Here is a 42,439-nt window from a genome sequence, read left to right as displayed (position 1 = left end):
AGGACGCCGCCCTCTCACGGCGGTAACACCGGTTCAAATCCGGTACGGGGTACGACCGAGATTTTCGGATCTCGTTTCAGCCCCGTTCGTCTAGAGGCCTAGGACGCCGCCCTCTCACGGCGGTAACACCGGTTCAAATCCGGTACGGGGTACGAGCAGGAGTCGACACTTCCCAGTGTCGGCTCCTTCGTCATTTCCGGACCTGCACCGGGCGGGCAGAGTATCGTCGTGACATGACGCACAGCACTGGTCCCCGAATCACGGTCGGCGTCTTCGATGCCGACGAGTCCGATCAGGCGGTCCGCTGGGCCGCCCTCCATGCCGCCGCAGTCGGCGGCACCGTCCATCTCGTCCACGCCTTCGTCTGGACCGAGCTCGACGTCAACATCGACCCGATCTCGGGGATGGCAGGCTCCGGCTTCCGCAATGCCGCGCACAGCCTGATCCTCGATGCCACCCGGATCATCCGCGAAGAGCATCCGGATCTTCCCGTGACCTCGGAGATCGTCGACGGCAATGCGGTGCCGGTACTGGTCGGGGTCAGCAGGGAATCAGATCTGCTGGTGCTCGGAGGTCGCGGCATGGGGCGTCTGATGACCCTCATCGTCGGGTCCAAGAGCCTTGCGCTGGCGGCGCGCTCCTACTGCCCCGTGGTGGTGGTCCGCGGACGGGTCGACGGCACGGGGCCGATCGGCCTGGTGCATCACGAGATCGCGACGGAGGTGGTCACCCGGGCCGCGGACCTCGCAGAGGCCTACGGGCGGGACTTCCACCTGGTCGTGCGCCCGGAGACCACCCCGGAACAGGCGCAGGAGATCCTCGCCGGCGTCGCCCAGCGGATCTCGTTGACGCATCCGGGAGTATTCGTGCGGGACGTGACGATCGCCGCGTCCGACAGCCCGAAGCAGCTGGTCCAGGCCAGCGAGGACGCCTGCCTGATGGTGGTCGCAGGGGAGCGTTCATCGGGTGCGGGAGGCAAGGTCGGCGCACCTCGTCAGCTGGTCAACGTGCTGCGCTTCGCCAACACCCCGGTCTGGATCGAGCGGGACTGACGCTGCGGGACGGGACTGACGCTGCGGGCGTGCGTGCTCAGGAGCCTGCGCGGCGCAGCAGCTCGGTGAGATGGTTCGCCGAGCTCATGACCGATGCCGCATGGAGGCGGCCCGGCTGACGGGTGATGCGGTCGATCGGTCCGGAGATGCTCAGGGCCGCGACCACGCGCCCGTTCGGACCGCGCACGGGGGAGGAGACGGATCCCACGCCGGGCTCGCGCTCGCCGATCGACTGCGCCCATCCGCGCCGCCGCACAGCGGAGAGCTGGGTCGCGGTGAACCGGGCGCCGAGCAGCCCACGATGCAGGCGGTCGGGCTCCTCCCAGGCCAGCAGGATCTGGGCGGCGGAACCTGCCCGCATGGTGAGCGCGGCGCCCAGCGGCACCGAGTCCCGCAGCCCGATCGGTCGCTCCGCCGCTGCCACGCAGATGCGGTGATCGCCCTGGCGACGGTAGAGCTGCGCGGATTCGCCGGTGTGGTCACGCAGCGCGGCCAGCACGGGACCGGCCGAGGCCAGCAGGCGGTCCTCCCCGGCGGCGGCGGCGAGCTCGCCCAGGCGCGGGCCCAGGACGAAGCGTCCCTGCATGTCGCGGGCGACGAGATGGTGGAACTCGAGCGCGACGGCGAGGCGGTGCGCGGTGGGCCGGGCGAGGCCCGTCGACTGCACGAGCTGGGCGAGGGTCGCGGGGCCGGCTTCGAGGGCGCCGAGGACGATCGCCGCCTTGTCCAGCACGCCGACGCCGCTGCCGTTCTCCTCTGAGGTCTTGTCCATGCTCCGATACTGCCGTCTTATTTGGTGAGACGCAAGTGCATCGCATCGTGGACCCGCCCACCATGGGACGAGCGCTCGCACCCCGAGTGCATCTCAGCATTCAGCAGCGCGCCCTCATCCGGGGCGCAGGGAAGGATCGATATGGCGGGGACCCTCGCGGAGAAGGTCTGGGCGGATCACGTGGTCCGTCGCGGAGAGAACGGCGAACCGGACCTGCTGTACATCGACCTCCAGCTCCTGCACGAGGTGACCAGCCCGCAGGCCTTCGACGGCCTCCGCCAGGAGGGCCGTGGCCCGCGCCGGATCGACCAGACGATCGCGACCGAGGATCACAACACCCCCACGATCGACATCGACAAGCCGATCGCGGACCTCACCTCGCGCACCCAGATCGATACGCTGCGCCGCAACGCCGAGGAGTTCGGCGTGCGCATCCACTCGCTCGGGGACGTCGACCAGGGGATCGTCCACGTGGTCGGCCCGCAGCTGGGCCTGACCATGCCCGGCATCACCGTGGTGTGCGGCGACTCCCACACCTCGACGCACGGCGCCTTCGGGGCTCTGGCCTTCGGGATCGGCACCAGCGAGGTCGAGCACGTGCTCGCCACCCAGACGCTGCCGCTGACCCCCTTCAAGACCATGGCGATCACCGTGAACGGCGCACTGAAGCCGGGCGTGACCGCGAAGGACATCATCCTCGCGGTCATCGCGAAGATCGGCACCGGCGGCGGCGCGGGCTACGTGCTCGAGTACCGCGGCGAGGCGATCCGTCAGCTCTCCATGGAGGGCCGCATGACCGTCTGCAACATGTCCATCGAGGCGGGAGCGCGTGCGGGCATGATCGCCCCCGACGAGACCACCTTCGAGTACGTCCAGGGTCGTCCCCACGCGCCGCGGGGGAAGGACTGGGACGAGGCCGTCGCCTATTGGAAGACGCTGCGGAGCGACGATGACGCCACCTTCGACACCGAGGTGTTCATCGACGCGGACACGCTCGAGCCCTTCGTCACCTGGGGCACGAACCCGGGCCAGGGCCTGCCCCTGTCCGCCTCGGTCCCCGCGCCCGAGGACTTCACCGACGACAGTGCCCGCAACGCCGCCGAGCGCGCGTTGGAGTACATGGACCTGGTCCCCGGCACCCCGCTGAAGGACATCAAGGTCGACACCGTCTTCATGGGCTCGTGCACCAACGGCCGCATCGAGGACCTGCGGGCGTTCGCCTCGGTGCTCGAGGGCCGGAGCAAGCACCCCGATGTGCGGGTGCTGGTCGTCCCCGGCTCGGCCCGGGTGCGCCTGCAGGCCGAGAAGGAGGGGCTGGACCGCATCTTCCTGGACTTCGGTGCTGAATGGCGCCAGGCCGGCTGCTCGATGTGCCTGGGCATGAATCCGGACCAGCTGGCACCGGGCGAGCGCGCCGCCTCCACCTCGAACCGCAACTTCGAGGGCCGCCAGGGCAAGGGTGGCCGCACCCACCTGGTCTCCCCGGTGGTGGCTGCCGCCACCGCCGTGCGCGGCACCCTGTCCTCGCCGTCGGACCTCGGTGCGGACTCCGCGCCCTCCGACCTCCAGCCCGTCGCCTGACCAGGAGCATCTCCATGGAAGCCTTCACGACCCACACCGGCATCGGTGTCCCGCTGCGTCGCAGCAACGTCGACACCGACCAGATCATCCCCGCCGTCTACCTCAAGCGCGTCACCAAGACCGGCTTCGACGACGGACTGTTCAACGCCTGGCGCACCAACGACCCCGAGTTCGTGCTGAACCAGCCCGCCTACGCGAAGGGCTCGGTGCTGGTGGCCGGCCCCGACTTCGGCACCGGCTCCTCCCGCGAGCATGCGGTCTGGGCGCTGCGCGACTACGGTTTCAAAGCCGTGCTGTCCACCCGCTTCGCGGAGATCTTCCGCGGCAACGCCGGCAAGCAGGGCCTGGTCGCCGGGATCCTGTCGCAGGACGATCTCGAGCAGTTGTGGAAGATCCTCGAGGAGAACCCCGGCACCGAGGTGACCGTGGACCTGGAGAACCGTCAGGCCCACGCCGGGGACAGCACCTTCCGCTTCGAGGTCGACGACTACACCCGCTGGCGCCTCATGGAGGGCCTGGACGACATCGGCCTGACCATGCGCCATGAGCAGGACATCACCGATTTCGAGGCGACGCGTCCGTCCTGGATGCCGAAGACTCTGCCGGCCCGCACCGCCGACTCGGACTGAGAGCCTCTGTCTGACCACCTCTCGGGCCGGGAGCCGGGTTCCGGCTCCCGCCGAGGTCCCTCCGGTATGGTGACCCGGTCAGAGAGCGGCGTCCACGGGCGTCCGACCGTCAAGGCAAGGACACCATGAGTTCGACATTCCATGTGCGCGGAGGACGGCCCCTCGACGGTGAGATCACTGTGCGCGGGGCGAAGAACCTGGTCTCGAAGGCGATGGTCGCGGCGCTGCTGGGGGAGGAGCCGAGCATCCTGCGCTCGGTTCCCGACATCTCCGACGTGCGGATCGTCTCGAACCTGCTCTCGATCCACGGCGTCAAGATCGAGCACGACGTCGCCGAGGGCACGCTGCGGCTGGATCCCTCGAACGTCGAGCAAGCGCACGTCGCCGATATCGACGCCCATGCGGGCAGCTCGCGGATCCCGATCCTGTTCTGCGGCCCGCTGCTGCATCGGCTCGGCGAGGCGATCATCCCCGATCTCGGCGGCTGCCGGATCGGTGACCGCCCCATCAACTACCACCTCGATGTGCTGCGCAGCTTCGGCGCGGTCGTGGACAAGCGCGAGATGGGCATCTACATCACCGCGCCGAACGGGCTCACCGGCACGAAGATCCATCTCGAGTATCCGAGCGTCGGCGCGACCGAGCAGGTCCTGCTGACAGCGGTCCGCGCCAGGGGCATCACGGAGCTCACGAACGCCGCGGTCGAGCCCGAGATCGAGGACCTGATCGCGGTGCTGCAGAAGATGGGTGCCCTGATCTCCCTGCAGACCGACCGCACCATCACGATCGAAGGCGTCGACCGTCTGGGCGGATACCAGCACACGGCACTGACCGACCGCATCGAGGCGGGCTCGTGGGCCTGCGCGGCACTGGTCACCAAGGGGTCCGTCTTCGTGCGCGGCGCCCAGCAGAAGCCGATGGCGACCTTCCTGAACATCTTCCGCAAGATCGGCGGCGGGATGGAGATCCGCGAGGACGGGATCCGCTTCTTCCATCCCGGCACTCCGCTCAAGGCGATCGCCCTGGAGACCGATGTCCATCCCGGCTTCATGACCGACTGGCAGCAGCCGCTGGTGGTCGCCCTCACCCAGGCCGACGGCATTTCGATCCTCCACGAGACGGTGTACGAGAACCGTCTGGGGTTCACCTCCGCGCTGAACGACATGGGAGCCCGCATCCAGGTCTACCGCGAATGCCTGGGCGGGTCGAGCTGCCGCTTCGGCCGCTCCAACTACAACCACTCCGCAGTGGTCTCCGGCCCCAACTCGCTGCACGGCGCGGACATCACCGTCCCCGATCTGCGCGGCGGCTTCTCGTACCTGATCGCGGCGCTGGGTGCCGAAGGGGTCTCGACCATCCGCGGCATCGACCTCATCGACCGCGGGTACGAATCCTTCCGCGACAAGCTCGGAGCCCTCGGCGGCGAATTCTGGGAGGAGGGCTGATGGCGGCGGAGGAGCTGCCTGCCAGCCAGATCACCGGCCCGGTGGCCGGAGCGGCAGGCTCCCTCGCACTGCGGGACATCCCGATCCCCGACTACTGCGATGTCGTGATCGTGCCCACCGCCGGGGTCGATGAGCCGGACCCCCGGGTCTGGGCGGACGCGATCTTCTCCCACGAGAACACCCCGCTGACCTCCCGAGGCCTGCGGGCACTGCGCGACGAGGCCATCCGGCTGTTCGACATGGTCCCGCCGCCGCAGAAGGAGTTCGTCGCGGACGAGGTGCTCGGCTCCGAGGCGCTGATCATCGACGACGACGAGAAGCTGACCGTGCGGATCGGGGTCGCACTGCTCCCCGGCGGCGAGCTGCTGCAGGTCACCACCGCGGTGAAGTTCCGATCAGTGCGTGGCCGCCTGGCCTTCGCGCCCCGTCGGCTGATGCACGCCGCTGCGGTCAACACCCTGGCGCGGCGGGCTCCCACTACCCTGCGCCGACGCGCGCTGGCGGGCAACCCCGCAGCCGCCTCGCTGACCGGACAGGTCTCGCGGAAGGCTCTGGGCCGAGGCCCCTCGGCAGCACGATGACGTCCCTGCTGCGCAGCTGGGACATCGGCACCGCCCGGAGGCCCGAGCGACAGGCAGGACTCGTGATCGGCCTCGCGCAGCTCCCGCTGCGCCCCCTGATCGCCCTGCTGTCCCGCCCACGCTGGCAGGGAGTCGAGCGCCTGCCCCAGGAAGCGGGAGCGGTGATCGCCTGCGGGAACCATCTGAGCGCCTTCGACGCCTTCGGCTACGGGCATCTTCTCCAGGCCCACGGGATCGCTCCGCGCTTCCTAGCCAAGGAGACCCTGTTCCGGGTCCCGGTGCTCGGCGCCCTGCTGCGCGCCGCGCGCCAGATCCCGGTGCGGCGCGGCACCTCTCGCAGCAGCGATGCCCTGGCAGATGCCCGCGCCGCCCTCGCGCGCGGCGAGCTGATCATGCTCTTCCCCGAGGGCACGTACACCCGCGACCGCGAGCTGTGGCCGATGCGGGGCCGGGTCGGTGCCGCGCGGCTGGCCCTGAACACCGGGGCCCCGCTGCTGCCGATCGCGACCTGGGGCGGGCGGGCCCTGTGGCCCGTCGGCTCCCCGCTGCCGCGACCGAGACCCGGCCGTCATGTGCAGATGCTGGTCGGAGAGCCCTTCACGGTGTCGCAGCTGGATGGCGAGACCACCCAGCAGGCCGCCCTGCGCGTCACCGAGGAGCTGATGATGAAGATCGCGGAGCTGCTGGGACAGCTGCGAGGTCAGCAGCCCCCACAGGAGCTGCACGACGGCCGCACGGATGCCCATCGTCCTGAGGTAGGCAGGCCCCAGCACGGATATCGAGCCTGGAAGCAGATCACATGACATCGACCACCCGTCTCGCCGTGCTCGGCGCCGGAAGCTGGGGCACCACCTTCGCCCAGGTGCTCGCCGACGGCGGCGCCGAGGTCACGCTGTGGGCCCGCCGTGAGGAGGTCGCCCGCGAGATCCGCGAACAGCATCGCAACAGCACCTACCTCCGCGAGCATCGACTTCCCGAGTCGATCCACAGCACCTCTCGCCTCGAGGAGGCGCTCGAGGGAGTCCACGGGCTGGTGGTCGCGATCCCCGCCCAGTCGATGCGGGCCACCCTCGCCCCGTGGCCAGAGCTGCCAGAGGTGCCGGTGCTGTCGCTGACCAAGGGCATCGAGCGCGGTACTGATGCCCGCATCAGCCAGATCATCGCCGAGGCCGGGGGAGTCGACCCGGAGCGCATCGGGGTGCTCTCGGGTCCGAACCTCTCGGCGGAGATCGCCGAGCGCCGCCCCTGCGCGTCGGTCGTCGCCGCCCCCTCCCAGGCGCTCGCGGACGTCCTGGCCGCCTGGAGCGAGGCGCCGTACCTCCGCGCCTACACCTCTACCGACGTCATCGGCGTGGAAATCGCCGGAGCGGTGAAGAACGTGATCGCGATCGCGGTCGGTGCGGCGGTCGGGCTCGGCCACGGACACAACACCACCGCCTCCCTGATCACCCGCGGGCTCGCAGAGATCACCCGGCTCGGCGTCGCCCTCGGCGGTCGGCGAGAGACCTTCTCCGGCCTCGCCGGAATGGGGGACCTGGTGGCCACGTGCTCCTCGCCGCTGAGCCGCAACCACCGCCTGGGTCTCGCTCTCGGCCGCGGCCTCGACGTCGCTGCGGCCGCCGCCGAGGTCGGGCAGACCGCCGAGGGGGTCGCCACCGCTCGCGCCGTCGCCGAGCTCGCCGCCCGCCTCGACGTGGACATGCCCATCACCCGCGCCGTGGTCGCGGTCGTGGATCACGGCGCCCGTATGGAAGAGGTCACCACGGCACTGCTGGCACGCTCGGTGCGCCCGGAGTGACCAACAGTGAATATCCTTGGCCCATGAGAACCACCGTCGCCCTCCTGTTCGGCGGCCGCAGCGGGGAGCACGGCATCTCGTGCGTGACCGCCGGCGGCATCCTGGCCGCGATCGATCGCGAGCGCTTCGCCGTGATCGCCATCGGCATCACGCGCGAAGGCCGCTGGATCCATGTCTCCGACGACCCGAGCGACTGGACCCTGGTCGACGGACGCGCCCCCGAGGTCGACGCCTCCGGGCACGAGGTGCTGCTTCCCAGCACCCGCCACCGCCCGGGGGAGCCGATCACCCTGCGCACCCTCCGCGACGGCACGGTCCACGAGCTTGCGGACATCGATGTCGTGTGGCCGCTCCTGCACGGGGCCTACGGCGAGGACGGCACCGTCCAGGGCATGCTCGAGATGCTGGACATCCCCTACGTGGGCAGCGGGGTGCTCGCCTCCGCCGCCGCGATGGACAAGGCCGCGACGAAGCTCGTGCTGCGTGCCGTCGGCCTCGAATGCGCCCCTGGGATCGTCGTCCACGAGGACCGCTGGGCCAGCGAATCGCACCGCGTCCTCACCTATCTGCGCAAGAACCACCCGCTGCCCTGGTTCGTCAAGCCCGCCCGTGCCGGCTCGAGCCTGGGCGTCACCAAGGTGACCGATCCCGCCGAGCTCGAGATCGCGATCAAGACCGCCTTCGCCGAGGACCCCAAGGTGCTGGTGGAGGAGGGGCTCGACGCCCGCGAGGTCGAGTGCGGTGTGCTGCAGGGCCGCGACGGCGGAGAGCCCAGCACCACGCTGCCCGGGGAGGTGAAGGTCGGCGACGACCTCGAGTTCTACGACTACGAGGCGAAGTACTTCGGCAAGGGCACCGTGAGCATCGACGTGCCCGCCGGCCTGCCCGATGACATGCTCGAGGAGGCTCGCGAGATCGCCTCCCGCGCCTTCACGGCGCTGGGCCTGGAGGGGCTGGCGCGCGTGGACATGTTCGTCACCCGCGACCGTCGGGTGCTGATCAACGAGGTCAACACGATGCCGGGCTTCACCCCATACTCGATGTTCCCGGTGCTCTGGGAGCACATGGGGCTGAGCTATGCGGACCTCATCGCCGAGCTGATCGAGCAGGCGCGGAAGCGCCGCCTGGGCCCCCGCTGAGCACTGAGCTCTGAGCCCTGACCCGCTGGGCGCTACTGTGCGGGCTGGTCGCCCGGGCCGATGCAGAAGTCCGTCGCCTCGATGTTCCGGCTGATCACCTGGGAGAGGGCCAGAGCGGCGCCCGAGGGCTGATCCGGCGCGGCCGACCTCGGCACCGTGACGTCGACCGCAGGCTCCCGGCCGTAGGTCGTGTACAGGAACACCTCGTCCTCGAGCTCGCGGACGATCCAGTCCACCTCCACCCCGTCGCCATCGGCGAGGGTGGTGCAGAGGTCGGTGGTGGGACCGGGCGGAGTCACACCGCAGCGCATCACGATCGTGTCCTCGCCGCTGCCCCAGGCGACGGTGCCCTGGCTCGAGGTCTCCGCGCGCTCCATGCCCAGCACCTCGGGCGGGGCGCCGAGCACGATGTCGGCGCAGACCGGGTTCGCGGCATCGGCCCCCGCGGGCACTGTGACGGTGCCGCAGGAGACCAGGCCCAGGGCCATCAGGCCGGCGGCGGGAAGGGCGAGCAGGCGGGATCGGAGCACTCGGAGAGCCTACCGGTCGGGCACACTGGGAGCATGGCAGGCGACACCCCCCACGAGGACACTCCACATGACGGAGCCCCCCGCAGCACCCCCCGCGGCGAGGCCGCGCTCCTGGCCCGCATGCTCCCGCACCTGAGCCACGGCGCCGAGGTGCAGGTGGGGCCCGGAGATGATGCCGCGGTGGTGCACCTGCCCTCCCCGCGCCTGGTGGTCACCACCGACTCCCTGGTCGAGGGGCATGATTTCCTGACGCACGCCACCACCGCCCGATGGATCGGGCACAAGGCGGCTGTTCAGAACCTTGCCGATGTCGCCGCCATGGGTGCTCGGCCACTGGCCCTCGTGGTCGCGATCTCCGCCCCTGCCGACACTCCGGGGGCGGTCTTCGAGGACCTCACGATCGGCCTGGCGGCACGCGCGGAGGCAGAGGGGGCGAGCATCGTCGGCGGCGACCTGGGACGCGCCGATCAGCTGGTCCTCACGGTCACCGCGATGGGCTCGCTGCCCGAGACGCAGCCGGCCATCTGCCGCACCGGTTCCCGCGCGGGGGATGTCCTCGCGATCGGGTCTCCCCGTCTGGGCCGCTCGGCCGCCGGGCTCGCCCTGGTGCTGGGGCGGCGGGCGCTGGTCCATGCCCCGGACGGCACCCACCCCACGATCATGCTCAGGGACATCGCCGACCCGTCGGCGGCAGAGCTGGTGCGCTGGCATGACGCCCCGGACCCGGATCTCTCGCTGGGCTGGACCGGCGGCCGCACGGCCCACGCCATGATGGATCTGTCCGACGGGCTGGTCCGCGACGGAGGCAGGCTGGCCCGGGCCGCCGACGTCACGCTCGACCTCGACCGCAACGCGCTGGCCCCTGACGTCGCGCAGCTCGCAAGCCTCGCCGCGGAGCTCGGTGCCGACCCCTGGAGCTGGGTGCTCCACGGCGGGGAGGAGCATGCGATGCTCGCCGCTTTCGCCCCGGGGGAGGTGCCGGAGGGGTTCCGCCCGATCGGCAGGATCCTGCCCGCCGGGCCGCAAGGTCCCACAGTGCTGCTGGACGGCGTGCCCATCCAGGGCGAGGGCTTCGATCACTTCGCCTGAGCGCGGTTAGGCTGGTCGGCGGCGCTCTCCGCGCCACGAACACGACCCGCCGGAGGAATTTCCATGCCGATCCCCGTCAAGGCCCTGCAGAAGACCGGCCCCGACCAGCCGTTCCGCGTCACCACCATCGAGCGCCGGGACCCGCGCGCTGATGACGTGGTCATCGACATCGAGGCTGCCGGGATCTGCCACAGCGACATCCACACGATCCGCAACGAATGGGGCGAGGCGAGCTTCCCGCTCACCGTCGGTCACGAGATCGCGGGCGTCGTCTCCGCGGTCGGCGAGTCTGTCACCGACTGGAAGGTCGGGGACCGCGTGGGTGTGGGCTGCATGGTGAACTCCTGCGGGAACTGCGAGGAGTGCCGCGCCGGCCAGGAGCAGAACTGCCTGGAGGGCAACGTCGGCACCTACAACGCGAAGGACGTCGACGGCACCGTCACCCAGGGCGGCTATGCCGAGAAGGTCGTGGTCAACGAGCGCTTCGTGTGCCGGATCCCTGACGAGCTTTCCTTCGCCGCCGCCGCTCCGCTGCTCTGCGCTGGCATCACCACCTACGCCCCGCTGCGCCGCTGGGGCGCCGGGGAGCAGGTCGACGGCCGCGCCAAGCGCGTCGCGGTGCTGGGCCTCGGCGGGCTCGGACACATGGGCGTGCAGCTCGCGGCAGCGATGGGCGCCGAGGTCACTGTGCTCTCCCGCTCCCTGAAGAAGGAGCAGGATGCCCTCGAGCTCGGAGCGCAGCGGGTCCTCGCCACCACCGACGAGAACTTCTTCAGCGACCACCGCGGCGAGTTCGACCTGATCCTGAACACCATCAGCGCCGACATCCCCGTGGACAAGTACCTGCGCCTGCTTACGCCGCGCGGCGTGATGGCGGTCGTGGGCCTCCCGCCGGCGAAGCAGCCCGTCGGCTTCGGCTCACTGATCGGCGGCAACAAGGTGCTCGCCGGCTCCAACATCGGCGGCATCGCCGAGACCCAGGAGATGCTCGACTTCTGCGCCGAGCACGGCCTCGCCGCGAAGATCGAGGTCATCGGGGTCGGGGAGGCGGACGCCGCCTACGACCGCGTGGTCGCCGGCGATGTGCACTTCCGTGCCGTGATCGACACCTCCACCTTCGCGGACGCCGCAGCGGAGTGAACGACGGGGGCGAGGCCGGCGTGGCGCGACGATTCCGTCCCGCCACGCCGGCCGACGTCGACCGCGACGGGAACCGTTTCGAGTGGCTGAAGCCGGATGGCTGGCGCGAGGGCTTCCGTGCGCTCGTGCTCGACGTCGACGACCCCATCTCCGGGGAGTCGCGCGTGATCGGGGTGGGCCGTATCGGCCGCAACGTCGTCCATCCCGACCGCGATCTGGTCGAGCTCGAGATCGAGGAGGGGTACCGCCGCCTTGGCCACGGAACAGCGCTTCTCCACGAACTCGGCAGTTACAGTGATAATCCATTGTCCAGCAAGGTGGTGCCCGGCTCGGAGCGTGACGGCTTCCTGCGCGCACAGGGGGCGGTGGCCTACCTCGAGGTCCCGTTGCTGAGAGTCGATGTCTCAGCGGATCGCACCGCCCGCTGGTGCGCCGCGGTCAGCGCGTCCCACGACGGCACCGCTCGCGCCGTCCCCTGGACCGAGCTCCCGCGCGAGCAGCTCGTCGACGCCCTCACCGACCGCTACACCTGGCAGCACGCCAGCTGGTCGCCCACCGCCTCCCGTGAGGTGCTCCGTCCCGAGGTGGGGGAGGAGTTCTATGAGGAGTCCGTGCACGAGCACTCCTGGGCTGTGATCCGCGGCGGCGAGATCACGGCGCTGGCCGACCTCTACCGCGCGGACGAGGGCGAGGACGAAGACGAGGGCAGGGACGAGGACGAGGGCGCGAGAGTCGGCCGGCACCGAGAAGGAGCCCTCGAGGCGATCGATGCGTCGGCCCCGACGGCCCGTGCCGATGTCGCCCTCTGCCTCGCCGCTCTGCTCGAGGGCCTGCGGGAGCTGGGCACGGAGACCGTCGACTTCGACAACCATCCCACCGACCCGCACGCCGCCCCGCTGCTGGCCACCCTGCGGCGCACCGAGGTGGATCCGGTGCACCTTGTCGAGATCCCGAACGGCCTCACCGCGCTGCTGCGCGACGTGCCCTGATCCTCAGTGCAGGCGTCGTACCGGCAGATCGGCCTCCACGGCGTCACCGTCGGCCCCGCGCTCGATCCGCGTGACCCGCACCCCGTCGACTTCCGCGACCGCCTCGACCAGCTCGGTGCCGCGGAACAGCAGGCCCGTGCCGTCGTCGGTGCAGAGGGCGGCACCCAGTGTCCCGTCGGCCACCAGCGCTCGCAGCAGCGGCCGGCGACCGGCCTCGGAGTCCATGTGCACACCGTTGGCGCCGGGCAGGAAGCTCAGGCCGTTCGTCACCGGCTGCAGATCCGGGCCGAAGGAGTCGGTGGCCCCGCCCTCGAACCAGCAGATCGACCCCGCGGAGATCCCGGCCAGCACCACGCCGTCATGCCAGAGCCGGTGGAGGATCTCGGGCAGGCCGTGCGCGCGCCACACCGCGAGCAGGTTCACGACCGAGCCGCCGTTCACCCAGATGACGTCGAACCCGCGCAGGTAGGACTCGATGTCCTCGACGTTCGGCTGGGTGAACAGGCTCAGATGGTGCAGGACGTATCCCGCGTCCCTCGCCGCTTCTTCCATATCTCGCTGGAAGCCCTTGTCATCACCGCTCGCGGTGCCGATGTTGCAGATCCGCGGGGGCCCGTCGGTGCGAGGCCCGCGTTCCTGCCCGAGCTCGATCGCGAAGGCCATCATCGGCCCGAAGCCGAAGCGCAGCCGGGGATGTGGCCGGTAGCCGGCGCTGGTGGCCAGGATGGTGGGTGCTGACGCGGGCATGGAGTCTCCTCGGTGGGCTGGTGCAGCGCGCCCGGAATGCACGAGAGCCCTCACCCGATCGGGTGAGGGCTCTCGTGGATGAATGCTGTGCGGTCTCGCTCAGGCACCGAGCGTGCTGACCTTGCCTGCCTTGAGGCAGGAGGTGCACACGTTCACGCGCTTGCTGGTGCCGTTGATCACAGTGCGGACGGACTGGATGTTCGGGTTCCAGCGACGCGAGGTGCGGCGGTGCGAGTGAGACACGGTCTTGCCGAAGCTCGGGGCCTTGGCGCAGATGTCACACGTGGAAGCAGCCACTGTCGTCTCCTGGTACGTCGATGTTCTGATCGCGGTGCCCGCTCCACCCCCGCGCCGGAACGGCGGGGTCGGTGACCTGGGTGAGCACGGAGGTGCGACCCCCCGGAGGTCAGGGCAACCACGGAATCATAGCCCAGATGCTCGCGGGTCAGAAGCGGGGGACGCTTCCTCCCCATGTGGATTCCATCACGGCACTGCCGGATGGTGGCACGATAGGGCCTGGCGCGCCGCACTCCACCGGGCGGCGCACATCGAGCACGAGGAGACGTCCGCATGGCCAGGAGGCACGAGTCCGCACGGGGCTCGATGCCGCTCACGGAGCTGCTGATCTCCAAGGAGTCCAAGGCTATGGCGTCCTTCGGGGTGCGGGACCTGGACACGATGATGCGCTTCGCGCCGCGCCGCTATGTCGTACCCGCTCCGCTGCGCTCCCTCCACGAGGTCAACGAGGGTGAGGCCGTCAGCGCCGTGGTCTCGGTGGTCTCGGTGCGCGATCGCGCGATGCGCAGCCGTCGCGGCTTCATCCTCGAGGTGACCGTCTCCGACGGTATCGAGGACATGCCGCTCACCTTCTTCCTCACCAAGCCCCACCAGGTCCAGTGGCACCGTGGCCGGCTGCCCGTCGGCGCGCTGATCATCGTGCACGGCACCGTCGGCTTCGACGACTACCGCGACTCGCTCCAGATCACCCACCCGGACTACGAGACGATCGAGGACACCGACGAGGGCCGCGCCTGGGCCCAGCGGCCCCGCCCCATCTACCCGCTGCGCCAGAACATCTCCCAGGCCACCATGCGCTCGGCGACTGAGAAGGGTCTCGAGTTCGCCGACTCCCTCACCCGCCCGGTGCCGGACGAGGTGATCGCCCGCCGCGGCCTGCCCCCGCTTGCCGAGGCGTCCCGCCTGGTCCATATCCCGCTGACTGTCGAGGACACCCGCCGCGGCATGGCCCACCTCCGCTACGAGGAGGCCTTCATCCTGCAGGCGATCTTCGCTCAGCGCCGCGCCCAGGACGAACGCACCCCCGCCCCCGTCCTCTCCGCTGAAGGGCCGCTGCAGCCTCTGCTCGATGAGCGCCTGCCGTTCACCCTCACGCAGGGGCAGCGAGAGATCGGCACGAAGATCCAGGAGCGCATCGGCAAGGGGCATCCCACCAGCGTGCTGCTGCAGGGGGACGTCGGCTCGGGCAAGACCGTCGTCGCGCTGCGGGCCATGCTGCGCGCCGTGGACTCTGGCCACCAGGCCGCGCTGCTCGCCCCCACCGAGGTGCTCGCCGAGCAGCATCACCGCACCCTGATCACCCTGCTGGGGGACCTCGCCCGCGCCGGTCAGCTCGATGGGCATGCCGCCGCGACCCGCGTGCGCCTGCTCACCGGCTCCCAGCGCACCGCTGGCCGTCGAGAGACGCTGCTCGACGTCACCTCCGGGCAGGCCGGGATCGTCGTGGGCACCCATGCGCTGCTGGCCGAGAAGGTCGAGTTCGCCTCGCTCGGCCTCGTGGTGATCGACGAGCAGCACCGTTTCGGGGTCGACCATCGCCGCCGGCTGCGCGCCAAGGGTGCCGCCGGGAAGAGCCCTCATGTGATCGTGATGACCGCGACCCCGATCCCGCGCACCGCTGCGCTCGCGACCGTCGGCGACCTCGACGTGCTCACCCTCAGCGAGAGCCCGGGGCAGCGCGCCGGCGTCACCAGCTTCGTGGTCCACGAGAAGCTCCCGAAGTGGGAGCGGCGGATGTGGCAGCGCGCCGCGGAGGAGATCGCCGCGGGCCGTCAGGTCTTCGTGGTCTGCGCCCGCATCGATGAGGACGAGGCCGACGCGCCCGCCCCGCTGATCCTCGACGAGAACGGCAAGGAGGGGCCGCCGATGCTCGAGCCCGCCCGCGGCGTCACCCAGACCGCAGAGCGGCTCGCCGAGCGTTCCGAGCTCGCCGGGGCCCGCCTCGGCATCCTCCACGGCCGCCTGTCTGTGGAGGAGAAGCAGGAGGTGATGGGACAGATGGTGCGCGGTGAGATCGACGTGCTGGTCTCCACCACCGTCATCGAGGTGGGGGTCGACGTCCCCAACGCCTCGGTGATGATCATCCTGGACGCCGAACGCTTCGGCGTCTCCCAGCTCCACCAGCTGCGCGGCCGCGTGGGTCGCGGGGAGCACGCCGGAATCGCCTTCTTCGACACCTCCGGCGAGCCCGGGCAGCAGCACTCCACGCACCTGCACGCCATCGCGGAGACGACCGACGGCTTCGAGCTCGCCGAGCTCGACCTGCGTCGCCGAGGCGCCGGCGATCTGGTGGGGGAGGAGCAGTCCGGCCTGCAGCGCACCCTCAAGCACCTCGATGTCATCCGTGACGCCCGCGCCATCGAGCAGGCCCGCGAGGACGCCTTCGCCGTGGTCGCCGCCGACCCCGAGCTCACCACCCACCCCGCTCTCGCCGGTGCCGTCGCGGACCGGCTGCGGGATGCCGACCCCGACGTGGAGAGGAGCTGATATGCCGCGCATCGTCTCCGGCACCCTCGGCGGCCGCACCATCCCCGGCCCTCCTGGCAAGGGAACCCGCCCGACCACCGACAAGGTGCGCGAGGCCCTGTTCAACCGGCTCGAGGGCTGGGACGCCCTGGTCGGCGCCCGCGTGCTCGATCTCTACGCGGGCACCGGCGGACTCGCCTTCGAGGCGCTGTCCCGGGGCGCAGAGCATGCCCTGCTGGTCGAGCTGCACGGCCCGACCGCCAAGCAGCTGCGCCGCACCGCCGCCGACCTCGGCCTCACCGAGCGCACGGACATCCGAGTCGGCAGGGCCGCTGCCGTGGCGGCCCAGCTCGCCGCGCAGCCGGCATCGCAGCCCTCCGGCCACGCCGCCACCCTGGTCTTCCTCGACCCGCCGTATGACGTGACCACCGAGGCGCTCGAGCAGCTTCTGCTCACCCTCCGCCCCGCCCTGGCGGAGGATGCGCTGGTCGTCATCGAGCGCTCCTCACGCACTCGTCCCGTCGACTGGCCCGAGGGCTGGGCGGACGACGGCAGCAAGGAGTACGGGGAGACCGCGCTGCAGTTCGGTGGCCCGGCCTGACGTTCGGTGGCTCGGCGTGACGTTCGGTGGCTCGTCGTGATGCCGCTCTATCCACATTTTCAAGAAGTGCTTGCAGCGCGGCGGCGAATATGCATTAACACGCTGTAGCTTTGTGGCCTGCAGATATGGCGTGGACGCAATTCGCGCGGCTGGCGCGGAGGCGGTTGTCATGCCGAGCGCGCGCACTGGTGACCTGCGAGTATCCCCAATTGGTGCACGATTTGTGGATATCGCGACCGTTCCTCCACCGCCGTGGGTTATCCACAAATTTGCGAGGAGCGGATGTTTCTCTGGCGCTTGTCGAGCATGTGTTCTAAAATGAGAGATGTCGGCACCTGGTCGCACGCTCGGTCGAACATTCGATCGAACATCCGGTGTGGGGATCGGTCGTCGGCGCCGCAGATCACGACAGGGCACGAGCAAGGGTGCAGAGGAGGGGATTGCCATGAAGCAGACCAATGCGGAGCCTTCCCGCGCTGCGGAGCCTCCCCGCGCCCCGGTGCGGGTGCGCAAGCTCCTCACCTCGAAAGCCCTCGTGGAGCGCGCCGATGTCCTTCCCAGCTCCCCGGAGGCTGAGACTGTGCTGCGGATCTTCCGCCGCCGACGGCAGGAGCACGCCGCCCTCTATGTCGCCGAGATACGTGACCTCGCTTCCCTCTGGTCCGAGAGCGATGAGGGAGACGAGAAGGCCCTCCACGCGTTGGCGGCCTCTGCAGGTCTGCGCATGAAGCTGTCCCGTGGCGAAGACCGCCTCCGGGATGCGCACGTCGCGGTCACCGACCTGCCCGCATGCTTCGCACGGGTGGAGGAGGGCGCGCTGCCCGTGGACTGGTTCGAGTGGCTGATCCGCAGCGTATTGCGGCTGACGCACGTCCAGCGGCGTCAGGTCGACGAGCGGGTTGCGGTCTGGCAGCTCGAGGCGATCGACGTCGAGCGCTTCTACCGCGAGCTGCGCACGCTCATCGAATGGTTCGGCCGCGCGGCGGTGCAGGAGACTCCGCAGGAGCAGCGCGGCGTGTTCATCCAGCCCTCACCCGACGGTGATGGCACTGCCTGCATCATGATCCGCGGTCCGATCCCAGAGATCACCGCCTTCGGTCAACGGCTCGATGCCTCCGCACGCGCCGTCCAGGACGCCCAACGACACGCTCTCGAGACCGGTGCGCCGATCCCCTTCGACCTCGATGGGGACGCCGCGCGCGAGGGCCGGCACCTGTCCCTCGCGGCGCTGCAGTATGCGGTGGCGGTCCGTTCGATGCTCGAGACCGGGACGGTAGAGGTCCCCGCGCCAGCCTTCCGGATCTCGCTCGTCGTGCCCGTGCTCACGCTGCTCGGCCTCTCGAATGCACCTGCCATGCTCGACGGCACGATCCCGATCCCACCACGCATGGCACGGCAGATGGTCGCCAAGGCGCCTGCCGTCGAACGGGTGCTCACCGACCCGATCTCGGGGGACTACCTGCCCAGCGCGTCCCAGACTTACCGCCCTTCCGCGGCGATGGCCGAGAACCTCCGCCTGATCGACCCCGTCTGCGCGGTGCCCGGCTGCGCCCGCTCTGTGATGACCATCGGCGAGATGGACCACATCGAGGAGTTCGACCTCGAGGAACCTTCCCGAGGCGGCCCCACCACGATCGAGAACCTCCACCGGCTGTGCAGGACCCACCACCGGATGAAGACCGCCGGACTTCTCGATCCCGATCGGAACGAAGTCACCGGCGTCACTCGCTGGAGGATCGGCGGCGCTGCGGTCAGCGACGTCGCCAAGAACACCGACCTCGTCACCAGGGAACTCTCCGAGAAGCTGCACCGTGCATGGGAGCAGTACCGCAGCGATCTCGAGTTCGAAGCCGTGACCCGCCTCGGAATCCTCGACGAGAGTCCCGCCGAGAGCGCGGACCGCGAGGAGGCCTATCGGTGGGGGCTCCATCTCACCGAGTACTACTCCCGGCCCGAGTACGACGAGCTCACCGATCCCGGGCCGCCGCCGCTGGCGTCGCTGCCGGAGCACCGTCCGCCACCCTTCTGAGCGCACCGCTATCCTGTCCCGATGACGCGCTCGCCCACCGCCCTCACTGGCCTTGCCGACCTCGACTGGCCGCTGCACACGCGCCGCCTCATCCTGCGTCCTGGCCTCTCCGAGGACGCCGAGACGGTGTGGCCATGGTTCCGCCTGCCCGAGGTGCAGGAATGGACCACCACGCTGAACACGTCTCTCGAGGACCATCAGGAGTGGTGGGACAAGACTCTCGGCAGCTGCGTGGTGGGCCTGCTCGACGGCAGGATCATCGCCTCCGGCAAGCTCGAGCGGCAGGACGCGTGGTCCCAGGCGGACATGAAGGACCAGGCCGCTGGGCAGCAGGCTGAGATCGGCTGGGTCCTGGACCCGGCGATCCACGGCCGCGGGTTCGGTACCGAGTTCGCCGGGGCCCTGCTCGACCTCGCGATCGACGGCCTCGGTGTGCGTCGCGTCGAAGCGTCGTGCTTCGCGGAGAACCTCGCCTCGCGGCGGGTGATGGAGAAGATCGGACTGCGGCTCGAGGGCACCTTCCACGAGGAGTCCCTCCACCGCAGCGGGCGCTGGCTGGACGGGATGTCCTACGCGCTGCTGGCGAGCGAGCGAAACGGCTGACGGGGACGGGTCTCCCGTCCTGTCATCCCCACGCCGCAGCGTCGGTCAGGCAGAAGGGGTGGCCAGCAGGATCGCGCAGCACCACCCAGGTCTCGCCGGGCTGGGGCTCCACCCGCTCGGCACCGAGCTCCACACAGCGAGCCGCCGCCGCCTCGAGATCCTCGACGGCCAGATCGAAGTGGAACTGTTTGCGCCCGTCATCCGGCCAGGACGGGGCCTGATGATCGGGGATCGCGCCGATGCCCAGCGCGTGGCTGGGACCGGAGAGCATCGCGTACTGCTCGGTGAGAACGGTGATCGGCCAGCCCAGCACAGCCGACCAGAACTGGGCGAGCGGCTCCGGATCGGTGGCATCGAGCGTGATCATGGCAAGGCGGGCGACGGGGATATCTGTCATGCCTGCCAGACTGCCTCCATGCGCAGCGCGGAGGATTGGACGAACGCGACAGGGTCGCGGTCCTTCCGTGGGACGCCCGCCGGTCACCTGCCACCGGGCCAGGCCGCACCGGGCCAGACCGCACCGGGACAGCCGATACCGGGCCAGGGGCCGCCTGGCCACATGCTCGGGCATGTGCTGAATCCTGCGGAGTTCCTCCTTCACGCCCACTACGACCACGCACAGCCGGCTGCGCCTCTGCGCCGCTGGGTGGATCGGTATTGGTCGGTGACCTGGCAGCTCCCACCCGGACAGCAGCATGTGGTGACCACCCTCGATGATCCCGCCATCCATCTGACCCGCGAATGGGGCGGGGTGCGGCGTGCAGGCACCGGTGGCACCCGCGCCGGCGCCTGGATCACGGGCCCGATCACCCGCGGACGCTTCGAGGTGACCCAGTCCGGCACCGGGGGCGTCATCGGGGTGCGCTTCCGTCTCGGCGGCACCACCGCCTTCACCACAGCCCCGCCGGCCTCGGTGCGGGACCGCACGGTCCCCGCCGCAGAGTGGTTCGACACCGACGTCCCACCCGCAGCACATCCCAATACGTCGAGCACGTCGAGCACGTCGAGCACGGCGAGCACGGCGAACGCTGCGACCGGCGCCGCGCCCGCTCTCGACGCCTGGCTGCTCGCGCAACGCCCGCAGGACGCCCCCGGATATGCGGATTTCTGCTTCATCCTCGAGCTGCTCGCCGATCCCGCGGTGACCGGCACTGCAGAGCTCGAGCGACGCTCGGGCCTCGGCATCCGGAACCTGCAGCGGACCTTCCGCCGCTTCGTCGGCGTCGGCCCGAAACGCATGATCCTGCGCTCACGCGTGATGGACGCCGTCTCCGCGATCGACCGCGGAGACCACCGACCGATCGCGGACCTCGCCCAGGACCTCGGCTGGTACGACCAGTCCCACTTCGTCCGGGACTTCCGGAGCATCACCGGGATGACTCCGTCGGCCTACGCCCGCAACGGAGATACTTGAGCCATGACCATCCTCAGCGCCACCTTCACCGTCGACCTGACCCCCGCCGAGATCCTCCCCGGCGCCGCTGACCGCTTCGACCTGGCCAAGACCTGGGTCGGCGACCTCGAAGGCACCTCTCGCGGGGTCATGCTCACCGCTGGGGACCCCGCGAGCGGCAGCGCCTCGTACATCGCCACGGAGCTCTTCGAGGGCACCCTCGACGGCCGCCGGGGCACCCTCACCTTCCAGCAGCTCGGCACCATGGCGGGAGGCGACCCGGACCTCCGCTATCTCATCGCCCCCGGCTCCGGCACCGGTGACCTCGCGGGTCTCACCGGCATGCTCACCATCGGCGCGATCGATGAGGCGGGCGTGCACCAGGTCAGCATCGCGCTCGACTGAGCAGCGCCAGCATGATCAGCGCCAGCGACGTTCCGCATTAGAGTGGCGACATGAGCACTGTCGTCCTGCCCGGCTCGTTCGATCCCTTCACCCTGGGACACCTGGACCTCACCCGTCGGACCGCCGCCCTCGGCCATCACGTGATCATCGCCGTCTCCCACAACCCCTCGAAGCAGGGGACGCTCGACCTCGAGGCCCGCAAGAGCGCGATCACGCAGACGCTCGAGGAGACGGACCTCTCCCGGGACGTCGAGGTCCGCACGCTCCCCATGGGACTGCTGGTCGACTTCTGCCGGGAGCTCGGCGCCGGCGCCGTGGTGCGCGGACTGCGCTCCCAGCTCGACCTCGCCTATGAGGAGCCGATGGCGCGGATGAACCACCACCTCGCGGGCGTCGACACGCTCTTCCTGCTCACCGATGCGACTCTCTCCCACATCTCCTCGTCCCTCGTGCGGGAGGTCCACGCGCTCGGAGGTGATGTCTCCGACATGCTCCCCGCCCCCTCCATGGACGCACTGCGCGACGCCGCCGCCGTATCCTGATTGATCCCCACGACACGAACAGGACCATCACCGATGTCTTCCGACCACGCCTCCACCACATCGCTGGACACCGCCCTGATCTTCGATGCGGTCGACCTCATCAGCCGCACCGGATCGCACCGTCACGTGGAGCGCACCGTCCCCGCCCCGGCACGTGAGGCCGGCGGCATCGCGATGCAGGTCCCCGAAGGGCAGGACATCGCCGTCGAGGCGGAGCTCGAGTCCGTGGTCGAGGGGATCTACGTCCACGGCACCGTGGTCGCCCACCTCGATGGGGAGTGCTCCCGCTGCCTCGACCCGGTCGAGCAGGACGTCACCGCCCGACTCGACGAGCTGTTCATGTTCCCCGAGAAGGTGAAGGCGGACGAGAAGGAGGACTCGACCCTCCTCGAGGACGAGGCCGTCAACCTCGGCCCGCTGGTGCGTGACGCGCTCGCGATGGCGGCCGATGAGCGCCCCCTGTGCCGTGAGGACTGCCCCGGCCTGTGCGGCCAGTGCGGCTTCCGCATGGAGGACGATCCGGACCACCACCACGACGTCATCGACGATCGCTTCGCCGCTCTGCAGGGCCTGTTCGAGGACGAGTCGAAGAACGAGGAGGCCTGATGGCGCGCAGGCGCCGCGCCACCGAGGCCGCCGCTCCGAAGGGCCTGCTGGACCGACTGCCGTTGGACGCCGGGCAGGCGGCCGACCTCAGCGAGTCCGGGCTCCTCGATCTCGCGCTGACCCACCGCTCCTATTCGTACGAGAATGACGGCCTGCCGCACAACGAACGGCTCGAGTTCCTCGGCGATGCGGTGCTGCAGCTCGCCGTGACCGAGCACCTCTACGCCACCCACCCGACGCTTCCCGAAGGTGATCTGGCACGTCGCCGCGCGGCGACCGTGAGCACGCGCGCGCTCGCCGTGATCGCCTCGAAGCTCGACCTCGGCGCGTATGTGCGGCTGGGGCGCGGTGAGGACCTCACCGGCGGCCGTGCCAAGGCATCGATCCTCGCGGACACCACCGAGGCCGTGATCGGGGCCGCCCACCTGGCGCTCGGCCAGGACGTCTCCCGCCACTTCGTGCTCGAGCTGCTGCGCCCCCTGCTGGACTCCGACGAGTTCCTCGAGACCGGATACGACTTCAAGTCCCGTCTCCAGGAGATCGCCGCGGCCGAAGGGCAGAGCGTCTCCTACGAGATCACCGAATCCGGTCTCGAGCACCAGAAGACCTTCACCGCCACGGTCACCGTCGAAGGGATCGTCACCGCCCGCGGCGACGGCGCCTCGAAGAAGGACTCCGAGCTCGCCGCGGCCCAGAACGCGGTGCGAGGGATCCTCGCCGAGCGCGGCGAGACCCTGATCCCGCGAGGCTGAACGGAGGCTGAGCTCATGCCCGAGCTGCCCGAGGTCGAGGTCGTCCGGCGCGGCCTCGAGCCCCGCACCGTCGGCCGCACCGTGGAGGCCGTCGAGCTGCTCGACGCCCGGATCATCCGCCGCCAGGTCGGGGGAGTGGACCGGCTGCGCGCCGCCCTCCTCGGCACCACCCTCACGGCGGTGGTGCGGCGCGGCAAGTTCCTGTGGTGGCGGCTCGCCGATGCGGACGGCGCCGACACCGGCGAGGCGCTGATGGGACACCTGGGAATGAGCGGGCAGCTGCGGATCGCGACCGCCGACGGGACCGCACTGGCGCCCCGTGCACCCTCGGAGGGTCCCGCCTCGGATCCGCTGCGCCACCGACGCCTGTCGCTGCACCTCGACGGCGGAACCCGCGTGGACCTCATCGATCAGCGTCTCTTCGGCGGCCTGTGGACCAGCCCGCTGGTGGAGGCGGCCGACGGCGCGCTCGCCGCGATGGGCAGTCCGGATGGACTGCTTCCGACCGACGCTGCCCACGTGGCCCGCGATCTGCTCGACCCGGCAGTCGACCTCCCCGGGATCGCCCGTGCCCTGCGCGCCCGACGCAGCGGTGTGAAGTCGCTGCTGCTCAACCAGCAGCTGGTCTCGGGGATCGGGAACATCTACGCCGACGAGGCGCTGTGGACGGCACGGACCCGCTTCGACACCCCGGGCACTGCGCTCAGCCAGCGCCGGGCGCTCGCGATCCTCCGTGCCGCCCAGGAAGTGATGGAGCGGGCACTGGAAGTGGGCGGCACCAGCTTCGACGCGCTGTACGTGAACGTCGATGGTCGCAGCGGCTATTTCGCCCGCTCGCTGAACGCCTATGGGCGCACCGGGCAGGCATGCCCCCGCTGCGGCGCGACGATCCGTCGCGAGATGTTCCAGAACCGTTCCTCGCACTTCTGCCCGCGCTGCCAGCGGCCGAGGGCACACATCACGTCATAGGCAGGAGGTATGGCCGGACATAGACTCTGTGCGGGGCGTGGCACTGAGGCCATGCTCTCCCGCTGACCTCCCGAATGGAGACACACATGGCCCCGAGCACAGTGGATGAGGGGATGACGCCGATCGTGACGCCCGAGCAGCCGGGCACCGTGGAGCTGGGCACCGGCGTGCTGCCCGGGGCGACGACCCCGGAATCCTGGCACCGCGAATACGGGAGCGTGTTCGCCCGGAACGTCACCGTCGCCACACTCACGCCCGTGCTGCCCGATCCGGCCGATGCCACGGGCACCGCCGTGATCGTGGCTCCCGGCGGTGGCTTCCGGTCACTGTCCATGCAGAACGAGGGCTGGGACGTCGCGCGGGCGCTCGCCGACCGCGGCGTCGCCGCATTCGTGGTGAAGTATCGCCTCCGACAGACCGCCCCTGAACTCGAGGATTTCGCGACGGAGATCCGCGAGATGCTCTCCGGACCGCCCCCGGCCCACCGGAAGGACCCGGTCGGATCGTTCGCGGGTCTTGATGCGCAGATCACCGACGCCCGCGCCGCCTTTGCATGGGTGCGCAGCCACGCGACCCAGTGGGGCCTGGATCCGGCCCGGGTCGGCATGGTCGGCTTCTCCGCCGGCGCTATGCTCACACTCGCCACCGCCCTCGCGGGCGAGGACGCCGAGCCCGCCTTCATCGGTAGCGTCTATGGCCCGATGAGCTCGTTCGACGTCCCGGCGGACGCGCCGCCGCTGTTCATCGCGCTCGCCGCCGATGACCCCCTGTTCGCCTCCAGCGGATTCGGACTCGTCGAGAGCTGGCACGCTGCCGGACGCCCCGTCGAGTTCCACTACTACGAACGCGGCGGCCACGGCTTCGGCATGTATCCGAAGGAGACGACGAGCACCGGCTGGTTCGAGGCTTTCATCAGCTGGATGACCATGCATGGCCTGCTGGCTCGGAGCGCTGCGCGAGAGTGATCCCGCATTCGGTGACGTCGTTTCCGACCAGGGCAGGGACTGCCCGATGCGATAGATTGAGCCCGGCTCCGTCACGAAGGGCGGAGGAACCGAAGCCTGCTCCGGGTGACTGTGCCGACTTTCGAGGACAGCACAGCGAGCAGATGATCCGCGAGGTGAGAATTCCTGTGACGTCGAGCTCTTCCCCCACACCGATCCGCGTGATGCTGGTCGATGACCATGAGGTGGTCCGTCGCGGCATCGTCACCGTGATCGATGCGAGCGAGCAGCTGAGCGTGATCGGTGAGGCCTCCTCCGTCCTCGAGGCGAACCGACGCCTGCCCGCGATCCGGCCCGAGGTGCTGGTCGTGGACCTCCAGCTCCCGGACGGCACCGGCATCGACGTCATGAAGAAGGCCCGGGAGCTGAACCCCGAGCAGCTGATGCTGGTGCTCACCAGCTTCGACGACGACGCCGCGCTGCGTGAATCGAAAGCCGTGGGGGCGGCCGGCCTGATGCTGAAGTCCGCGCGCTCGCAGGAGATCGTCGAGGCGATCATCGCGGTGCATGCAGGGAAGTCGATCTGGCCCGCCGACCACGGGGATGAAGGACCGGACCTCTCGCAGTCCGATCAGCGGATCGTCGAGCTGATCGGCGATGGACACTCCAACCGTGAGATCGCCGAAGCGCTCGGCATCGCCGAGAAGACAGTCAAGAACCGGGTCACGGTGATCCTGCAGGCGCTCGGGATGCAGCGTCGCACCCAGGTGGCGGCGCTGGTCGCCGCCCGCCGTCGCGCCGGGTGGAAGCAGCAGTAGCAGCGCCGGCAGAGCAGGCCTCAGCTCGGCAGCGTCACCCGCCAGGAGATCATCGTCCCCGGCTCGAGGTTGATCGCGTCCACCCAGCCGGAATGACGCCGCGCACGGGCAGACATGTTCGCCAACCCGCTGCGACGGCGCACCGAGGGATCGATCCCGCGGCCGTTGTCGGAGACATTGACCTGCACCACCCGGTCGACCCCCTCGGAGAACACGCTCACCGAGACCGCGACCGCGCTCGCGTGCGCGTGCCGGGCCGCATTGGCCAGGCACTCCCGCACCACCGCCACCACGTCCTCGGCGATCTCCGGTGGCAGCTCGGCATCCATCTCCGCGGGGTGCGGGGGCAGCCGCATCGAGGGGACGAAGCCCAGCCCGGCGGTGGCCAGCCCCACCTCGTGCCGAAGCTGCTCGGAGAGGCTGGCCACGGCGCGCTCGCGTCGCAGTGACTGCACGATCTGCCGGATCTGGGCGACGGCGTTCTCGACTCCCTGCACCGAAGTGGCCACGGAGCTGCGGATCCGGGCGTTCGACGGGGTCATGCCCGGCGCCTCGAGGGACTGCACCAGGCTCTCGAGCTCCATCCCGACGGCGAAGAGCTCCTGGATCGCGAGATCGTGGAGGTCGCGGGCGATGCGACCGCGCTCGTCGTCGATCCCGCTGTCCGAGTGCAGGAACGGGGAGCGCAGGGTGAGGGCGATCAGACCCGCGAGCGAGTCCAGCCGCTCGCGATCCGCGGCCGTGAACGGCTCGGCATCCGCGGCGCGCAGCACCGCGAGCAGCCCCGTTCCGTGCTCTGCCGCGTCGATCACGCCCAGCAGCGCCCGGCAGTCCTCCTGCCCGGTGCCGGCGGTGTCCACGTTGAGGCTGTCGATGGCCTCGAGCACATCGGGATCCGCGCACAGCAGGGCCTCGCCGATGGCTGAGTCCGCGGGGATCTCCGCACCATGCAGCGAGGCGGCATCCGGGCCGTCCACCATCTCTATCCCCCAGCGGGAGGGGCCCAGCGGCATCACGAGGGCGGCGTTGCGGGCGGCGAGGTCGGTGCGGGCGGAGTGGAGCAGCAGGTCCAGCAGGTCCTCGGTCTCGCCCCCGGCGAGGATGGCGCCGGCGAGATCCTGGATGCGCGGACGATCCGGACGGGCGGGAGCGGTCGATGGCGGGCGCGTGGGTGATGGGGTGTGTGAGCTCATCGGTGCTCCTCGAGACGGAGGATCGGGGTGCCGGAGGGAATCGCCTCGACACGGTGGGTGACCACCACGACGGTGGTGGTCGCAGGGACGAGGGTGCTCTCGCGAGGATCGAGCAGCGCGCGCAGCAGCGCATCGCCCCGTCCGGTGTCGAGATGCTCGGTGGGCTCGTCCAGCAGCAGCACCGGTCCGCGGCGCACCACCGCGCGCGCCAGCAGCAGCCGCCGCCGTTCACCGCCGGAGATGGTGGTCCCATCCGGACCGAGCATCGTGTCGAGCCCGTGGGGGAGGGTCGCGATCCAGTCGTCGAGGCCGACGGCCCGCAGCGCATCCTCCGCCTCGGAGTCCTCGAGATCCCCCCGCACCACCCGCAGGTTCTCCCGCAGCGTGGTGGCGAAGACATGACCGTCCTCCGCGAACATCGTCACCCGGGAGCGCACGTCCTGCGGGGCGAGGGCGGCGACGTCCTGGGCATCTAGCTCGACCGTGCCGGCGAGCGGGTCGAGCAGCCCGGCGAGCGTCGCCAGCAGCGTGGACTTCCCGCTGCCTGAGGGGCCGACCACCGCGAGCCGAGCACCGGGAGGCAGCTCGAGGTCCAGCGACCGCACCCGCGGCGCCTCAGCGGTCCACCCGGCCGTGAGCCCCACCACGCGGAGGGCGGCGGTCAGCGGGCGCTGCGGTACCGGGTCGGTGCGGGTGGGGCCGACGGGTGCCGGGTCGGTGGGCGCCGGACTGGTGGGCGCCCGGCCCACCAGCTGTCCCAGGCGCTGCGCAGCGGCCTGGGAGCGCGCGTGCTGGGCGGCGGCGGCAGGCAGCGCGGTCGCGGCCTCGAAGGAGGACAGCGGCAGCAGCAGCAGGATGCCGACCTGTCCGGCCGACGCGCTGCCGTCCAGCCAGACCGCACCGGCTGCGAGCAGCGAGCCGGTCACGGCGAGGATGAGCGTCAACGGCACCGCTGCCGCAGCGACCGCCGCAGGCAGGGCGGCGCGGTCGATCGCGGCGTCATGGGCGGCCTGCCGGGCATGCAGCTGCGTCAGCGCCGCCTCGAGCCGACCGTCGACCCGGAGCGAGGTCGCGTCATCGAGGATCTCGAGCGACTGGGCGCTGACCTCGGCCCGGGTGGTGAGCACGGCCTGCTCGGAGAGGCGGGCGGCGCGGTGGGAGGCCAGCGGTGCGAGCACGCTCGCCAGCAGCAGTGCCGCGAGCATCGCTGCGGTCGCCGCCGGGGACAGCGGCGCGAAGGTCGCGAGCACGACCACCCCCATCACAGCGGCGACCAGCCCGGGCACGAGCGCGGTGATGACATGGTCGCCGAGCTCCTGCGCATCGTCGCCCAGTCGGCTCAGAAGGTCCCCGCGCCGCAGCCGGGTGAGGGTGTCGTCGGTGCGCGCTGCGAGCGCTGAGAACAGGTTCGTGCGCAGGGAGACCACGCCGCGCAGCGCCACATCGTGGGTGAGCATCCGCTCGAGCCACCGGAACACCCCTCGCGAGACTCCGAGCGCCCGGACCATCACCACGGCGACGGTGAGGTCCAGCACCGGCGGCATCGTCCAGGCACGGGTGACCAGATATGCGGACACCGCGGCGAGGGCGAAGGCGGAGCCGAGGGTCGCGCAGGCGGCGAGCACCGCGGCGAGCAGCCGCGCGCGGGGGATCTCGAGCGCCCGCACCGCCCGGCGCAGGTCGGAGCGGGCGGGATCGTTGAGGGCTGTCGGGGCGGGGGTCATCGGCCTGCCTCCACGCGTGCGACGTCATCGGCGACGTCCACCAGCCGTGAGCGGTGGGCGATCACCACGACGGTCCGTCCCCGCTCACGGAGATCCGCGATCAGGTCCAGCACCACCTGCTCGGCAGCGCCGTCGAGATGCGCGGTGGGCTCGTCCAGGACCACCAGCGGTGCGGGGGAGAGGACCGCCCTGGCCAGAGCGAGACGCTGCCGCTCACCGAGCGAGATCCCGTGCCCCGCGCGGCCGAGATCCGCCTCCCAGCCCCGCTCGGCGATGACCGCGTCGAGACCGGTCGCGGCGGCCGCCGCCTCCAGCTCGGCCTGGTCGGCGCCGGGCTGGGAGCTGACGAGCACGGAACGGATCGTCCCCGGGGGCAGCACAGGACGCTGCGGCAGCCAGGCGACCTGGTCCCACAGGCTGCGCCGCGTGATCTCGCGGACGTCGGTCGCGGTGCCGTCGGCGGCGATCACCTCCGCATGGCCCCGGTCGTTATCCACCAGCCCCAGCAGCACCTGGACCGCGGTCGTCTTTCCGGCGCCCGAGGGCCCGGTCAGTGCGAGCACCCGGCCGGGCCTCACCGTGAGCTCAGCGCTGCGCGGTGCCCAGCCGTCGCGGGAGCGCACCGAGACCCCGTGCAGGGCGAGGGAGGAGGTGCGCAGATCCGGGGCGGGCAGAGCGCCGTCGGCCGACGGCTGCTCATCGAGCACCTCGAAGGCCGCGCCCACCGCCGCCAGACCGTCGGTGGAGGCGTGGTACTGCGAACCGACGTTGCGCAGCGGCTGGTAGATCTCCGGGGCGAGCACCAGCACCGCGAGCGCGGGAGCCAGCTCCATCTCCCCGTAGACCAGTCGCATCCCGATGCTCACGGCGATCAGTGCGACGCACAGCGTGGCCAGCAGCTCGAGCACCATCGAGGAGAGGAAGGCGAATCTCAGCGAGCCCATCGCCGAGGCGCGGTGACGGTCGCCGAGCTCCCGCACCGTCCTCTCGGGCCCGCGCTCGCGGCCCAGCGCCCGCAGCGTGGGCAGCCCGTCCACCAGGTCCAGCAGCTGGGCCCACAAGGAGCGCATGTCCGCGATCAGCTTCTCGGACCGTCCCACGGTCAGCTTGCCGACCAGCACCATGAAGATTGGAATCAGCGGCAGAGTGATGAGGGCGATCATCGCGCTGAGCGGATCCAGCACACCGATGGTCAGCAGGCACAGCGGGGTCACCGTGAGCGAGAGCAGCAGCTGCGGGACGTATCCCACCAGATAGGGGCGCAGGTTCTCGATGCCGGTGGTGGCCAGCGCAGTCAGGTCCGCGCCGCGACCGGCACCGGCACGCGGGCCGAGCGCCGCCGCATGGCCGACGATCCGGCCGCGCAGCTCGCTGATCGCGGCGGTCGCCGCACGGTGGGCGGTGGCCTCCTCGACGAGCACGGCGCCGGCACGCACCGCGAGCGCCGTGACAAGCACCAGCAGCAGGGTCGGCGCCTCCTGGGGGATCTCACGCTGGACCAGGAGATGCGCGCCGAGGCGTGCGATGACCAGGGCGGTGACGATGATGCAGGCGGACTGCACGAGCCCCAGCACCACGCTCCTGACGAGGTGGTGCCGGGCGGCCCTGACCTCCCGCACCAGGCGGGGGTCCAGCGGGGCCCGGCTCCGCCTCGGCGCCGGCTCGGCGGCGGGGTCGGCCTTGGTGGGCTCTGCGGTCGCGGTGGTCATCGGATCAGTCTGTCAGCCCTGCTCGAAGGCTTCCCGGTAGCCCTTCTTCGCCTTCTCGAGCAGCTCGGCGCCGGGGGCGGGGGAGTCCTCATCGGCCACCCGGTGGCGGAACACCCGATAGGTCCAGACGGTGTAGGCGATCACGATGGGCATCAGCACGCCGAGTGCCACCAGCATCACCGTGAGCGTGTGCTCGGTCGAGGAGGCGTTCGCGACCGTCAGCGAGTTCGCCGGATCGTTGCTGGCCGGCATGACATAGGGGAACAGGCCCCCGAACAGGGTGATCGCAGCCGCGGCGATGGCGGTCGAGGTCGCACCGAAGGCGAGGCCCTCCCGGCGCTTCCGGTTCAGCGGGACCGCCGCGAGCAGGGCCACCGCGGCCACGGCCACCGGGATCAGGGTGAGCCAGGTGTTCGAGTGGGAGAACTGGAACCAGAGCAGGAAGGCGGCACCGGACACGAACGTCGGCCACACCAGGATCCCGGCCAGCCGGTTCGCGTCCTCCCGCAGCCTGCCCTGGACCTTGAGCGCGAGGTAGTGGGTGCCGTGCAGCCAGAACAGCAGCACGAACACCACCCCGGCCAGCAGCGCGAAGGGGTTCAGCAGTCCCAGCAGGGAGGTGGTCACCCAGTGGTTCTCATCAATGGAGACTCCGGAGACGATATTCCCGAAGGCCACACCCCACAGGAGGGCGGGCGCGAAGCCGCCGATCACATGGACCACGTCCCAGGAGTTCTTCCAGCGGTCGCTGTCCACCTTGTCACGCCATTTGAAGGCGCACACCCGCACGATCAGCACCAGCAGCAGGAGCAGCAGGGCGAGATAGAAGCCGGAGAACAGCGTGGCATACCACTCCGGGAAGGCCGCGAACAGCAGCGCGCCGCCGGTGATCAGCCAGACCTCGTTGCCGTCCCAGACGGGCCCGATGGTCTTCAGCACCGTGCCGCGAGTCTGCACGCCTCGTCGCCAGAAGGTGGCGACGTTCATCTGCACCCCGAAGTCGAAGCCCTCGAGCACGAAGTAGCCCAGGAAGAAGAAGGCGATGAGGGCGAACCACAGGGTCTGGAGGACCGTGGGGTCGAGCATGGCATCCATGATCTGATCTGGTCCCTTCTCAGTAGTCGAAAGACAGGGTGGGGGTGTCGAGCTCGTCGGTCTCGGGGTCGCGCCGGGCCAGCGGCACGCCCTTGAGCGCTGCCTTGCGCATCATCTGGAACCAGAGCACGGCGAGGACTCCGTAGACGAGGGTGAAGGCGACCAGCGAGGTGAGCACCATCCAGCCGGGGTTCGCGGAGACGCCCTGCATGGTCATCAGCCGGACCGTCGGATCCAGGGGGTTGGGGTGGACCACCCAGGGCTGCCGTCCGATCTCGGTGAAGACCCAGCCCGCGGAGTTCGCGAAGAAGGGCATCGGGATCGCGAGCACGGCGAACCACTGGAGGAGCTTCGATCCGGAGGTGCGGGCGTTCTCCCCCTTGCCGCGGGTGACCCACAGGGCCCAGAGGGCGAGAATTCCGCTGAAGGCGGCGAGCCCCATCATCAGCCGGAAGGACCAGTAGGTGACGAAGAGGTTCGGCCGGTAGTCGACGGCGACCTCGTTGCCGCGGATGTCCAGGGCGGTCTCGCCGAACTGCTCCTTGTACTGGGCGTTGAGATCGTCCACGCCCTGCAGGGTGGCGTGCGGGTCGTTGGTGGCGAGGATCCCCGTCACATAAGGGATCTCGATGATGTGGGTGACCCCCGAGCAGTCCTCGCTGAAGGCATCCGGCCCTCCGACGGTGAGGATCGAGAACGGTACGTCCGACTGCGTCTCGCACAGTGCCTCGGCCGAGGCCATCTTCATCGGCTGCTGCTCGAACATGAGCTTGGCCTGGAAGTCCCCGGAGATGACGAGCACCACGGCGGACACCACCATGGCGATCACCCCGAAGCGCACGGTGGGCCGGAACAGATCGCGGGCGGCGAGATGGTGCTCCTGCCCCTCCTCGGTGTCCAGGCCGAATGCTCGCGCCCGGTTGTGGTGGCGCACCATGTGCCAGACGGCGACCCCGGTGAGGAACGCTCCAGCCACCAGCCAGGCCCCGGAGACCACATGCGGGAAGGCCGCCATCGCGGTGACGTTCGTGAGCACCGCGAGGATCGAGCCCTGCGAGGGGTCGAGCTCCGCACGCCCGGTCTCAGGGTTCAGCATCGCGCCGACAGGATGCTGCATGAAGGAGTTCGCGGCGATGATGAAATACGCCGAGAGGGTGGTGCCCAGTGCCACGGCCCAGATCGTCAGCAGGTGGATCTTCTCGGGCATCTTGCCCCAGCCGAAGATCCACAGTCCCAGGAACACGGATTCGAGGAAGAAGGCCGCCAGGCCCTCGAGCGCCAGCGGTGCGCCGAAGACGTCGCCCACATAGCGTGCGTACTCGGACCAGTTCATGCCGAACTGGAACTCCTGGACGATGCCGGTGGCGATACCGATGCCGAAGTTCACGATCAGCATCGAGCCGAAGAACTTCGTCATCCGCGTCCAGGCATCCTTGCGCGCAGGATCCTTCGAGAAGACCGCCCGGGTCTGCATGATCGCGACCAGCAGGGACAGTCCGATGGTGAGCGGGACGAAGATGAAGTGGTACACGGTGGTGATGCCGAACTGCCACCGTGCCAGGTCGAAGGCTTCCATGATTCCTCCCGAGTGGACGACACGCCGTCATAAAACCTACGGGGCGGTCACCGGCGCGGCGAAGGACGATGGTCCCGCTCTCGAGCGTAGACCCGCGGGAACGGTCAGAGGCAGTCCGAGCATGTCGCCTCCGGCGGAAGCGACCCCTGTGCCATACTGATCGAGGCACTCTCCTGCTCCGTACCGGGTGGGGGAACCTCCCGGCGTCGTGACGTCGGAGCACCGGCTACGCGGACGACCGCGACCGCTGTGTTCCCTCGGTCGGCATCGCAGCGCTTCCATCGGGGAGCTGCGCGACGGCGAGGGCTTGAGACTTCCGTCCCAGCGACGATGACCAGAAGGGACCAGGGTGCGCTGGTCCTCCAGAAGGAGACGGCCTCATGGCTGACAGCACCCACATTCCCGAGAACGATTCGTCGGACGAGACGCAGCCCGCTGCTCCCGCTCGTCGTCGCCGGCGCGCCGGCGCCCCCGTCGGAGCCCCTGCTTTCACCCCGCCTGCGGTCCCGCAGCCGGAGACCTCCGCCCCGCGCACCGTGGTGGCCGCGCAGGAGGCGGCCGCGGCTGAGCCCGCTCCGGTGCGGACGAAGCGCCCCCGTCGGCGCGCTGGCGCCCCGGCCGGAGCCCCGGTGATCCCGGCCGCGGATGCGGTCGAGGAGCCCCAGGCCGCGCCGACTCAGACCGCGCCGTCCCAGACCGTGGAGCCCCAGGTCGAGGAGGAGGCTTCGGAAGCGGTCGTTCCAGAAGCCGTTGCACCGGAAGCAACCGCACCGGAAGCACCCGCAGCGGCGACGGACGACAGCCCTGTCCTCGGCGATCTGCGTGCCCTCGCCTCGGCCCGTGGCGCCGGTGAGGACGACTCCGCCGCGGCGGCGGATGACGACCGCGCCCGTCGCCGTGAGCAGGTCCAGATGGACTTCGCCTCGCTCCTGTTCCAGGCGCCCACCGCGCAGCCCCGCACCACCGTCGGTGCCCACGACGCCCCGGTCGGCAGCGCCGGCCTCTCCTTCGCCGCTGGTTCCGACGACGACGACGAGGTGTCGTCCGAGACTGATTCCGAGACTGATGAGGAGCAGCCCTCGCGCTCCCGGCGCAGCCGCTCGCGACGCTCCTCCCAGCGCACCTCCGGCGCGGCCAGCTCCGACTCCGCCGCCGCGGGCTCCGAGTCTGAGGACAACGGCAGCGATGGCGACAGCGACGACAGCGATAGCAGCGAGGACTCCTCCTCCGACAGCTCGAGCTCGAACTCCCGCCGGCGGCGTCGACGAGGCGGTCGTGGCCGACGCGGTCGCGGTCGCGGCGACGACGACGGCTCGGGATCCGAGGACGGCACGGGCTACGGCGAGACCGACAGCGAGGACAACGGCGCGGAGAGCTCCGCGCAGGACGATGCCGAGGACGAGGACCGCAGCGGAGAGGGATCCGAGTCCGGTTCCGGCAGCTCCTCCAGCTCACGCCGTCGCCGGCGTCGGCGCCGCTCCGGGAGCAGCGGGGACGAATCGACCTCCCCGGATGATCCGCCGAACACTGTGGTCAAGGTGCGCGACGCCCGAGAAGCGCGCGACGAGGTCAAGGCCGTCAAGGGCTCGACCCGCCTCGAGGCCAAGCGCCAGCGCCGCCGTGAGGGCCGTGACGCCGGTCGTCGCCGCAACGTCATCACAGAGTCCGAGTTCCTGGCCCGCCGCGAGTCCGTCAAGCGCTCGATGGTGGTGCGCGAGCGCGCCGGCCGCACCCAGATCGCGGTGCTCGAGGACGATGTGCTGGTCGAGCACTACGTCGCCCAGAAGACGCAGACCTCGATGGTCGGCAACGTCTACATGGGCAAGGTCCAGAACGTGCTGCCCTCCATGGAAGCTGCGTTCGTGGATATCGGCAAGGGCCGCAACGCGGTGCTCTACGCCGGTGAGGTCAACTGGGACGCTGTGGGCCTCGAGGGTCAGCCGCGTCGTATCGAGCTCGCGCTCAAGAGCGGCGATCCGGTGCTGGTGCAGGTCACCAAGGATCCGATCGGTCACAAGGGTGCCCGGCTGACCAGCCAGATCTCCCTGCCCGGCCGCTATGTGGTGTTCGTGCCCGGCGGCTCCATGACCGGCATCTCCCGCAAGCTGCCCGACACCGAGCGTGCGCGGCTGAAGAAGATCATGCGCGAGATCATCCCCGAGGACGCGGGCGTCATCGTGCGCACCGCCGCCGAGGGCGCGAGCGAGGAGGAGCTGACGCACGACGTCGAGCGCCTGCGCGCCCAGTGGGAGAAGATCGAGAAGTCGCAGAAGAGCAAGTCCGCCCCGGTGGCCCTCTCCCAGGAGCCGGACATCGCCATCAAGGTGGTGCGTGACGTCTTCAACGAGGACTTCACCTCCCTGATCGTCGAGGGGGACAAGGTCCACGATGCCGTCCACGCCTACATCAGCGACGTGGCCCCGGATCTGCTGGAGCGCCTGACCCGCCATGTCGGCGACAAGGACGTCTTCGCGAAGCACCGCATCGACGAGCAGCTCCTCAAGGCCATGGATCGCAAGGTCTACCTGCCCTCCGGCGGTTCCCTGGTGATCGATCGCACCGAGGCGATGACCGTGGTCGATGTGAACACAGGCAAATTCACCGGCACCGGCGGCTCGCTCGAGGAGACGGTCACCAAGAACAACCTCGAATCCGCCGAGGAGATCGTGCGTCAGCTGCGGCTGCGCGACATCGGCGGCATCATCGTCATCGACTTCATCGACATGGTGCTCGAGTCCAACCGGGACCTGGTGCTGCGGCGCCTGGTCGAGTGCCTGGGCCGAGACCGGACCAAGCACCAGGTCGCCGAGGTCACCTCGCTGGGCCTGGTGCAGATGACCCGCAAGCGGGTCGGGCAGGGCCTGGTCGAGACCTTCTCGAACACCTGTGAGCACTGCAACGGACGCGGCCTGGTCGTCGACGTCGACGGCACCCACAGCCACGGCGGCGGCAGCACTGCGAACGGTGGGGGCAACGGCGGGAACGGAGGCGGCAGCGCCGGTCACGGCGAGAACGGCGGGGACGACTCCTCGAAGTCCTCGCGACGGCGCGGGCGACGCACGCGCGGCGGTGCCAAGGAAGAGGCCGAGAGCGGCGACAGCGGCACCGAGGAGTCGCAGGCCGATGTGCATCGTCTCGAGGACGACGCCGACAGCCGTGCCCTGGCTCGCGCCACCATCGCCTCCATCGCGGCGGCCTCCGGGGCGCATACGCAGCCCGAGGTGACCGTCGACGGTGAGGTCGTGGACGCGGCAGCTCCGGCAGAGCGCAGCGAGTCTTCGGGGTCCGACGACCCCGCTGAAACGGCGACGGATTCCGCGAGCGAGCCCTCGAGCTCGACCTGGGAGCAGGACGCCCCCGGCCAGGGGTGACGTGTTCCACAGGGTGTGACCGCGTTCTCGCAGGTCGGAACGTGTCCGGTGGTTGACCGGCGGGTGTCGGGATCGTAAGCTGTTCCCTGGCGCAAAACGTGCCGCAGTCGTGCTTCCGGTGGGCATCGCGCGACCGCATCTCCCGCTTGACCCCGTTCGTACGGGGCTCAGGTCCGGTTGACGGTCGCAGGTCCGCGATGACACCCGGCAGGGAGCATGTCTCGAATTCGATTCACAAGATGGAGCATTGACGTGGTGTACGCAATCGTCCGCGCAGGCGGTCGTCAGGAGAAGGTGTCGGTCGGTGACACCATCGTGATCAACCGCGTGGCAGGCGAGGCTGGCGACAGCGTCGATCTCGCTCCCGTGCTGCTGGTCGACGGTGACAAGGTCACTTCCGCACAGAACGAGCTTGCCAAGGTGAAGGTCACCGCCGAGAAGGTCGAAGACCTCCGCGGCGAGAAGATCCGGATCCTCCGCTACAAGAACAAGACCGGTTACAAGAAGCGCCAGGGCCACCGCCAGGAGCTCACCCGGCTGAAGATCACCGGAATCGCCTGAGCGATCCCCCGAACAGACAAGGATTGATCCCAGATGGCATCTAAGAAGGGCGTCAGCTCCTCCAAGAACGGGCGCGATTCCAACTCCCAGCGCCTCGGCGTCAAGCGCTTCGGCGGCCAGAACGTCGGCGCAGGCGAGATCATCGTGCGCCAGCGTGGCACCAAGATCCACCCCGGTGACGGTGTGGGTCGCGGCAACGACGACACCCTGTTCGCGCTCACCGCGGGCACTGTCGAATTCGGTCGCAAGCGCGACCGTCGCGTGGTCAGCATCGTCGAGACGGTCTGATCGCTCGCCCCGGATCCCGGGGCACATAGCGTCCTTCGAGGGGCGGAGCCGAACGCTCCGCCCCTCGATGCTTTTTCTCACCATCATCGGAGTGAACCCATGGCCACATTCGTCGACCGCGTCCAGCTTCAGGTCGCCGGGGGATCGGGCGGAAACGGCGCCGCCTCGATCCGTCGCGAGAAGTTCAAGCCCCTGGCCGGTCCCGATGGTGCCAACGGCGGTCGCGGCGGCGATGTGATCCTCGAGGTCGACGGCTCGACCACCACGCTGCTGGAGTACCACCACAAGCCGCATCAGAAGGCGACCAGCGGCGGTTTCGGCAAGGGCGATCTGCGGCACGGCGCCGGCGGCGAGGACCTCATCCTCGCGGTCCCCGACGGCACCGTGGTCACGGCCGAGGACGGCACGGTCCTGATCGACATGATCGGCATCGGCACCCGCTTCGTCGCCGCCCGCGGCGGCAGCGGGGGACTGGGCAATGCGGCACTGGCCACCGCCCAGCGCAAGGCCCCGGGCTTCGCCCTGCTCGGCGAGCCCGGCCAGGAGCGCTCCCTGGTGCTCGAGCTGAAGACGGTCGCCGACGTCGCGCTGGTGGGCTTTCCCAGCGCCGGCAAGTCCTCCCTGATCGCCGCGATGAGCGCCGCCCGCCCCAAGATCGCCGACTACCCCTTCACCACCCTGGTGCCGAACCTCGGCGTGGTCGAGGCAGGGGAGCACCGCTACACGATCGCCGACGTCCCGGGCCTCATCCCCGGAGCCAGCCAGGGCAAGGGCCTGGGCCTGGACTTCCTGCGCCATATCGAGCGCTGCCACGTCATCGTGCACGTGCTGGATGCCGCTGCCCTCGAATCGGATCGCGACCCCGTCGGGGACCTCGCGACCATCGAGAACGAGCTGGCCACCTACGCAGCAAGCCTCGACGAGGAGGCCGGCAGCCGGGTGCCGCTCATGGAGCGGCCCACCGTGGTGGTGCTGAACAAGACGGATCTGCCCGATGGGGCGGATATGGCCGACATGGTCCGCGCGCAGCTCGCCGAGCGCGAGATCCCGATCCTGGATATCTCCGCCGTCTCCCGCAAGGGCCTGCGCGAGCTGTCCTTCGTGCTCGGCGAGCTGGTCGAGCAGGCGCGAGCACAGCTCCCCGAGCCGGAGGCCGCCCCGATCGTGCTGACCCCCAAGGCAGTCGACGAGAAGGGCTTCGAGGTGGTCACCGAGCAGTACGACGGGCACACCGCCTTCCGCGTCAAGGGGGACAAGCCCGAGCGCTGGGTGCGTCAGACCGACTTCACCAACGACGAGGCCGTCGGCTACCTCGCCGACCGCCTGGCGAAGCTCGGCGTCGAGGATCAGCTGTACGCCGCGGGCGCGGTCGCGGGCTCGACGGTGCTGATCGGTCCCGGGGAGGACGCGGTCGTCTTCGACTGGGAGCCGACGATGGTCGGCGGCGCCGAGATGCTGGGCCGCCGCGGCACCGATGACCGGTTCGAGGATCATTCCCGTCCCACCCGCGAGACGAAGCGGGAGCTGCAGCGCGCCCGCACCGAGGCGAGGATGCAGCGGATCTCCGCGATGGAGGAGGAGCGACGGGCCGGTCACTGGGCCGACCCCGCCTCGCAGGACGAGGCCCGGTGAGCAGCATCGAGCTGCGCCAACCGGAGCGGCTCACCTCTCGGGAGACGCTCGCGACGGCCCGCCGCATCGTCGTCAAGATCGGGTCCTCGAGCCTGACCGATGAGCGCGGACGCCTCGACCAGCTCCGCATCCAGCAGATCGCCGACACCGCCGCGGCCCTGGCCGGCCGGGGCACCGAGCTGGTGATCGTCTCCTCCGGTGCGATCGCCGCCGCGCTGGGACCGCTCGGAATGCCCGAGCGGCCCGCCGCGGTCGAGCTCCAGCAGGCGGCCGCGAGCGTGGGCCAGGCACTGCTGGCGAGCGCCTGGTCGAGCGCCTTCGCCGCGCACCATCTGATCACCGGTCAGGTGCTGCTCACCGAGTCCGATGTGATCCGCCCCCAGACCTACCGCAATGTGCGCAGCGCCCTCGAGTCGCTGCTGGACCTGGGGGCGGTGCCGATCGTCAACGAGAACGACACCACCGCCACCCACGAGATCCGCTTCGGCGACAACGATCGCCTCGCGGCGCTGGTCGCACAGCTGCTGGGCGCCGACGCACTGATCCTGCTCACCGACGTAGACGCCCTGTACACCGCGCCGCCGCGAGAGCCCGGCGCCGAGCGCATCGCCCAGGTGGACGACGTGGCACGGCTGGCCGGGGTGAACATCGGTCCGGTGGGCTCGAAGGTGGGCACGGGAGGGATGGTCACGAAGCTCTCAGCGGCGCAGCTCGCCGCGACCACCGGAACCGCAGCCCTGATGACCTCCGCCGAGCAGTTCTCCGCCGCGATCGAGGGGCAGGACGTGGGCACCTTCTTCCCCGCCCACCATGGCCGTCGCCGCTCCCGTCTGGTCTGGCTGCGCTTCGCGACCCGAGGTGCGGGCACCCTGCACCTGGACGAGGGCGCGGCAGAAGCCGTGCGCAGCCGCCGCCGCTCGCTGCTGGCCGTCGGCATCTCGCGCGTCGAGGGCACCTTCCCGGCCGGAGTCCCGGTCGACGTGATCGCCCCGGACGGTGCGGTGATCGCCCGCGGGATCGCCTCCTTCAGCAGCGACGAGCTGCGGGTGATGGCCGGCCGTGGCACCGACGAGGCCCGTGAGCAGCTGGGGGAGAGGTTCCGCCGCCCCGCCATCCACCGTGACCAGCTGGTGATGCTCTGAGCGATGGGGGTCGGAGACGGCGTCTGCTGGTCGGACGGCACCTGACCGAAGGGGTGCGGCGCTCGTAGACTCCAGGCATGGAATCTCCTGTGACCACCGCAGTCCTCGCCGCAGCCCGCGCCGCGAAGGACGCACAGCCGGCGCTGGCGCGCCTGCACCGCGGCACCAAGGACCGGGTGCTGCTGGCCATGGCCGACGCGCTGGTGGAGCGGGCCGCAGAGGTTGTGGACGCGAACGCGCGGGATCTCGCAGCGGCCGACGCCTCCGGCATCGCCCCCGGGCTCCGGGACCGGCTCGCCCTGGACCCCGAGCGGGTCGCGGCGATCGCCGAGCAGCTGCGGGACGCGGCGGCTCTGCCTGATCCGATCGGCGAGGTGGTGCGCGGCTCAGTCCTCGAGAACGGCCTCGAGCTGCGTGAGGTGCGGGTGCCGATGGGCGTGATCGGCATGGTCTATGAGGCACGGCCGAATGTCACCGTCGATGCCGCAGGCCTGGCGCTCAAGGCCGGCAGCGCGGTGGTGCTGCGCGGCGGCTCGGCCGCCCTCCACTCCAACACCGCCCTCATCGCGGTGCTGCGCTCGGTGCTGGTCGATCATGATCTCCCCGAGGCTCTGATCACCGGGATCGACGAGCACGGCCGCGAGGGCGTGGACGTGCTCATGCGCGCCCGCGGGCTGGTGGACGTGCTGATCCCGCGCGGCGGCGCCGGTCTGATCCGCAGAGTGGTGGAGAACTCCCTGGTCCCGGTGATCGAGACGGGCACCGGGAAGACCCATGTGCTGGTCGACGCGAGCGCCGACCTCGCCCAGGCGGTCGACATCGTGGCCAATGCCAAGCTGCAGCGGATCGGGGTGTGCAATGCGCTCGAGACGCTGCTGGTCCACCAGGACATCGCCGAGCAGGCGCTGCCACGCCTTGCGGCACCTCTGGCCGCGGCCGGCGTGCGCCTGCACGCCGATGAGAGAGCCTCCGAGATCCTCGCCGCGGCCGGCACCGAGGCCGAGGTGATCCCGGCCGTCGCGGAGGACTGGGACACCGAGTACCTGGCGCTCGAGCTCGCGGTGAAGGTGGTCGAGGATCTCGACCAGGCGCTCGCCCACATCCGGGAGCACTCCACCGGCCATACGGAATCGATCCTCACCCGCGACGCCCGCAGCCAGCAGCGGTTCCTGAACGAGGTCGACTCCGCGGTGGTGATGGCGAACGCCTCCACCCGCTTCTCCGACGGCAGCGAGTTCGGCTTCGGTGCAGAGATCGGCATCTCGACCCAGAAGCTCCACGCCCGCGGGCCGATGGGGCTGCGGGAGATCACCGCGAGCAAATGGCTGGTGGTGGGCCAGGGGCAGGTGCGGCCGTGACCCCACTCCCATCATGCGCGCCGGAGCATGAGCGCGCACTTTGCTGTGGGATGATGGCTCGGTCACCCGTGGAAAGGTCATCAAGAACATGACTGATCAGCTCATGATCCTTGCCGAGTCCGGCACCCTTGCCAGCGAGGGGCTCCCCGCCCCCGCGGTCGGTATCGGGATGTTCATCATCCTGATGTCGCTGCTGGGCCTCACCTGGCTCGTCGGCGGCGCGCATCACCGCAGCCTGGACAAGAAGAACACCACCGGCTCTGACGACTGACCCGGTGGAGCTGCAGCGACGCCGGATCGGCGTGATGGGCGGGACCTTCGATCCCATCCATCACGGCCACCTCGTCGCCGCCAGCGAGGTCCAAAGCGTCTTCGCGCTCGACGAGGTGATCTTCGTGCCGACCGGTCGGCCCTGGCAGAAGGCGGATCGAGAGATCTCGGATCCCGAGGACCGCTACCTGATGACGGTGGTGGCGACCGCGGCGAACCCGGTGTTCACCGTCTCTCGGGTCGACATCGATCGGCCGGGAGCGACCTACACGATCGACACCCTGAGGGATCTGCATCGTGAGCAGCCTGAGGCCGATCTCTTCTTCATCACCGGTGCAGATGCCCTCCAGAACATCCTGACCTGGAAGGACACCGAGGAGATCTTCGACCTCGCCCACTTCGTCGGAGTCACCAGGCCCGGCCACGAGCTCGACACCTCCGGGCTGCCGGAGGACGGCGTCACCCTGATCGAGGTCCCCGCGATGGCGATCAGCTCCACCGACTGCCGCACCCGGGTCGCGGCCGGAGCACCTGTCTGGTACCTGGTGCCCGACGGCGTCGTCCAATACATCAACAAGTACGCCCTCTACACAGGAGGTGACG

Annotated in this window: 41 protein-coding genes and 1 tRNA gene; 32 read left to right on the top strand and 10 right to left on the bottom strand. The window is 70.1% G+C overall.

Annotated features, from left to right (window positions below; genetic code table 11):
* Positions 1-79: 79 nt before the first annotated feature.
* Both ACTH43_RS14040 and ACTH43_RS14035 read left to right on the top strand, forming a co-directional pair.
* Positions 80-152: transfer RNA gene (locus tag ACTH43_RS14040), tRNA-Glu, on the top strand.
* A gap of 81 nt (positions 153-233) precedes the next feature.
* On the top strand, positions 234-1,052 hold the full coding sequence (locus ACTH43_RS14035; protein WP_441445520.1) for a universal stress protein: 819 nt from the start codon (positions 234-236) through the stop codon (positions 1,050-1,052).
* A 37-nt stretch (positions 1,053-1,089) separates the two neighbouring features.
* Here ACTH43_RS14035 and ACTH43_RS14030 read toward each other — a convergent pair whose 3' ends face one another.
* Positions 1,090-1,824: an IclR family transcriptional regulator gene (locus ACTH43_RS14030; protein ID WP_441445519.1), complete on the bottom strand. Its 735-nt coding sequence runs from the start codon at positions 1,822-1,824 to the stop codon at positions 1,090-1,092.
* Positions 1,825-1,965: 141 nt separating this feature from the next.
* Here ACTH43_RS14030 and leuC point away from each other — a divergent pair, with 141 nt between their 5' ends.
* From leuC to ACTH43_RS13995, 7 genes are all read left to right on the top strand, one after another.
* Entirely contained in the window at positions 1,966-3,405 is a 1,440-nt protein-coding gene (gene leuC / locus ACTH43_RS14025) for a 3-isopropylmalate dehydratase large subunit (protein WP_441445518.1), read from the top strand.
* 14 nt (positions 3,406-3,419) lie between these two features.
* Complete coding sequence (gene leuD / locus ACTH43_RS14020) at positions 3,420-4,034, top strand: 3-isopropylmalate dehydratase small subunit (protein ID WP_441445517.1); 615 nt, start codon at positions 3,420-3,422, stop codon at positions 4,032-4,034.
* Between the two features lie 125 nt (positions 4,035-4,159).
* Positions 4,160-5,479 carry a UDP-N-acetylglucosamine 1-carboxyvinyltransferase gene (gene murA / locus ACTH43_RS14015; RefSeq protein ID WP_441445516.1) on the top strand — a complete coding sequence of 440 codons (1,320 nt, stop codon included), beginning with the start codon at positions 4,160-4,162 and terminating at the stop codon, positions 5,477-5,479.
* Positions 5,479-6,060, top strand: coding sequence for a hypothetical protein (locus ACTH43_RS14010; RefSeq protein WP_441445515.1), 582 nt, complete (start codon positions 5,479-5,481; stop codon positions 6,058-6,060). The genes murA and ACTH43_RS14010 overlap by 1 nt, the downstream gene beginning before the upstream one ends.
* Positions 6,057-6,863, top strand: a complete 807-nt coding sequence (locus ACTH43_RS14005; protein ID WP_441445514.1) for a lysophospholipid acyltransferase family protein — start codon at positions 6,057-6,059, stop codon at positions 6,861-6,863. The genes ACTH43_RS14010 and ACTH43_RS14005 overlap by 4 nt, the downstream gene beginning before the upstream one ends.
* Entirely contained in the window at positions 6,860-7,858 is a 999-nt protein-coding gene (locus tag ACTH43_RS14000; RefSeq protein WP_441445513.1) for an NAD(P)H-dependent glycerol-3-phosphate dehydrogenase, read from the top strand. The genes ACTH43_RS14005 and ACTH43_RS14000 overlap by 4 nt, the downstream gene beginning before the upstream one ends.
* 23 nt (positions 7,859-7,881) lie before the next feature.
* A complete protein-coding gene (locus tag ACTH43_RS13995; protein WP_441445512.1) occupies positions 7,882-8,997 on the top strand; it encodes a D-alanine--D-alanine ligase family protein in 1,116 nt (371 codons plus the stop codon).
* Between the two features lie 32 nt (positions 8,998-9,029).
* Here ACTH43_RS13995 and ACTH43_RS13990 read toward each other — a convergent pair whose 3' ends face one another.
* Positions 9,030-9,527 (bottom strand): DUF3515 family protein, encoded by a 498-nt coding sequence (locus ACTH43_RS13990; protein WP_441445511.1) that lies wholly within the window; start codon positions 9,525-9,527, stop codon positions 9,030-9,032.
* 33 nt (positions 9,528-9,560) lie between these two features.
* On the opposite strand from ACTH43_RS13990, the gene thiL reads away from it, so the two are divergent.
* The 3 genes from thiL (at position 9,561) to ACTH43_RS13975 (ending at position 12,745) form a co-directional block, all read left to right on the top strand.
* Positions 9,561-10,616, top strand: a complete 1,056-nt coding sequence (gene thiL / locus ACTH43_RS13985; RefSeq protein ID WP_441445510.1) for a thiamine-phosphate kinase — start codon at positions 9,561-9,563, stop codon at positions 10,614-10,616.
* A gap of 63 nt (positions 10,617-10,679) precedes the next feature.
* The gene (locus ACTH43_RS13980; protein WP_441445509.1) at positions 10,680-11,756 is read left to right on the top strand and encodes an NAD(P)-dependent alcohol dehydrogenase; all 1,077 of its coding nucleotides are present in this window, start codon (positions 10,680-10,682) and stop codon (positions 11,754-11,756) included.
* Between the two features lie 20 nt (positions 11,757-11,776).
* Positions 11,777-12,745, top strand: a complete 969-nt coding sequence (locus tag ACTH43_RS13975) for a GNAT family N-acetyltransferase (RefSeq protein ID WP_441445508.1) — start codon at positions 11,777-11,779, stop codon at positions 12,743-12,745.
* A 3-nt stretch (positions 12,746-12,748) separates the two neighbouring features.
* Here ACTH43_RS13975 and ACTH43_RS13970 read toward each other — a convergent pair whose 3' ends face one another.
* Both ACTH43_RS13970 and rpmB read right to left on the bottom strand, forming a co-directional pair.
* A complete protein-coding gene (locus ACTH43_RS13970) occupies positions 12,749-13,492 on the bottom strand; it encodes a Type 1 glutamine amidotransferase-like domain-containing protein (RefSeq protein WP_441445507.1) in 744 nt (247 codons plus the stop codon).
* Between the two features lie 99 nt (positions 13,493-13,591).
* Positions 13,592-13,789, bottom strand: coding sequence for a 50S ribosomal protein L28 (gene rpmB / locus ACTH43_RS13965; RefSeq protein WP_441445506.1), 198 nt, complete (start codon positions 13,787-13,789; stop codon positions 13,592-13,594).
* A 273-nt stretch (positions 13,790-14,062) separates the two neighbouring features.
* On the opposite strand from rpmB, the gene ACTH43_RS13960 reads away from it, so the two are divergent.
* From ACTH43_RS13960 to ACTH43_RS13945, 4 genes are all read left to right on the top strand, one after another.
* Positions 14,063-16,276: an ATP-dependent DNA helicase RecG gene (locus ACTH43_RS13960; RefSeq protein WP_441445505.1), complete on the top strand. Its 2,214-nt coding sequence runs from the start codon at positions 14,063-14,065 to the stop codon at positions 16,274-16,276.
* Position 16,277: 1 nt separating this feature from the next.
* Positions 16,278-16,856: a 16S rRNA (guanine(966)-N(2))-methyltransferase RsmD gene (gene rsmD, locus ACTH43_RS13955; RefSeq protein WP_441445504.1), complete on the top strand. Its 579-nt coding sequence runs from the start codon at positions 16,278-16,280 to the stop codon at positions 16,854-16,856.
* A 445-nt stretch (positions 16,857-17,301) separates the two neighbouring features.
* On the top strand, positions 17,302-18,885 hold the full coding sequence (locus ACTH43_RS13950) for an HNH endonuclease signature motif containing protein (protein ID WP_441445503.1): 1,584 nt from the start codon (positions 17,302-17,304) through the stop codon (positions 18,883-18,885).
* Positions 18,886-18,906: 21 nt separating this feature from the next.
* Positions 18,907-19,488 (top strand): GNAT family N-acetyltransferase, encoded by a 582-nt coding sequence (locus ACTH43_RS13945; RefSeq protein ID WP_441445502.1) that lies wholly within the window; start codon positions 18,907-18,909, stop codon positions 19,486-19,488.
* A gap of 22 nt (positions 19,489-19,510) precedes the next feature.
* Here the strand turns inward: ACTH43_RS13945 and ACTH43_RS13940 are convergent, their stop codons facing one another.
* On the bottom strand, positions 19,511-19,885 hold the full coding sequence (locus ACTH43_RS13940; protein WP_441445501.1) for a VOC family protein: 375 nt from the start codon (positions 19,883-19,885) through the stop codon (positions 19,511-19,513).
* A 162-nt stretch (positions 19,886-20,047) separates the two neighbouring features.
* On the opposite strand from ACTH43_RS13940, the gene ACTH43_RS13935 reads away from it, so the two are divergent.
* The 8 genes from ACTH43_RS13935 (at position 20,048) to ACTH43_RS13900 (ending at position 25,917) form a co-directional block, all read left to right on the top strand.
* Complete coding sequence (locus ACTH43_RS13935) at positions 20,048-20,902, top strand: helix-turn-helix domain-containing protein (RefSeq protein ID WP_441445500.1); 855 nt, start codon at positions 20,048-20,050, stop codon at positions 20,900-20,902.
* A 3-nt stretch (positions 20,903-20,905) separates the two neighbouring features.
* The gene (locus ACTH43_RS13930) at positions 20,906-21,286 is read left to right on the top strand and encodes a DUF3224 domain-containing protein (RefSeq protein WP_441445499.1); all 381 of its coding nucleotides are present in this window, start codon (positions 20,906-20,908) and stop codon (positions 21,284-21,286) included.
* A gap of 50 nt (positions 21,287-21,336) precedes the next feature.
* On the top strand, positions 21,337-21,828 hold the full coding sequence (gene coaD, locus ACTH43_RS13925; RefSeq protein WP_441445498.1) for a pantetheine-phosphate adenylyltransferase: 492 nt from the start codon (positions 21,337-21,339) through the stop codon (positions 21,826-21,828).
* A gap of 33 nt (positions 21,829-21,861) precedes the next feature.
* On the top strand, positions 21,862-22,434 hold the full coding sequence (locus ACTH43_RS13920) for a YceD family protein (protein ID WP_441445497.1): 573 nt from the start codon (positions 21,862-21,864) through the stop codon (positions 22,432-22,434).
* Positions 22,434-23,186, top strand: coding sequence for a ribonuclease III (gene rnc, locus ACTH43_RS13915; RefSeq protein WP_441445496.1), 753 nt, complete (start codon positions 22,434-22,436; stop codon positions 23,184-23,186). The genes ACTH43_RS13920 and rnc overlap by 1 nt, the downstream gene beginning before the upstream one ends.
* A 15-nt stretch (positions 23,187-23,201) precedes the next feature.
* Positions 23,202-24,155, top strand: coding sequence for a bifunctional DNA-formamidopyrimidine glycosylase/DNA-(apurinic or apyrimidinic site) lyase (gene mutM, locus ACTH43_RS13910; RefSeq protein WP_441445495.1), 954 nt, complete (start codon positions 23,202-23,204; stop codon positions 24,153-24,155).
* Positions 24,156-24,241: 86 nt separating this feature from the next.
* The gene (locus tag ACTH43_RS13905; protein WP_441445494.1) at positions 24,242-25,120 is read left to right on the top strand and encodes an alpha/beta hydrolase; all 879 of its coding nucleotides are present in this window, start codon (positions 24,242-24,244) and stop codon (positions 25,118-25,120) included.
* Positions 25,121-25,263: 143 nt separating this feature from the next.
* Positions 25,264-25,917, top strand: coding sequence for a response regulator transcription factor (locus tag ACTH43_RS13900; protein ID WP_441445493.1), 654 nt, complete (start codon positions 25,264-25,266; stop codon positions 25,915-25,917).
* A gap of 20 nt (positions 25,918-25,937) precedes the next feature.
* Here the strand turns inward: ACTH43_RS13900 and ACTH43_RS13895 are convergent, their stop codons facing one another.
* Genes ACTH43_RS13895 through ACTH43_RS13875 form a run of 5 tightly spaced genes read right to left on the bottom strand, consistent with a single transcriptional unit; the run spans position 25,938 to position 33,214 of the window.
* Positions 25,938-27,110: a sensor histidine kinase gene (locus tag ACTH43_RS13895; protein ID WP_441445492.1), complete on the bottom strand. Its 1,173-nt coding sequence runs from the start codon at positions 27,108-27,110 to the stop codon at positions 25,938-25,940.
* Positions 27,107-28,834, bottom strand: a complete 1,728-nt coding sequence (gene cydC / locus ACTH43_RS13890; protein ID WP_441445491.1) for a thiol reductant ABC exporter subunit CydC — start codon at positions 28,832-28,834, stop codon at positions 27,107-27,109. The genes ACTH43_RS13895 and cydC overlap by 4 nt, the downstream gene beginning before the upstream one ends.
* Positions 28,831-30,543, bottom strand: a complete 1,713-nt coding sequence (cydD, locus tag ACTH43_RS13885; RefSeq protein WP_441445490.1) for a thiol reductant ABC exporter subunit CydD — start codon at positions 30,541-30,543, stop codon at positions 28,831-28,833. The genes cydC and cydD overlap by 4 nt, the downstream gene beginning before the upstream one ends.
* Before the next feature lie 12 nt (positions 30,544-30,555).
* A complete protein-coding gene (gene cydB / locus ACTH43_RS13880; RefSeq protein ID WP_441445489.1) occupies positions 30,556-31,638 on the bottom strand; it encodes a cytochrome d ubiquinol oxidase subunit II in 1,083 nt (360 codons plus the stop codon).
* Between the two features lie 19 nt (positions 31,639-31,657).
* A complete protein-coding gene (locus ACTH43_RS13875; RefSeq protein ID WP_441445488.1) occupies positions 31,658-33,214 on the bottom strand; it encodes a cytochrome ubiquinol oxidase subunit I in 1,557 nt (518 codons plus the stop codon).
* A 380-nt stretch (positions 33,215-33,594) separates the two neighbouring features.
* Between ACTH43_RS13875 and ACTH43_RS13870 the strand changes: the two genes are divergently transcribed.
* From ACTH43_RS13870 to nadD, 8 genes are all read left to right on the top strand, one after another.
* Positions 33,595-36,585, top strand: a complete 2,991-nt coding sequence (locus ACTH43_RS13870; RefSeq protein ID WP_441445487.1) for an Rne/Rng family ribonuclease — start codon at positions 33,595-33,597, stop codon at positions 36,583-36,585.
* Between the two features lie 252 nt (positions 36,586-36,837).
* Complete coding sequence (rplU, locus tag ACTH43_RS13865; RefSeq protein ID WP_089063991.1) at positions 36,838-37,146, top strand: 50S ribosomal protein L21; 309 nt, start codon at positions 36,838-36,840, stop codon at positions 37,144-37,146.
* A 33-nt stretch (positions 37,147-37,179) separates the two neighbouring features.
* On the top strand, positions 37,180-37,434 hold the full coding sequence (gene rpmA / locus ACTH43_RS13860; protein WP_299303813.1) for a 50S ribosomal protein L27: 255 nt from the start codon (positions 37,180-37,182) through the stop codon (positions 37,432-37,434).
* A 99-nt stretch (positions 37,435-37,533) separates the two neighbouring features.
* Positions 37,534-39,066 carry a GTPase ObgE gene (obgE, locus tag ACTH43_RS13855; RefSeq protein WP_441445486.1) on the top strand — a complete coding sequence of 511 codons (1,533 nt, stop codon included), beginning with the start codon at positions 37,534-37,536 and terminating at the stop codon, positions 39,064-39,066.
* The gene (gene proB, locus ACTH43_RS13850) at positions 39,063-40,208 is read left to right on the top strand and encodes a glutamate 5-kinase (RefSeq protein ID WP_441445485.1); all 1,146 of its coding nucleotides are present in this window, start codon (positions 39,063-39,065) and stop codon (positions 40,206-40,208) included. The genes obgE and proB overlap by 4 nt, the downstream gene beginning before the upstream one ends.
* A gap of 77 nt (positions 40,209-40,285) precedes the next feature.
* A complete protein-coding gene (locus ACTH43_RS13845; protein ID WP_441445484.1) occupies positions 40,286-41,566 on the top strand; it encodes a glutamate-5-semialdehyde dehydrogenase in 1,281 nt (426 codons plus the stop codon).
* Between the two features lie 88 nt (positions 41,567-41,654).
* Positions 41,655-41,837 carry a hypothetical protein gene (locus tag ACTH43_RS13840; RefSeq protein ID WP_441445483.1) on the top strand — a complete coding sequence of 61 codons (183 nt, stop codon included), beginning with the start codon at positions 41,655-41,657 and terminating at the stop codon, positions 41,835-41,837.
* Positions 41,838-41,871: 34 nt separating this feature from the next.
* Positions 41,872-42,439: nicotinate-nucleotide adenylyltransferase (gene nadD, locus ACTH43_RS13835; RefSeq protein ID WP_441445521.1), on the top strand; the 568-nt coding region annotated here is incomplete at its 3' end.

Origin of the sequence: Brachybacterium sp., from assembly GCF_052095815.1 — a bacterium.
In the GTDB taxonomy this organism is placed as follows: Bacteria; Actinomycetota; Actinomycetes; order Actinomycetales; family Dermabacteraceae; genus Brachybacterium.
Note: the sequence above shows the minus strand (reverse complement) of the source record. Positions and strands in the feature narration are given on the sequence as shown.

What these genes read in the sequence shown, in the direction of transcription:
- ACTH43_RS13960 (WP_441445505.1), top strand. Translation starts at nt 14,063, where the DNA reads ATGGCCAGGAGGCACGAGTCCGCACGGGGCTCGATGCCGCTCACGGAG.
- ACTH43_RS14005 (WP_441445514.1), top strand. Translation starts at nt 6,057, where the DNA reads ATGACGTCCCTGCTGCGCAGCTGGGACATCGGCACCGCCCGGAGGCCC.
- ACTH43_RS13950 (WP_441445503.1), top strand. Translation starts at nt 17,302, where the DNA reads ATGAAGCAGACCAATGCGGAGCCTTCCCGCGCTGCGGAGCCTCCCCGC.
- thiL (WP_441445510.1), top strand. Translation starts at nt 9,561, where the DNA reads ATGGCAGGCGACACCCCCCACGAGGACACTCCACATGACGGAGCCCCC.
- ACTH43_RS13930 (WP_441445499.1), top strand. Translation starts at nt 20,906, where the DNA reads ATGACCATCCTCAGCGCCACCTTCACCGTCGACCTGACCCCCGCCGAG.
- ACTH43_RS13935 (WP_441445500.1), top strand. Translation starts at nt 20,048, where the DNA reads ATGCTCGGGCATGTGCTGAATCCTGCGGAGTTCCTCCTTCACGCCCAC.
- ACTH43_RS13845 (WP_441445484.1), top strand. Translation starts at nt 40,286, where the DNA reads ATGGAATCTCCTGTGACCACCGCAGTCCTCGCCGCAGCCCGCGCCGCG.
- ACTH43_RS13940 (WP_441445501.1), bottom strand. Translation starts at nt 19,885, where the DNA reads ATGACAGATATCCCCGTCGCCCGCCTTGCCATGATCACGCTCGATGCC.
- murA (WP_441445516.1), top strand. Translation starts at nt 4,160, where the DNA reads ATGAGTTCGACATTCCATGTGCGCGGAGGACGGCCCCTCGACGGTGAG.
- cydC (WP_441445491.1), bottom strand. Translation starts at nt 28,834, where the DNA reads ATGACCCCCGCCCCGACAGCCCTCAACGATCCCGCCCGCTCCGACCTG.
- leuC (WP_441445518.1), top strand. Translation starts at nt 1,966, where the DNA reads ATGGCGGGGACCCTCGCGGAGAAGGTCTGGGCGGATCACGTGGTCCGT.
- ACTH43_RS13900 (WP_441445493.1), top strand. Translation starts at nt 25,264, where the DNA reads ATGATCCGCGAGGTGAGAATTCCTGTGACGTCGAGCTCTTCCCCCACA.
- ACTH43_RS13895 (WP_441445492.1), bottom strand. Translation starts at nt 27,110, where the DNA reads ATGAGCTCACACACCCCATCACCCACGCGCCCGCCATCGACCGCTCCC.
- ACTH43_RS14000 (WP_441445513.1), top strand. Translation starts at nt 6,860, where the DNA reads ATGACATCGACCACCCGTCTCGCCGTGCTCGGCGCCGGAAGCTGGGGC.
- ACTH43_RS13905 (WP_441445494.1), top strand. Translation starts at nt 24,242, where the DNA reads ATGGCCCCGAGCACAGTGGATGAGGGGATGACGCCGATCGTGACGCCC.
- rnc (WP_441445496.1), top strand. Translation starts at nt 22,434, where the DNA reads ATGGCGCGCAGGCGCCGCGCCACCGAGGCCGCCGCTCCGAAGGGCCTG.
- ACTH43_RS13970 (WP_441445507.1), bottom strand. Translation starts at nt 13,492, where the DNA reads ATGCCCGCGTCAGCACCCACCATCCTGGCCACCAGCGCCGGCTACCGG.
- ACTH43_RS14035 (WP_441445520.1), top strand. Translation starts at nt 234, where the DNA reads ATGACGCACAGCACTGGTCCCCGAATCACGGTCGGCGTCTTCGATGCC.
- ACTH43_RS14030 (WP_441445519.1), bottom strand. Translation starts at nt 1,824, where the DNA reads ATGGACAAGACCTCAGAGGAGAACGGCAGCGGCGTCGGCGTGCTGGAC.
- ACTH43_RS13870 (WP_441445487.1), top strand. Translation starts at nt 33,595, where the DNA reads ATGGCTGACAGCACCCACATTCCCGAGAACGATTCGTCGGACGAGACG.
- leuD (WP_441445517.1), top strand. Translation starts at nt 3,420, where the DNA reads ATGGAAGCCTTCACGACCCACACCGGCATCGGTGTCCCGCTGCGTCGC.
- ACTH43_RS13995 (WP_441445512.1), top strand. Translation starts at nt 7,882, where the DNA reads ATGAGAACCACCGTCGCCCTCCTGTTCGGCGGCCGCAGCGGGGAGCAC.
- ACTH43_RS13840 (WP_441445483.1), top strand. Translation starts at nt 41,655, where the DNA reads ATGACTGATCAGCTCATGATCCTTGCCGAGTCCGGCACCCTTGCCAGC.
- ACTH43_RS13875 (WP_441445488.1), bottom strand. Translation starts at nt 33,214, where the DNA reads ATGGAAGCCTTCGACCTGGCACGGTGGCAGTTCGGCATCACCACCGTG.
- ACTH43_RS13980 (WP_441445509.1), top strand. Translation starts at nt 10,680, where the DNA reads ATGCCGATCCCCGTCAAGGCCCTGCAGAAGACCGGCCCCGACCAGCCG.
- obgE (WP_441445486.1), top strand. Translation starts at nt 37,534, where the DNA reads ATGGCCACATTCGTCGACCGCGTCCAGCTTCAGGTCGCCGGGGGATCG.
- rsmD (WP_441445504.1), top strand. Translation starts at nt 16,278, where the DNA reads ATGCCGCGCATCGTCTCCGGCACCCTCGGCGGCCGCACCATCCCCGGC.
- rpmA (WP_299303813.1), top strand. Translation starts at nt 37,180, where the DNA reads ATGGCATCTAAGAAGGGCGTCAGCTCCTCCAAGAACGGGCGCGATTCC.
- ACTH43_RS13920 (WP_441445497.1), top strand. Translation starts at nt 21,862, where the DNA reads ATGTCTTCCGACCACGCCTCCACCACATCGCTGGACACCGCCCTGATC.
- cydB (WP_441445489.1), bottom strand. Translation starts at nt 31,638, where the DNA reads ATGGATGCCATGCTCGACCCCACGGTCCTCCAGACCCTGTGGTTCGCC.
- mutM (WP_441445495.1), top strand. Translation starts at nt 23,202, where the DNA reads ATGCCCGAGCTGCCCGAGGTCGAGGTCGTCCGGCGCGGCCTCGAGCCC.
- cydD (WP_441445490.1), bottom strand. Translation starts at nt 30,543, where the DNA reads ATGACCACCGCGACCGCAGAGCCCACCAAGGCCGACCCCGCCGCCGAG.
- ACTH43_RS14010 (WP_441445515.1), top strand. Translation starts at nt 5,479, where the DNA reads ATGGCGGCGGAGGAGCTGCCTGCCAGCCAGATCACCGGCCCGGTGGCC.
- coaD (WP_441445498.1), top strand. Translation starts at nt 21,337, where the DNA reads ATGAGCACTGTCGTCCTGCCCGGCTCGTTCGATCCCTTCACCCTGGGA.
- ACTH43_RS13945 (WP_441445502.1), top strand. Translation starts at nt 18,907, where the DNA reads ATGACGCGCTCGCCCACCGCCCTCACTGGCCTTGCCGACCTCGACTGG.